At 53.0% G+C, this 44,099-nt stretch carries 44 protein-coding genes; 17 read left to right on the forward strand and 27 right to left on the reverse strand.

What is annotated here, in order from left to right:
* From ACML7B_RS01555 to ACML7B_RS01600, 10 genes are all read right to left on the reverse strand, one after another.
* Nucleotides 1–978: PHP domain-containing protein (locus ACML7B_RS01555; RefSeq protein ID WP_418539041.1), on the reverse strand; the 978-nt coding region annotated here is incomplete at its 3' end.
* A gap of 84 nt (nucleotides 979–1,062) precedes the next feature.
* Nucleotides 1,063–1,296 (reverse strand): polya polymerase, encoded by a 234-nt coding sequence (locus ACML7B_RS01560; RefSeq protein WP_346707784.1) that lies wholly within the window; start codon nucleotides 1,294–1,296, stop codon nucleotides 1,063–1,065.
* 44 nt (nucleotides 1,297–1,340) lie between these two features.
* Nucleotides 1,341–2,180: a S1 RNA-binding domain-containing protein gene (locus ACML7B_RS01565; protein ID WP_418539042.1), complete on the reverse strand. Its 840-nt coding sequence runs from the start codon at nucleotides 2,178–2,180 to the stop codon at nucleotides 1,341–1,343.
* 30 nt (nucleotides 2,181–2,210) lie between these two features.
* Entirely contained in the window at nucleotides 2,211–2,939 is a 729-nt protein-coding gene (locus tag ACML7B_RS01570) for an acyl-[acyl-carrier-protein] thioesterase (protein ID WP_418539043.1), read from the reverse strand.
* Nucleotides 2,923–4,107, reverse strand: a complete 1,185-nt coding sequence (locus tag ACML7B_RS01575; protein WP_418539044.1) for a cation diffusion facilitator family transporter — start codon at nucleotides 4,105–4,107, stop codon at nucleotides 2,923–2,925. The genes ACML7B_RS01570 and ACML7B_RS01575 overlap by 17 nt, the downstream gene beginning before the upstream one ends.
* Nucleotides 4,104–4,754 carry a stage II sporulation protein R gene (gene spoIIR, locus ACML7B_RS01580; protein WP_418539045.1) on the reverse strand — a complete coding sequence of 217 codons (651 nt, stop codon included), beginning with the start codon at nucleotides 4,752–4,754 and terminating at the stop codon, nucleotides 4,104–4,106. Before spoIIR ends, ACML7B_RS01575 begins: the two co-directional genes overlap by 4 nt.
* Before the next feature lie 68 nt (nucleotides 4,755–4,822).
* Nucleotides 4,823–5,500, reverse strand: coding sequence for a GntR family transcriptional regulator (locus ACML7B_RS01585; protein ID WP_346707779.1), 678 nt, complete (start codon nucleotides 5,498–5,500; stop codon nucleotides 4,823–4,825).
* A 7-nt stretch (nucleotides 5,501–5,507) separates the two neighbouring features.
* Nucleotides 5,508–6,383: a 4-(cytidine 5'-diphospho)-2-C-methyl-D-erythritol kinase gene (ispE, locus tag ACML7B_RS01590; RefSeq protein WP_346707778.1), complete on the reverse strand. Its 876-nt coding sequence runs from the start codon at nucleotides 6,381–6,383 to the stop codon at nucleotides 5,508–5,510.
* 61 nt (nucleotides 6,384–6,444) lie between these two features.
* Complete coding sequence (locus ACML7B_RS01595; RefSeq protein ID WP_418539046.1) at nucleotides 6,445–8,007, reverse strand: DUF3794 and LysM peptidoglycan-binding domain-containing protein; 1,563 nt, start codon at nucleotides 8,005–8,007, stop codon at nucleotides 6,445–6,447.
* 19 nt (nucleotides 8,008–8,026) lie between these two features.
* Entirely contained in the window at nucleotides 8,027–8,440 is a 414-nt protein-coding gene (locus ACML7B_RS01600) for a protease complex subunit PrcB family protein (RefSeq protein WP_418539047.1), read from the reverse strand.
* A gap of 134 nt (nucleotides 8,441–8,574) precedes the next feature.
* On the opposite strand from ACML7B_RS01600, the gene ACML7B_RS01605 reads away from it, so the two are divergent.
* From ACML7B_RS01605 to ACML7B_RS01625, 5 genes are all read left to right on the forward strand, one after another.
* A complete protein-coding gene (locus ACML7B_RS01605) occupies nucleotides 8,575–9,309 on the forward strand; it encodes a lysophospholipid acyltransferase family protein (RefSeq protein ID WP_106788937.1) in 735 nt (244 codons plus the stop codon).
* Nucleotides 9,310–9,404: 95 nt separating this feature from the next.
* Nucleotides 9,405–10,862: a nicotinate phosphoribosyltransferase gene (locus ACML7B_RS01610; RefSeq protein WP_346707775.1), complete on the forward strand. Its 1,458-nt coding sequence runs from the start codon at nucleotides 9,405–9,407 to the stop codon at nucleotides 10,860–10,862.
* Between the two features lie 19 nt (nucleotides 10,863–10,881).
* Complete coding sequence (locus ACML7B_RS01615) at nucleotides 10,882–11,952, forward strand: D-alanine--D-alanine ligase family protein (RefSeq protein ID WP_418539049.1); 1,071 nt, start codon at nucleotides 10,882–10,884, stop codon at nucleotides 11,950–11,952.
* A gap of 21 nt (nucleotides 11,953–11,973) precedes the next feature.
* Nucleotides 11,974–13,347 (forward strand): UDP-N-acetylmuramoyl-tripeptide--D-alanyl-D-alanine ligase, encoded by a 1,374-nt coding sequence (locus ACML7B_RS01620; protein WP_418539050.1) that lies wholly within the window; start codon nucleotides 11,974–11,976, stop codon nucleotides 13,345–13,347.
* A gap of 30 nt (nucleotides 13,348–13,377) precedes the next feature.
* On the forward strand, nucleotides 13,378–14,187 hold the full coding sequence (locus ACML7B_RS01625; protein ID WP_418539051.1) for a Cof-type HAD-IIB family hydrolase: 810 nt from the start codon (nucleotides 13,378–13,380) through the stop codon (nucleotides 14,185–14,187).
* 33 nt (nucleotides 14,188–14,220) lie between these two features.
* On the opposite strand, the gene rpiB is transcribed toward ACML7B_RS01625, so the two are convergent.
* The gene (gene rpiB, locus ACML7B_RS01630) at nucleotides 14,221–14,661 is read right to left on the reverse strand and encodes a ribose 5-phosphate isomerase B (protein ID WP_106788942.1); all 441 of its coding nucleotides are present in this window, start codon (nucleotides 14,659–14,661) and stop codon (nucleotides 14,221–14,223) included.
* Nucleotides 14,662–14,757: 96 nt separating this feature from the next.
* Here rpiB and ACML7B_RS01635 point away from each other — a divergent pair, with 96 nt between their 5' ends.
* The 6 genes from ACML7B_RS01635 to ACML7B_RS01660 all read left to right on the forward strand — a co-directional run bounded on the left by ACML7B_RS01635 (nucleotide 14,758) and on the right by ACML7B_RS01660 (nucleotide 20,593).
* Nucleotides 14,758–15,537, forward strand: a complete 780-nt coding sequence (locus ACML7B_RS01635; protein ID WP_418539052.1) for a Cof-type HAD-IIB family hydrolase — start codon at nucleotides 14,758–14,760, stop codon at nucleotides 15,535–15,537.
* 200 nt (nucleotides 15,538–15,737) lie between these two features.
* Nucleotides 15,738–16,757, forward strand: coding sequence for a 4-hydroxythreonine-4-phosphate dehydrogenase PdxA (gene pdxA / locus ACML7B_RS01640; protein ID WP_346707771.1), 1,020 nt, complete (start codon nucleotides 15,738–15,740; stop codon nucleotides 16,755–16,757).
* Nucleotides 16,757–18,103, forward strand: a complete 1,347-nt coding sequence (locus tag ACML7B_RS01645; RefSeq protein ID WP_346707770.1) for a four-carbon acid sugar kinase family protein — start codon at nucleotides 16,757–16,759, stop codon at nucleotides 18,101–18,103. Before pdxA ends, ACML7B_RS01645 begins: the two co-directional genes overlap by 1 nt.
* Before the next feature lie 22 nt (nucleotides 18,104–18,125).
* A complete protein-coding gene (locus tag ACML7B_RS01650; RefSeq protein ID WP_106788946.1) occupies nucleotides 18,126–19,181 on the forward strand; it encodes a 2-keto-3-deoxygluconate permease in 1,056 nt (351 codons plus the stop codon).
* Nucleotides 19,182–19,299: 118 nt separating this feature from the next.
* Nucleotides 19,300–19,806, forward strand: a complete 507-nt coding sequence (locus tag ACML7B_RS01655; protein WP_418539054.1) for a YcxB family protein — start codon at nucleotides 19,300–19,302, stop codon at nucleotides 19,804–19,806.
* Between the two features lie 25 nt (nucleotides 19,807–19,831).
* Nucleotides 19,832–20,593 (forward strand): DeoR/GlpR family DNA-binding transcription regulator, encoded by a 762-nt coding sequence (locus ACML7B_RS01660; protein ID WP_418539055.1) that lies wholly within the window; start codon nucleotides 19,832–19,834, stop codon nucleotides 20,591–20,593.
* Between the two features lies 1 nt (nucleotide 20,594).
* Here the strand turns inward: ACML7B_RS01660 and ACML7B_RS01665 are convergent, their stop codons facing one another.
* From ACML7B_RS01665 to ACML7B_RS01705, 9 genes are all read right to left on the reverse strand, one after another.
* A complete protein-coding gene (locus tag ACML7B_RS01665) occupies nucleotides 20,595–21,995 on the reverse strand; it encodes a sedoheptulokinase (protein WP_418539057.1) in 1,401 nt (466 codons plus the stop codon).
* A 2-nt stretch (nucleotides 21,996–21,997) separates the two neighbouring features.
* Nucleotides 21,998–23,047, reverse strand: coding sequence for a zinc-dependent alcohol dehydrogenase family protein (locus tag ACML7B_RS01670; RefSeq protein ID WP_346707765.1), 1,050 nt, complete (start codon nucleotides 23,045–23,047; stop codon nucleotides 21,998–22,000).
* Nucleotides 23,048–23,065: 18 nt separating this feature from the next.
* Entirely contained in the window at nucleotides 23,066–24,010 is a 945-nt protein-coding gene (locus ACML7B_RS01675; RefSeq protein ID WP_346707764.1) for a transketolase family protein, read from the reverse strand.
* A gap of 2 nt (nucleotides 24,011–24,012) precedes the next feature.
* Nucleotides 24,013–24,855 (reverse strand): transketolase, encoded by an 843-nt coding sequence (locus ACML7B_RS01680; RefSeq protein ID WP_106788952.1) that lies wholly within the window; start codon nucleotides 24,853–24,855, stop codon nucleotides 24,013–24,015.
* Between the two features lie 59 nt (nucleotides 24,856–24,914).
* Nucleotides 24,915–25,682, reverse strand: coding sequence for a GolD/DthD family dehydrogenase (locus tag ACML7B_RS01685; protein ID WP_418539058.1), 768 nt, complete (start codon nucleotides 25,680–25,682; stop codon nucleotides 24,915–24,917).
* A gap of 66 nt (nucleotides 25,683–25,748) precedes the next feature.
* Complete coding sequence (locus ACML7B_RS01690; RefSeq protein ID WP_106788954.1) at nucleotides 25,749–26,789, reverse strand: NAD(P)-dependent alcohol dehydrogenase; 1,041 nt, start codon at nucleotides 26,787–26,789, stop codon at nucleotides 25,749–25,751.
* A gap of 341 nt (nucleotides 26,790–27,130) precedes the next feature.
* On the reverse strand, nucleotides 27,131–28,204 hold the full coding sequence (locus tag ACML7B_RS01695) for a sugar ABC transporter substrate-binding protein (RefSeq protein WP_418539060.1): 1,074 nt from the start codon (nucleotides 28,202–28,204) through the stop codon (nucleotides 27,131–27,133).
* A gap of 109 nt (nucleotides 28,205–28,313) precedes the next feature.
* Entirely contained in the window at nucleotides 28,314–29,306 is a 993-nt protein-coding gene (locus ACML7B_RS01700) for an ABC transporter permease (RefSeq protein ID WP_418539061.1), read from the reverse strand.
* A 28-nt stretch (nucleotides 29,307–29,334) separates the two neighbouring features.
* A complete protein-coding gene (locus ACML7B_RS01705; RefSeq protein ID WP_418539062.1) occupies nucleotides 29,335–30,831 on the reverse strand; it encodes a sugar ABC transporter ATP-binding protein in 1,497 nt (498 codons plus the stop codon).
* Between the two features lie 397 nt (nucleotides 30,832–31,228).
* On the opposite strand from ACML7B_RS01705, the gene ACML7B_RS01710 reads away from it, so the two are divergent.
* From ACML7B_RS01710 to ACML7B_RS01735, 6 genes are all read left to right on the forward strand, one after another.
* The gene (locus tag ACML7B_RS01710; RefSeq protein WP_418539063.1) at nucleotides 31,229–32,176 is read left to right on the forward strand and encodes a 1-phosphofructokinase family hexose kinase; all 948 of its coding nucleotides are present in this window, start codon (nucleotides 31,229–31,231) and stop codon (nucleotides 32,174–32,176) included.
* 23 nt (nucleotides 32,177–32,199) lie between these two features.
* Nucleotides 32,200–32,805 carry a class II aldolase/adducin family protein gene (locus tag ACML7B_RS01715; protein WP_106788959.1) on the forward strand — a complete coding sequence of 202 codons (606 nt, stop codon included), beginning with the start codon at nucleotides 32,200–32,202 and terminating at the stop codon, nucleotides 32,803–32,805.
* A 28-nt stretch (nucleotides 32,806–32,833) separates the two neighbouring features.
* Complete coding sequence (locus ACML7B_RS01720) at nucleotides 32,834–33,658, forward strand: DeoR/GlpR family DNA-binding transcription regulator (protein ID WP_418539064.1); 825 nt, start codon at nucleotides 32,834–32,836, stop codon at nucleotides 33,656–33,658.
* Nucleotides 33,659–33,672: 14 nt separating this feature from the next.
* On the forward strand, nucleotides 33,673–35,145 hold the full coding sequence (locus ACML7B_RS01725; RefSeq protein ID WP_418539065.1) for a rhamnulokinase: 1,473 nt from the start codon (nucleotides 33,673–33,675) through the stop codon (nucleotides 35,143–35,145).
* A 21-nt stretch (nucleotides 35,146–35,166) separates the two neighbouring features.
* Entirely contained in the window at nucleotides 35,167–35,976 is an 810-nt protein-coding gene (gene rhaD / locus ACML7B_RS01730; protein WP_418539066.1) for a rhamnulose-1-phosphate aldolase, read from the forward strand.
* A gap of 140 nt (nucleotides 35,977–36,116) precedes the next feature.
* Nucleotides 36,117–36,881 (forward strand): glucose 1-dehydrogenase, encoded by a 765-nt coding sequence (locus ACML7B_RS01735; RefSeq protein ID WP_346707754.1) that lies wholly within the window; start codon nucleotides 36,117–36,119, stop codon nucleotides 36,879–36,881.
* Between the two features lie 114 nt (nucleotides 36,882–36,995).
* On the opposite strand, the gene ACML7B_RS01740 is transcribed toward ACML7B_RS01735, so the two are convergent.
* The 7 genes from ACML7B_RS01740 to ACML7B_RS01770 form a co-directional block, all read right to left on the reverse strand.
* Nucleotides 36,996–37,862, reverse strand: a complete 867-nt coding sequence (locus ACML7B_RS01740) for a PHP domain-containing protein (protein ID WP_418539067.1) — start codon at nucleotides 37,860–37,862, stop codon at nucleotides 36,996–36,998.
* Nucleotides 37,852–39,132 carry a uracil permease gene (gene uraA, locus ACML7B_RS01745; RefSeq protein ID WP_106788965.1) on the reverse strand — a complete coding sequence of 427 codons (1,281 nt, stop codon included), beginning with the start codon at nucleotides 39,130–39,132 and terminating at the stop codon, nucleotides 37,852–37,854. The genes ACML7B_RS01740 and uraA overlap by 11 nt, the downstream gene beginning before the upstream one ends.
* Before the next feature lie 136 nt (nucleotides 39,133–39,268).
* Entirely contained in the window at nucleotides 39,269–40,117 is an 849-nt protein-coding gene (locus ACML7B_RS01750) for a DUF368 domain-containing protein (RefSeq protein WP_418539069.1), read from the reverse strand.
* Nucleotides 40,118–40,223: 106 nt separating this feature from the next.
* The gene (locus tag ACML7B_RS01755; protein WP_418539070.1) at nucleotides 40,224–40,898 is read right to left on the reverse strand and encodes a Crp/Fnr family transcriptional regulator; all 675 of its coding nucleotides are present in this window, start codon (nucleotides 40,896–40,898) and stop codon (nucleotides 40,224–40,226) included.
* A gap of 33 nt (nucleotides 40,899–40,931) precedes the next feature.
* Nucleotides 40,932–41,762: a hypothetical protein gene (locus ACML7B_RS01760; RefSeq protein WP_418539071.1), complete on the reverse strand. Its 831-nt coding sequence runs from the start codon at nucleotides 41,760–41,762 to the stop codon at nucleotides 40,932–40,934.
* Nucleotides 41,763–41,931: 169 nt separating this feature from the next.
* A complete protein-coding gene (locus ACML7B_RS01765; protein WP_418539072.1) occupies nucleotides 41,932–43,008 on the reverse strand; it encodes a Fic family protein in 1,077 nt (358 codons plus the stop codon).
* A gap of 339 nt (nucleotides 43,009–43,347) precedes the next feature.
* The coding region (locus ACML7B_RS01770) for a PDDEXK nuclease domain-containing protein (RefSeq protein ID WP_418539073.1) at nucleotides 43,348–44,099 on the reverse strand (752 nt) is incomplete at its 5' end.

Consider the following 44,099-nt stretch of genomic DNA (forward strand, 5'->3'; position numbering starts at 1 on the left):
GAGCTCATATTCCAGCCGCTCTCTAAGATCTTCCCCCGCGTCCGGATACCGGCGCTCAAATCCTTCCCGGCACAGTTTGTTCAGATATTCCCAGGAGGTATACCCCTCGGGCACATCGAATTTGGGCAGCTTGGTCACTCCAAATTCAATCTCCACATTACATCTGCGGGCGATCCGCTCCGTATTCTCCAGCGCCTGGGGAGCATACGGGAAGAGCTCCCGCATCTCTTCCTCGGACTTGATATAATACTGCCCGCCTTCATAGCGCATCCGGTCCTCGTCTTCAATCTTCTTTCCGGTCTGGATGCACAGAAGGATATCATGGGGTTTCTCATCTTCCGCATAGGTGTAATGGACATCGTTGGTGGCCACCAGTTCGATACCTGTCTCTTTTGCCATCCGCACCAGGCCCTGGTTCACCAGCTTCTGTTCCGGGATCCCGTGGTCCTGCAGCTCCAGGAAGAAATTCCCCTCCCCGAAGATCTTCTGATAGCGAAGAGCCGCCGCCTTGCCTTCCTCGTACATCCCCCGCAGGATATTGCGCTGCACTTCCCCCGCCAGGCAGGCGCTCAAAGCGATGATCCCTTCATGGTACTGCTCCAGGATCTCCCGGTCTACACGGGGCCGGTAATAATATCCTTCCGTGAAGCCCCGGGATACGATCTTCATCAGGTTGTGATAGCCAAGATCATTCTCCGCCAGCAGCACCAGATGATAATACCGCTCCTCCCGGTCTCCTCCGGTCTCTTTGTCAAACCGGGATCCCGGCGCCACATAGACCTCACAGCCCAGGATGGGCCGGATCCCCGCAGCCTTCGCCGCCCGGTAGAAGTCGATCACCCCGTACATAACGCCGTGATCGGTGATGGCCACACTGTCCATCCCCAGCTCTTTCACTCTGGCGATACATTCTTTGATTTTGTTGGATCCGTCCAGGAGACTGTACTCCGTATGGACATGCAGATGTGCGAAACTCATGGCATCTCCTTTATCTGAAACAAAACTCTCTGCCATATCCCTGGCAGAGAGTTCCTGGTCTTTGTTCCTTATATCCTGTAAATCCTAGCCGTTGATCATAAATTCAACCAGTCTGTTGATATCTTCCGGCTCGTGAGCCACGATCTCCAGCTCCGGGATCTCGCCGTTGGAGAAGATATTCGCCATGGAAACGTACTGGGACAGCTTGGACTTCAGGTTCAGTCTGTCGCCTTCTCCTGTTACCAGCTCTACCTTTCCCTTGCAGGAATCTACTACTTTAAAGAACTTATCAATATCGGTAATATTCTGTACTTTCATTTTGATCTCCTTTCGGTTTCTGTGTTTACGCCCTTAATTATAACTTATTTTTCCAGGAATTCAATAGCCTTTTCGGTAATTTGTATCTTCTGTTCCTTGAGAAGGCGTCCCACCGCTCTTTTGAAGGCATTTTTACTAAGGCCCAGCTCCTCCTTGATCTGTTCCGGCGCCGCTTTGTCTGTAAAAGGAAGGGCGCCGCCCAGCTCCTCCATCTTCTCCAGGATCTTCTGCGCGTCCTCGTCCATCTGGAGAAATGCTTTCTTGCGGACGCTCAAGTCCAGCTTACCGTCCTCATGGACCCGGCTCACCCTGGCCTCGATCTCCTGACCCACCTTAAGATCCCCGTAGGCCTCCCGCTTTGGGATCAGCGCGCTGTAACAGTCGTCCACCGCCACGAACACCCCGAAATTTCCGCTGGTCTCATAGATGGTTCCCCGGACCACATCGTCCTTCTTGTAGGGAGAATCCTGGCGCAGCCGGTCATAAAGCTTCATGGTGGCGCACAGTCTTCCTGACTTGTCTATATAAAGAGCCGCCAGGATCTCTTCTCCCTTCTCCACCTTCTTCGTCTGCTCCCGGAAGGGAAGCAGCAGATCCTTGGGAAGCCCCCAGTCCAGGAACGCTCCCACCCGGCCGGTATCCGCCACCGTAAGCTTGCGGATCTCTCCCAGAAGGATCTTTGGCTCCTGGGTGGTGGCGATCAGACGGTCGTCTGAATCCCGGTACAGGAAGACCTCCACCGGATCCCCCACTTCCACGCCCCTGGGCACCTGTCTTGCCGGAAGGAGTACTTTATCTTCGCTGGTGCCAAGATACACGCCGAACTCCACCTTCTTGACCACCATCAGTGTCCGCTTTTTCCCCAGATATTCCTCTAATCTCATCTCGTTCTCCTCTTGTCTGTTTCTACGTTCTTATTTCTTCTCCCGGAATTCCACTACCGCGAAGGGAGTTTCCTCCCGGTCCTGCAGGGACACTACTGTCCGATCCTCTTCCCGGGCCACATGGGGCACAATGATATCCCCGCACACCGCTGACTTCTTGTATTCCACCCGCAGTCTTGCAACCACTGGTTCCTCTTCCAGCGCTTCCAGCGCCATCTGCACATACTGGCAGTTATTGACGTGCTCATTGGTGTCGATATGGTATTTACGCACCGGGAAGGAAGGACATTCCACGAATCCTTCCGGCAGCGCGATCTTCCGGTCCGCATACTCCATGTCCAGCGGCCTGCCGGTTCCGTAGGCTTCTACCTCATCCGCAAGGGGCCGCACAGGACGGCCTTTCTTCATATCCATATAGGACCAGATGGAGTTGGCACAGGCCAGGATCTTCCCTTCTTCATCCGTCATACAGAAGTTCCGGTCCCCGATGACCCCTTTAAACCCGGTAGCCCAGGTATGGATCCCGATCTCTTCCCCCAGCCTGGGATACCGGTCCACTTCCACCTGCCAGGCTGACAGAACCCAGGCCTTCCCGTGCCGTGCAAAATAATCCACTCCCAGCCCCAGGCTCTCTGACTGGAAGGTACTGCAGTCCTGGAAATAATTGATGATCCCCGGAAGGGTGATCCTCTCCGTATGGTCGATCTCGCTGAACCTTACCCTGCTTTGAAATGAATACTCGTTATCTCTTGCCTCCATCTATGTAACTCCTTTCTACCGTGATCACGCACTGATATCTTGGGTCGGCGATGTGGAGAAGCTTCTCCACCGTCCGGCGCAGTTCTTCTTCCTTCTGGTCATCGTACTCATAAGGCACTACCATATCGAAGATCAGGTTGATCTGTTCTTTTCCATCCACCATGCGGAAATCATGGATGCTCACCTTCTGGTCCACCGCATCCAGGATCTCTGTCACCTGTTTCCGTATCGCCAGCACCTGGGCGTCTTTCGTCTCAATGGGGTCCATGTGGATCACCAGGAAGATCCCCAGCTTCTTTATAGCCTCCCGCTCGATCCGGTCGATGATCTCATGGGACTCCTCTATATCCACATCGTTGGGCACTTCCGCATGGATGGACGCCATGCTCCTGCCCGGCCCGTAATTGTGGACGATCAGGTCGTGGCTCCCCACGATCCCCGGGTATCCTTCCACAAACCGGGTGATCCGCTCATATTCCTCCCGGGACACCGGTTTCCCGATCAGAGGCTCCAGGGTGTCTCTGGCGATCCCGATGCCGGCCCACATGATGACCAGGGAAACGCCAAGCCCCACAAACCCGTCGATGTTCCATCCTGTGATCCGCCAGAACAGCACGGAAGCGATGGTGGCTGCCGTGGTGATCACGTCGCCGATGGCGTCCGTGGCAGTGGCCAACATCACCTTGGAGTCGATCCGCTTCCCCAGCTTCCGGTTGAAGAAGGCCAGCCACAGCTTCACTCCCACAGACAGCGTCAGGATGATCACCGATACCAGCTGAAACCGCATGGCCTCCGGCTCCCGGATCTTGCCCACAGCGTCTTTGAAGAAGGTAAATCCCACTTCCAGCACCAGAAAGGACACCACCAGGGCCGCTATGTACTCGATCCTCCCATGGCCGAAGGGATGATCCTTGTCCGCAGGCTTCTCCGCCATCTTCACCCCCACAAGGCCGATCACCGATCCTCCCGCGTCGGAAAGATTGTTGAAGGCGTCCGCCATGACCGAGATACTCTGCAGGAAAAACCCGATCAGCCACTTTACCACAAATAAAAAGACGTTGCAAAAGATGCCCACCATACTGGCCAGCACACCATAGGCCGTACGGACGGACACCTTTTCCGTCTCTTCATGATCTTTCACAAAATGTCTTACCAAAAATTCTGTCATGGTACTTCTCCTAATAAATCTCCAAAGAAAAATGTTTTTATCTTAAAGTCCGAGGCCGCGGTCACCATCTGGTATTCTTCCGCCGTAAGCGCCTCCTCCAGATCCTGCCGGCCTTCCTCTGTCACCACGCCGCACACCGAACCGGTAAAGCAGAGATTGGGATAGAGGACGCACCACCAGTTCTGTCCTCCCGCCTTGCCAAGCCGGATCTGCAGGGCTTCATAATACCCCTGGGGGAACCAGATCTCCCCGTAACGCTTGTCCGGGAAATACACCCGGGCAACCCGGGCCTTTACCCTGTCGGAACTGCCCGCCTCTTTTAATGCCTTCCGGGCCACTTCCTCGATCTCCCCAAGATGTTCCCCGGCCCACGCTTTTGTCTCCTCCAGGGAGACATCCTTTTCTCCCAGAGACCGGCGCATATAAGCAATAACCCGGTCTCTTACCTGATATTTCAAGGCCTGGTCCTGATCGCTGTCACTGTTGGCGATCACATGGAAGCGGAACACCTCCCCCGCCAGGTCTTCCTGGAGGGCATCCACACGGGCCTCCACCGCCAGTTCCCGCCGCGCTGCCACAGAGCCGGTCAGAAGCGCCGCGCTGCACAAAGCAAGCAGCATTAAGATCCATCTGTGCCTCTTCTTCACGTCTATGTACCTCCTTCATGTCTGTTGTCTGAAGTCTGTACATATTTTCCCGTGTTTATACCGCTTTTCTAATTCTTTTTGGTACGGATCACATCCGCCACCGCCTGGGCCTGATTTTCAATATGACGGGACACCACTCTGGCCGCCTCGTCCTTCTCGCCCTTCTCGATATGCCGGATGATCTCTTCATGCTCGGACAGAAGCTTCTCATAGACATGCTGGTCTTTCAGATATTCGATCCTGTAACGGTACATCTGCTCCCGCAGATTGTTGAGAAGTTGTCCCAGCTTCTGGTTCTCTGTTGCGTTGCAGATCACATCGTGGAACCGCACGTCCGCCTCCGCCATCTGGGTGATATCATTGCTCTTGAGGGCGCTGCGGAAATCCTGGGCCGCTTCCTTCAGCCTGTTGATCCCCTCTTTGGTGATCTTGTCACAGGCAAGCCTGGCCGCCAGTTCCTCCAGGGCCTCCCGCACTTCCAGCACGTCTTTCAGACTTTTCTCTGAGATGTCCGCCACCTCCGCGCCCTTCCGGGGGATCATCAGCACCAGTCCCTCCAGCTCCAGCTTGCGGATCGCCTCCCGCACCGGCGTGCGGCTCACTCCCAGCTTGTTGGCAAGCTGGATCTCCATCAGCCTCTCCCCGGGTTTCAGCTCTCCTCTCAGGATCGCCTGACGCAGAGTATTGAATACCACGTCTCTTAAGGGAAGGTACTCGTTCATGCTCACATTAAAATTGGCTTCCATCCTTTATCTATCTCCTCTTCACATTATGTACGTTTGTCACATACACCTGCTTCGCAAGCTTCTGTTCCCTTATCCTGGCGGCTGCCGCCCGGGCCTTTGCCCGGTCGGCATAGATGCCAAATACAGTGGGCCCGCTGCCGCTCATCATAGCGTTCAGGGCTCCGCTTTCTCTCATGATCCGTTTGATCTCGTCGATCACCGGGTATTCCCCTATCGTTACCTCCTCCAGTACATTTCCCATAGAAGAGGCCACCTTCCCCAGATCCTGATCCTGCAGTCCCCGGATCAGCCCGTCGATATCCGGGTGGTTGACGATCTGGCAGGCATCCAGCTTCTCGTAGACCATCCTCGTGGATACGTTCACCGGCGGCTTCGCCAGAAGGATCTGACAACGGGGCATAGGCGGCAGCGGCGTCAGGATCTCCCCGATGCCTTCCGCCAGCACCGTGCCCCTTAAGATACAGTAGGGCACATCCGCTCCCAGCGTCACTCCCCGCTCCATCAGTTCCTTTTCCGTCAGGCCCAGAGAAAACAGCCGGTTCATCCCGTAGAGGACCGCCGCCGCATTGGAGCTTCCGCCCGCCATTCCGGCAGCCACCGGGATATGCTTCTCCAGCCGGATCAAAAGCCCGCCGGGAAGACCGAATTCATCCATCAGAAGCTTTGCCGCCCGATAGGCCAGATTGTTTTCATTTACCGGAAGAAAAGACAGATTCGTAGTAAGCTCGATCCCCGGTTCTTCCTTTTTCTTCAGAGTGATCAGATCATAGAGATACACAGTCTGCATCACCATCCGAACATCGTGATAGCCGTTCTCTCGCCTGCCCAGTACGTCCAGCCCCAGGTTGATCTTCCCCAGCGCTCTCAGCTCCATTTTCTCCATCGCTTTGTCCCCTTGTCTTTTTTGTGTTTTGTTTTCACTATGTATCTTGTATACAATGTTCTTATAGTATACTCATATTCTCCTTAAAAATCAATAGTTTTTCTCCCGGCTTCACCGGGGTGTCCTCCTCCAGGCCGTTCAGCCTGCGGATCCCTTCCACCGTGGCATGATACCGCTTGGCCAGCCCCCACAGATCATCGCCTTCCCGGATCACACAGCCCACCAGGCCCGGACGGTTTGAAAGCTCCAGGGGATCGGCCTCTTCCATCTCCACCTCCTGGATATTCTCCACAGAAAGAGATTCTTCAAGGAAACTGTTGAAGGCAAGCACTGCCTTTACTTCTACTTCCCCGTTCCCCAGAAGCCCCACCGCCAGCTGCTCTACCCCGAAGGTAAGATGGCTGTCCGTATCCTGGCGGATCCCGCCGCACTCCAGAAGGTAGGAGAAGGGCACCATCCCCTGCCATACATTAAAGGGCAGCATATCATCCGCCTTCACATACAGGAAGGACACATGGAGGACCCCTTCCACCGAAAGTCCCTCCGGCTCCGGCCGGATGCTCTCCAGCTGGATCCGCCCGCTGCTGTGGCAGATCTGCAGGATATCCTCCTTAATCTCGGGCAGGGACAGGTGTTCTGCCACCTTGCACTTGGAATGATTCTGCATGAGAAGCCGGCACAGCGCCGTCTGTCTCCTCTCTATCCGGCAGTTCTGTCCCAGGGAATAAAGATCATGAAGGATTTCTGTCTCTTCTTCTTCATACAGGATGACTCTTACTTCCATCACCGCCTCTACTCCCAGGAGGCGCATCTCGCCGTCCTCATCCATACGGGCTTCTACCCGGACGTCTTTTAACTCCGGATAGATCTGATGATACATGGAATCCAGCGCTCCGGGGCACTCGATCCGCCCCTCATAGGGAATAACCTGCTCGATCCAGTCCGTTTTCCCCTCCGGGGACTCATAGAAACAGAAGAGAAGCAGCTCTCCCTGCAGCAGGATCTCATCCGTTCCCACCCTGGTATCCAGTTTCCTGCTCCCAAGGTCCGTCCAGACCAACTCCCCGATGCTTTCCCTCATGCTGCCGATCCCCACTTCCTCGCGGATCCGGCAGGTGTCCCTGCGGACAGTAAACAGCTTCAGGATCTGCTGTTTCTGATACCTTTTGTACAAAGGCTCCCCGCCTTCCACATCTTTCGTCAGCTCGATCTCCTCCCGGCCTTCCGAGCACACCTGAAGCTCGATCACGGCGTGGATATTCAGTTTCCGGGAATTCACCGCCGTCACCGTCAATTCCGTCTGCGCGCCCAGAAGGAACAGATCCTCCAAAGGCGCCTCCTCCATATACACCATCTCTTCAAAGGGCAGCGTCCCCTCCATGGATGAAAGGCCGCCGGTCTCTTCATCCGCCGCGTAAAGAATCGCAAACTTCAGATTTCCTCTTACCTGCACATAGCTTTCCGCCAGTTTCAACTCTTCAACACGAACGGATCCTTCGCTTAAGATTACCCGTTTCACGTCACTTTTTGCGTCCGGCACATTGTAATCCTCATCCATATAAAACTGATCCAGCACCGTCTTACCCTGACGGTACATCTGAAACGCCTGCTTCTCATACTCCATCCGTCTCTCTCCTTCCCACTTAATAAAACAAGACATTTTTGTCACAGTATTCCATCCTCACCACCACCCGGGGCCACGCAGCCCCTTCCGGGATCTCTTCCGTCCTGGAAGGCCCCAGAAGCCTGGTCCGCAGACACACCGCATTGGTGGATTCGTAACAGGCTGTCACCTCTACCCGGTAGCCCCCCGTCTTCTTCTCCCCATATCCTCTGGCCAGATAAAGCCACCCTTCATCCGCGTACGTAAGGCGGAAAGCTTCCTGCTTTTCTTCCTCCATCCGCTCCTGCAGCTCTTGCGGGATCTCCCCGTCCTCCACTATGGTATACGGGACATCCCGCAGTTTCTCCTCGTCGTCAAACCGCAGGGAACAGGCGCACAGAACCAGAAGAATAAGCACAGGAAGAGCCCGTGCACATTTCCGAAAACATCTCATGGACCACACTCCCCGGTTTTTCTGCATCTACTCTCTACAAGTGTACACAACTCTACTAGGAAAAATTCCAGTTTTGTTGTATAATACTCTGTGATCTGACAAAAGATCAGAATACAAATGAGAGGTTTACCATTATGATAAGATTTCTACTGATCGTCCTGGTCCTTTTTCTGTATCTCCTTCTGGGGATCCCGGTGCTTCTTTTTGAGGCCGTCCTTGGGCATTTCAACCCAAAGGCGCGGGATTACCAGTGTCTCAGGCTGGTCCAGGCCACCTTCCGGTTCATGCTCTTTATTGCCGGCACCAGGATCACCGTGATCGGGGAAGAGAAGATTCCGGACGAACCTGTATTGTTTATCGGCAATCACAGAAGCTATTTTGATATTCTTCTTACTTATTCCAGGTGTAAACGGCTGACCGGCTATATCGCCAAAAAGGAGATGCTGCGCTATCCCCTTCTGCGGGACTGGATGAAGCGCCTCTACTGCCTTTTCCTGGACCGGGAGAACCCCAAGGAGGGCTTAAAGACCATCCTGCAGGCCATCGACTATATCAAAAACGGGATCTCTATCTGCATTTTCCCGGAAGGCACCCGCAATACCGGCGAGGAGTTAAGTCTCCTGCCCTTCCACAGCGGTTCCTTTAAGATCGCGGAAAAGACAAACTGCCCCATTGTCCCCATCAGCATGAACAACACCATCTCCATCTTTGAGAGCCATCTTCCCAAGGTCCGTAAGACCCATGTGATCCTGGAATACGGGGATCCCATCTACCCCGGCGACCTTGACAAAGACGCCCGCAGAAGGCTTGCCCCTTACTGCCAGAACATTATACAGGAAACCATCAACCGGAATCAGGCCTTGCTGTAAGTGCCTGATTCCGGCTTTTTTCCTTCCCTTTTCCATATTAGAATGGTATAATGGACAGGATACCAGAGTCAAAATGACAAAGGAGATTTAAAAAAATGAACACACAAGATCTGACACTGTTGACCGACCTGTATGAACTGACCATGATGCAGGGATACTATTATAAGCAGTCCCAGAATGAGACCGTCGTCTTTGACGTCTTCTTCCGGCAGAACCCGTGCAACAACGGATATTCCATATGTGCCGGACTGGACCAGGTCATCAGTTACATCAAGAATCTGAACTTTACCTACGAGGATGTGGATTATCTCAGAGGGCTGGGGATCTTCAGCGAAGAATTCCTCCATTATCTCAGCGGATTCCATTTCAGCGGCGATATCTATGCCATCCCGGAGGGCACGGTGGTCTTCCCCAAGGAGCCCCTCCTGAAGGTGATCGCCCCCATCATGGAAGCCCAGCTGGTGGAGACGGCCATCCTCAACATCATCAACCACCAGTCTCTGATCGCCACCAAGACTTCCCGGATCGTCTTCGCGGCAAACGGAAGCGGGATCATGGAATTTGGCCTGCGGCGCGCCCAGGGACCGGACGCCGGCCTCTACGGGGCAAGAGCCGCCATGATCGGCGGCTGTGTGGGAACTTCCAACGTGCTGGCCGGCCAGCTCTTCGATGTTCCCGTGATGGGCACCCACGCCCACAGCTGGATCATGAGTTTTGAGGACGAGTACACCGCGTTCAAGACCTATGCGGATATGTACCCGGACAACTGCACCCTTCTGGTAGACACCTATGACACCCTCAAGTCCGGCGTGCCAAACGCCATCCGGGTGTTCCAGGAGTGTAAAAAGGAAGGACATGTGCTGAAGAAATACGGCATCCGCCTGGACAGCGGAGACCTTGCCTACCTTTCCAAAGAGGCCCGCAAGATGCTGGACGCCGCCGGATTCCCGGACGCAACCATCGTTGCCTCCAACGACCTGGACGAGTACCTGCTCCACGATCTTGGACTTCAGGGCGCGAAGATCGACTCCTGGGGTGTGGGGACCAACCTTATTACCTCCAAGGACTGTCCTTCTTTCGGCGGAGTGTACAAGCTGGCCGCCACCATGGACAAGGACGGCAACTTCATCCCCAAGATCAAGATCTCAGAAAATACAGAAAAGATCACCAATCCTGGAAACAAGACAATCTATCGGATCTATGATAAAGCAACAGGCAAGATCAAGGCTGACCTGATCTGCTTTGTGGGAGAAACCTACGACACAGACAAAGACCTTCTTCTCTTCGACCCAATCGAGACCTGGAAGAAGACAAAGCTGCCGGGAGGCTCCTACACCATGCGGGAGATCCTTGTTCCTGTCTTCCGCAACGGCGAATGCGTCTACCAGTCTCCTTCTGTGAAAGAGATCGCCGAATACTGCCGGCAGGAGAAGGACACCCTGTGGGATGAGACCAAGCGGCTCTTCTACCCCCACGAAGTACATGTGGACCTCTCCCAGTCCCTCTATGACGTAAAGAAAGCACTCCTGGATGAGATGACAGATTCCGAATAATCGAGGAGACTATTTTATTATGAAAATTATTGTATTGGCCGGAGGCTTAAGCCCGGAGCGGGACGTATCCCTGATCTCCGGAGCGGGCATCTGCCGGACCTTAAGAGAGCGGGGGCACCGCGCCTTCCTTCTGGATGTATTCTTTGGCTACCCATGTAACCCGGAAGATCTGGAGAAGGTCTTCGACCTTCCCGACGGCGGTCTTAAGATCGCGGAAGGCATCAAGACCACCACGCCCGACCTTGAAGCTCTGCGCCTCTCCCGTCCGGATCAGTCCGACTGTTATCTGGGCCCCAACGTGATCCAGCTGTGCCGCATGGCGGATATCACCTTCATGGGACTCCACGGCTCTGTGGGGGAGAACGGCAAACTGCAGGCCACCTTTGATGTCCTGGGGATCCGCTATACCGGCCCCAATTCTCTTGGCTGTTCTCTTGCCATGAACAAGCTGGCCGCCAAGCAGATCTTCAAGATGTCCCGGGTCCCCACTCCCAGGGGAACCTCTCTGGTCCCCGAGACCAAAGACACCCCTCTTGAAGAGCTGGGCTACTATCTGCCTCTGGTGGTCAAACCCTGTTCCAGCGGATCCAGCATCGGCGTGTACATCGTCCACACTGAAGAGGAATATAAGGAAGCGGTCCGCCGCTCCTTTGAGGAAGACCATCAGGACGAGGTGGTGATCGAACCCTATATCAGAGGGCGGGAATACGCCTGCGGCATCCTTGCGGGCAAAGCCCTTCCCCTGGTAGAGATCATCCCCCGGGACGGGATCTTCAATTACGAAAACAAATATCAGGCAGGGGGAGCTACCGAGCTGTGCCCTCCCATCTCCCTGGATGAAAAGACACAGAAGAAAATGCGTCGGGCCGGGGAAAAAGCCTTCCAGGTACTCCGTATGGACGTCTACGGAAGGGCAGATTTTATCGTGGACGAGACCGACGGCAGGTTCTACTGCCTGGAGATGAACGGCCTGCCCGGGATGACGCCTCAAAGCCTCCTCCCCCTGGCCGCCAGGACTGCCGGCCTCTCCTACGGAGAACTGTGCGAACAGATCATCGAAGAATCTATCAACATACGCTATCGCAAATAAACGCGAAAGGAGAAAGTAACATTGAAAAACCTGACTTTGGAAAACATCACCAACACCTGTAAAGGAACTTACCACGGGCCAGAGGCCCTGCTCTCCCAGGAGGTCACCGATGTAGTGATCGACAGCCGGAAGGTAGAGAAGGGGAATCTTTTTGTGGCCATCGACGGTGAAAATGTAAACGCTCACAAATTCATCCCCGACACCATTGAAAAGGGCGCGCTGTGCGTGGTTTCCCACGAGGATCTGGGCGATACGGATTATCCCTATATCCTGGTAGAATCCACCGGCCAGGCTCTTCTGGACATCGCCAAGCTCTACCGGGACTCCTTTGACGTAAAGGTTGTGGGCATCACCGGAAGCGTGGGCAAGACCAGCACAAAAGAGATGATCGCCTCCGTAGTCGCCCAGAAATACCGCGTGCACAAGACTCTGGGCAACTTCAACAATGAATGGGGACTTCCCTTAAGCATCTTCCAGATGAACGAGACCCATGAGGTAGCCGTCCTGGAACTTGGCGTCAACCATTTTGGCGAGATGCGCCGGCTCTCTGCAGTGGCCACCCCTGATATCTGCGTCATCACCAACATTGGCGTAGCCCACCTGGAATTCTTCAAGACCCGGGAGGGGATCCTGCAGGAGAAATCCTCTATGATCCAGGATATGAAAAACGGCGGGACCATCATCTTAAACGGGGACGACGATCTTCTCTCCCAGATGGGCCCGGTAAAAGGCAGCACTCCCGTCTTCTTCGGCCTGGGAGAAAACAGCCAGTTCCGCGCTGACCATATTAAGCCTCTGGGACTTAAGGGCACTCAGTGTACCATCTGCCTGCCCTCCGGGGATGAATTTACCTGTGTGATCCCGGTGGCAGGATCCCACATGGTATCCAACGCCCTGGCAGGCGCGGCGGTAGGCTACACCCTGGGACTTACCCCGGAAGAGATCAAAGCGGGGATTGAAAACTACACCACCATCCCCGGACGGAACCATCTGATCCAGACGGATTCCCTGACCATTCTGGACGACTGCTACAACGCCAACCCGGTTTCCACCAATGCCGCCCTGGACGTACTGGCCCTGTCAGAAGGCCGCAAGGTGGCAGTCCTTGGAGATATGGGAGAGTTGGGTGAAAATGAACTGGACCTTCATTACCAGGTAGGCGCCTATGCTGCGGGAAAAGGCATCGATCTTGTCTGCGGCATCGGCCCCATGTCAGAATCCCTGATCCGCGGCGTGAACGACGCCGGGACCTCCACCAAAGGACTGTGGTTCGCCACCAAGGAAGATTTCCTTGCCGCCATGGACGACCTGATCAAGAACGGCGACAATGTTCTTGTGAAGGCTTCCAAGTACATGAAGCTTCCTGTTGTCATCGAGGCTTTGAAAGAACGTTAAAACGCGAAAAGACAGAAAAGGAACCTCAAAATGGATTATCAGATTCTTGCGCTGGATCTTGACGGCACACTGACCAATTCCAAGAAAGAGATCAGCGCCCCCACACTGGAGGCGCTGATCGAAATACAGCAAAAGGGAAAGAAAGTGGTCCTGGCAAGCGGACGCCCCACCCAGGGAGTGCTTCCTCTGGCCAGACAGCTCCATCTGGAAGAATACGGCGGCTATGTGCTGTCCTTCAACGGAGGACGCATCATCGACTGCCGGACCGGACAGGCGGTATACAACAGATCCCTGCCCTCCGGAGTGGCAGAACCGCTCACCCGGATCATCGGGAACTATCCCGGCCTTGACATCCTGGCCTACCTGGAGCGCAACCTGCTTTCCGCCTTTTACCCCAACCAGTACAGTCAGCTGGAATCTTTCATCAACCATATGCCTATTATCCAGGCGGACGATTTCACCGCCCAGATCCCGGACCAGCCCAATAAATTCCTGGTCACCGGAGAGCCGGACCTGATCCAGGCAGCGAAAAAGGAAGTGACCGAATATTTCCGTTCCTATCTCTCTATCTATTGTTCGGATCCTTTCTTCCTGGAGATCATGCCCCCCAGGATCGATAAGGCCCACTCGCTCCTTCGCCTTCTCACCAGTATCGGCCTGACCGCAGATCAGATGATCTGCTGCGGGGACGGCTATAATGATCTCACCATGATCGAAACGGCAGGCTTAGGCGTGGCCATGGCCAACGCCCAGCCCCTGGTAAAGGAGCGGGCGGATTATGTGACCAGATCCAACGATGAGGACGGTGTCCTCCATGTGATCCAACAATTCATGCAATAAAAAAGCTGGCTTTTTGCGCCAGCTTTTTTCCTCCTATCGGTTCTCGATATCCATGATCATGTCCACCCGGGTCTGATGGCGTCCCCCCAGGAATTCCGCGTTCAGCCACTCATCCACGATCATCTTGGCCATCTCAATGCCGATCACCCGCGCCCCGAAGGCAAGGATGTTGGTGTTATTGTGCTGTCTGGACAGCTTTGCCGAGTAAGGCTCGGAGCACACCACTGCCCGGATCCCCTTCACCTTGTTGGCCGCCAGGGAGATCCCCACGCCGGTCCCGCAGATCAGGATCCCCAGGTCCACTTCCCCGGAAGCCACGGCGCGTCCTACCTTCTCGCCGTATTCCGGGTAGTTGCAGCTCTCATGGGTGTCCGTCCCGTAATTGACCACTTCATATCCCTTTTCCTTCAGGTACTCCGCGATCTCCTGTTTCATCTCTACTGCCGCATGGTCGTTTCCAATTCCGATTTTCATTTTTATCTAACCTCGTCTTCCATTTAAGTTGTGTTTATATTATAATCTTTGTTGTTTCGATTCGCAATCATTTCACTTTAAAAAAGGAGATTCCCTATGATACGCTATATCGCCAGCGACCTGGACGGCACTCTTCTGCTAAACGGCGCCCAGGAGCTTGACCCGGAAGTTTTCTCCCTGATCCTTCGCCTGAAGGAAAAGGGGATCCATTTCATCGCCGCCAGCGGACGCCAGTATTACAGCCTGAGAAATCTCTTCCGCCCCGTGGCGGATCAGATCTCCTATATTGCAGAAAACGGTTCTCTGTGTATCCACGATCACCAGGTGATCTCCCGGGGACTGATCCCGCGGGAACTGGGGCTTCGCATCCTGGACGCAGTCCGGGAATTCCCCTGGTGCGACTGCCTTCTGTCCTGCGAGTCCCGGTGCTACACGGATTCCCGGAACCCCAGGTTCATCGATCATATGAAAAACGTGGTCCGTTATGACATGGAGGTGGTCCCGGATCTCCGCGACATCCAGGAACCCTTCCTTAAGATGGCCATGTGTGATTTTCGGGGCACGAAAGAGATGGAGCACTTCTTCCAGAACCGCTTCGCTTCCCAGATCAAAGTCGTCACTTCCGGGAACCTGTGGGTGGATTTTATCGCCCCGGGCGCCAATAAGGGAACCGGTCTTGCCCGGCTCCTTGACCATCTTGGCCTCTCCCCTGAAGACGGGATCGCCTTTGGCGACCAGTACAATGATGTGGAGATGCTGCAGCTTGCAGGCACAAGTTACGCCATGTCAGGCGCAGCTCCTGGGATTGCTTACTATTCTACTTATGTCACAGATTCTGTAGTGGAAGTTCTGCAGGATATCGCGGCGGGAGTCTGATCTCCCGCCTTTCTTTTTTCTGAATTCGAAAGAAATCGTAAATTTCTCACTTATCCCATTGTAAATCTGCACAATTTCTCCCTTTCATTATTGCCGCTTCTGCCGAATTTATAAAATAATATTGAAATCCGAAAGCAAAAGTTTTAGAATTTATTTATAATCAAAAGTAATTCGAAAGCAAAAAGGAAGGAGAATGAAAAATGAGTGAAACATTCAGACCAGTCACAGCGATCACAATGGGAGATCCTGCCGGGATCGGTCCCGAGATCGTTGTAGGCACCATGCTGGATGAAGGGATTCATGAATGCTGCCGCCCCTTTGTGATCGGCAGCCAGGCCATCATGGAGAAAGCCGCGAAGGTTCTGGGCAAAGAACTGAAGTATAACCAGATCAGTGATCCTTCAGAAGCAAAATATGAATACGGCGTTATCGATATTATGGAGACCGGCGACTACGACACCGATTCCATCGAATGGGGCAAGGTTCAGAAGCTGGCCGGACAGATGGCCATCGACTGGATCATGAAATCCATCGAACTGGGAATGGCAGGCAAGATCGACGCTGTATCCACCTCTCCCATCCACAAGGGAGCCATCAAGCTGATCGGCGTAAAGGAACCGGGGCACACTGAGATCTATCAGCACGCCACCAACTCTCCCTATGCGCTGACCATGTTTTCCTGCCATAAGCTGAGAGTCTTCTTCGTCAGCCGGCATATGTCCCTGGTAGACGCCTGCCACTACGCCACCAAGGACGTGATCCTGGACAACGTGATCAACATTGACAAGGAACTTCGCAAGGTAGGCATCGAGAATCCGCTGATCGCCGTTGCAGGGCTGAACCCCCACAACGGAGACAACGGCCTCTTTGGAACCGAAGAGATCACAGACATCGGGCCTGCCGTGGAAGCCGCTAAGGAGCGGGGCATCAACTGTGTAGGGCCCTGTCCGGCAGACTCTGTCTTCCACATCGGCAAATCCGGCAAATACGACGCCATCCTGTCCCTGTACCACGACCAGGGCCATATCGCCTGCAAGACGCTGGATTTTGAGAAATCCGTCACCCTGACCTTCGGACTTCCCTTTATCCGCAGTTCTGTAGACCATGGAACCGCCTTTGACATCGCAGGAAAAGGCATTGCCGGATCCATCAGTCTTATCGAGTCCACAAAGGTTGTCGCTGAGTATGCGGCGAAACAGCATGAAAGGAGCGAGAAATAATGCCATTGATCGGAGCTGTAGCCGACGACCTGACCGGCGCCACCACCACCGGTGTGCTCCTGGCCAGATCCAAGGCAAGGACTGCTGTATTTTTTAATGAAGAAGCGGCGGAAAAGGCAGAGGGTGTGGATCAGCTGGACGCGATCCTCATCAGCAGCAACAGCCGTCCCCTTCCGGCCAACGAGGCCTATGACAAGGTAACTTCCGCAACCCTGGCTCTGAAGCGCATGGGCGTAAAATATTTCTCCAAGCGGATCGACACCACCCTGCGGGGCGGTGTGGGCGTAGAGATCGACGCCATGCTGGATCATGTGGATGAAGACGCGGTAGCCGTTGTGGTTCCGGCCATGCCACAGTCCCGCCGGATCCTGGTAGGCGGGTACTCTGTCATCGACGGAGTGGCCCTTATCAACACCCCGGTGGCACACGACGTGCGCACCCCGGTTACGGAGAACTACATTCCCAAACTGCTCTCCGGACAGACCCGCCGCAAGATCGGTCTTGTCACCTTAAGCCACGTCTTAGACGGCCAGGAGGCCATCCGGGACGCCCTGAAGGAGCAGCGGCAGGAAGGCTGCGAGGTGATCGTAGTGGACGCCATCACCCTGGAGGATGTGGAAGAGATCGCCAAGGCCTGCATCGAACTGAAATGGAATGTGGTTGCCGTAGATCCCGGTCCCTTCACTTCCAAGCTGGCCTACTACCGGGATCTGATCCAGGAGGAAGCTCCCAATGTTCCGGACGCCGTTGATGAGAGCGGGAAGACCGTCCTGATCGCTGCCGGAAGCGCCACGCCCGTCACAAAGAAGCAGATGGAGATCCTCTGTCAGGATCCCCGGCACGTGCGCATCAGCGTAGAGCCCATCCCCCTGGTAGAGGGAGGAGACGCTGCAACAGCAGAAGTAGAGCGGGCAGTACATATGGCCAACGAGCTTCTGGATTCCGCCAATCCGCCCCGGGCCATCCTGTTTGAGACAGCTCTTCACGGAGAACTTCTCAACCTGGATGAAGAGGACAACAAGCGGCACTATGCAGGCGGCATGAGCGCCAACCGCATCAACGCAGGGCTTGGCTCCATCATCGCCCAGGTACTGGAGCACTGCGGACAGGACCGGATCGCCGGGCTCTACACCACCGGCGGAGACACCATGGTAAATGTATGTTACCAGCTTGGCGCCCAGTGTATCGAATTACTGGATTATGTGATCCCGCAGACCGATATCGGAAGACTGGTGGGCAGCTATGACGGACTTCCTGTCGTAGGCAAAGGGGGACTCACCGGAAACGACCATACGGCGTGTGATATTGTGGACCGGCTGTTCCGGGAAGCAACCAGAAAAAATTAAAGAGTAATAGGAGGAAATAGGAATGAGCGAACAGATTAATGAAGCAAACAAGCCAAAAGACCTTGATCTTTTGAACAAAATGAAGAAACTCCCCGGCGGACTGGTTATCATCCCGCTGGTGCTGGCGGTGCTGATCGCCACATTTTTCCCGCAGGCCTATCAGATCGGCGGATATGTAACCGCCCTGTTCTATGAAGGAAACTCCTGTATGATGGGATTCTTCCTCATCGTCTGCGGTTCCGCCATCAACATCAAACAGGTAGGTATGCCTCTCTACAAAGGTGTGACCCTTACCGCTACTAAATTTATCCTGGGTGTGCTGATCGGTTTTGCCATCAGCGCTCTGTGCGGACCGGCCGGATTCCTTGGGATCGCTCCATTCGTATGGATCGCAACCATCACCAACTCCAACGGATCCCTGTACATCTCCCTGTCTGCTCAGTTTGGTAACGCGACAGATACCGGAGCCATCTCCATCCTGTCCCTGAACGACGGACCGTTCTTTACCCTGATCGCCCTGGGAGCAACCGGACTTGCCTCCATCCCGCTGGATTCTCTGATCGCAGTACTTGTTCCGCTGCTGATCGGTTTCATCTGGGGTAACCTGGACGCAGGCTTCCGCAAGGCATGTGCAACGGCTCAGCCCATCGTCACCTTCTTCATGACGATCTCCATCGGAGCCAAGACCGACATCAACACCATCATTACCGCAGGCGCGGCCGGAATCATCCTTGGCCTGGTATCCGCAGCTACAGCAGTGATCTTCTTCTTCACCAACAACCTGCTGCTGCCCAAGAAAGAGCGGAACGCCATGGGCGCTGCCATCGGTACCACAGCCCTCAACTCTGCCATGACACCGGCGGCAGTCGGCGAAGCAGACCCCACCATGATGCAGTATGTGGACATGGCTACCGCACAGTGCGCGACAGCCTCTGTTGTAACCCTGTTCCTCTGCCCGTTCATCACCGCTTTCTTCGACAAGCTGATGCAGAAGAAGCAGCTGGGTATCTACTCACCGGAAGGCTGGGCACGCTACAAAGTTGATCCAAGCGTACCGGCTCCAATGGCTGCAGAGTAAAAAACAAAAGAAAACAAAAGTAAATCGAAACAATAAGTGAAAAAAGTCCTCTGATATGTTACAATAAACCTGTACATATCAAGAGGACTTTCTTCAAACCAGAAGGGGACAGATACTTATGGAAAAACTTAATGTTCAGCTGACAAAGGAGCACTTGTTTGACTTCCTTTTATACCATACCTTTTCAAAGGCCTCCGGCTTTTTGGTCAACATGCTGGGAATGGGCGTGATCGTGGTAGGCGCGGTCATGCAGTTTATGGGGCGGACGGATTTCACCCATTTTCTCCTGTATGTGATCGCCGGCGTGATCTTCCTTGCTTACACGCCCATCCTTCTGAAACTTCGGGCCAATAAGCAGATCAAGATCAATCCCGAATACCGGGATCCCAGAGAATACATTTTCTCAGAGGAAGAAGGCATCCGCGTGGTCCAGAACGGACAGGAGACAGTCTATGACTGGAGCCAGATCCAGCGCACCGTGACCACTCCCAAGACCATCGGCATTTATTACGGGAAGGACCTGGCCTTCATCATTCCAAAGGAAGCATTCGGCACCCACTTTGTACCCATCATGCAGATGGTGGTACAGCACATCGGTCTTAACAATGTGCGGCTGACACAGTAGATCATTAACGGGGGAGGTTAGCGTTATGGAAGAGCGCAGGCAGAAAATCCTGCAGGAACTGGAAGAAAAAGGAAGGGTCCGGGTTACGGACTTAAGCAAGTCTCTGCACTGCTCGGAAGTCACCATCCGCAGCGACATCAAAGCCATGCAGGAAGAAGGCCTTCTGAAGCGGATCCACGGCGGGGCGATCCGCCTGGAGTCTGTCCTGGCCAGAAAATACAATGTAGAGAGCATTTACCGCAACGCGGACCGCAAGGAGGACATTGCCCGCAAGGCCTACGAGTATATTGAGGACGGAGACACCATCATCATCGACGATGCCTCCACCAGCTTCTACCTGGCCCTTCACATCAAGGCCCACCCCGAGAAACGGATCGCCGTAGTTACCAATTCTCTCCTCACCGGAAATGAGCTGGCCGGGGTCAGTCATGTGGAGCTCTACATGATCGGCGGCTACGTGGGCGGCCATCTGTCCGCCACCATGGGGGAGGCCGCCCTGGAAAATATGGAAAGCTTCCACGTGGACAAAGGCTTCATCGGCGTACACGGCATTAATTTTGAAGCCGGCCTTACTTCTATCGCCACCCCTCAGATGCAGATCAAGCGGGCGATCCTGAAGGCTTCCAAAGAAGTCTATGTGCTGGCGGACAGCAGCAAATTCGGCGGCGGATACCTGTCTGTGATCTGTCCCATCAATCAGGTCCATAAGATCATCACCGACAGCCACGTGGCCCGCGAAAATGTGGAGATCGCCAAAGAACTGAAGATCCCCCTTGTTGTGGCATGATCTATTCATACCGGATCCGTGTCTGCACCTCTTCTAGGCTCCTGTAATATCCGCCTGCCAGCAGGGAGAAAAGCGCCGTTCCATATCCGGCTTCCTCGGAATACCGGGGGATCTTCATCTCTTTCCCAAACCGCTCGCTGCAGATCTTCTGCAGAAGCGGATTCATGCGGATCCCGTTTCCACTTCCCACGATTCCTGTTGATTCTCTGACTTCCCGGGGGAATTCCCGGTAATAGCGGTACAGATCCTCGCAGATACCTTTCAGTGTCCCCAGGGCAAACTGTCCCAGGTGGAAGGATTCCTCTGTCAGGCCGAAGATCCCGCCTGTCAGGCCCGGGTCTTTCCGGCTTCCGTTGAACCGGGTGTCCACCTGCACTTCTCTCTTCTTCTGTTCATATACATCCCCGGCCCACCGATTTAAAAGTTCATAGATAGAATGAGCGGGAGCGGTCCCCTCCATTTCAAAAATCTCTTCTACAAACCGCTTCAAGAGGGAGTAGGCATACCCGCCGCAAAGCGGAGACCCTGCGATCAGCCAGGTTTCTCCCAGATAGGGCCTGCATTCTGCTTCTCCGGTCTCAATCAGCCGGTCTGTATAAGCAGAAATCTGGCTTCCGGTCCCCACATTCAACAGCAGCCTTTCTTCCGGTCCTACCGATCCCAGGAAACTGGCCTGATTATCCCCCAGCGCAACGCTGACCACGCAGGTTCCCGACTGGTTTCCCTCTCCGGCGCTTTCTTTCAGCCGTCCCACGATCCGATGCTCCCGCGTCACTTCCGGCAGGATGCCAGGATCCATGCCTGCCTCTTCCATTGCCCTTTGGTCAAAACAGGATCCCTTCAGGTCATAAAGCCCCAGGCTTGCGGCCATGCTCTGGTGCATCAGCGGCCGCTTCTCCCCGGCCAGGGACATGGCGATATAATCCGGGATGGTGCACAGAGATACTGCTTCTCTGGGAACTGTCCCGTTTTTCACGTGATAATAGTGAGTCACAAGACCGAATCCGGAGGCCGCCGGATACCCGGTCTTCTGGGAAAGTTCTCTCGCCCAGGTCTCTTCTTTTCCATCGCGGCTCTCTCTGCAGGGAAGGTCTCCCCGCCGGTCCTGCCAGGTGTAGAGAGGGCTTACCGCCCTGCCCCCCACGTCGGTATAGAGGATCCCGTGCATCTGCCCGGTCACCCCCACGCTGACAATATCTTCCTCACCATCCTGGAAGGCTTCCAGGATCCTCCTGCATTTCTCCAGGATCTTCTCCGGATCCTGGAGATGTTCCCAGTCGTTCTCTGTACGCACTGCCGTATCATTGGAAAGGGTACGGGAGTCCAAAAGTTCTCCCGTACCCCCGTCAAGCAGCACCCCACAGATCGTTGTTGTTCCGATATCTATGCCGACTGCTTTCATACCTATTCCTCGTAATTGGGATGAAGGACTACCTTCAGCGTCCCCGGGCCGCCCTTGGCAGCAAGGGCGATTCCCTTATCGTAGTCCGCCAGATCCATCTCATGGGTGATCAGTTCTTTGACCTGTACCTTGCCGGACTCCAGATACTCCAGCGCTCTTCCAAAGCAGTGGGTCTGTGCCCAGGTGGGGATCAGCTGGATCTCATGGAGATACCAGTACTCCGGATCAATGGCCCATTTCGCGCCCGCGTGAGGCATTGCGAACATCATGAACTTGGCTCCCATCTTGCCAAACTTGATCATGCTTTCCATCACATCCACATTTGCCGTGGTATCCACAAGAATATCAAATCCTTTGGGCGCGATCTCTCTCAGCTTCGCCTCATGGACGCTGGGATCATTGCGGTCCATCAGAATGGTCTCTTTGCAGCCGTATTTCTTCAGGATATCCAGCTTGTCCTGGCTGGGTCCGCATACAACCACCCGGTTGGCGTTGGAGTGCATCAGAAGCTGGATCATAATGATGCCAGTGGGGCCGCAGCCGTAAACCAGCACATCATCGCCGAACTGTACCTGGATCCGGTCCATGGAGTGAACGGCGCAGGCGGTCGGTTCCGCGAAGATCGCCTCATTGAAGGACAGATGATCGCTGATGGGGAATACCTTGTCTGCATTTACCGCCACATACTCCGCGAATCCTCCCGGGCCGTTGCAGCCAAGAGAATAGAAATTCTCGCAGTAGAGGGGCTGATCCTTGCGGCAGTAATAACAGTCTCCGCACAGCACCGTATTATCCGCTGTCACCCGGTCCCCTACCTTGAAGGTGTCCACATGCTCTCCCACCTTGCACACATAACCGGCAAACTCATGGCCGTTCAGCAGTGGGAATCTTGCCAGGAATCCGCCCTGGGCAAGGGCCACATCCGCTCCTTTGCAGATGCCGCAGGACATTACCTTGATCAGCACCTGGTGCGGTCCGATCTCCGGCACCGGCACCTGAGTGATCTCGCAATGACCTGGTTTGTCATATACATTTGCACGCATCATTTCCATTGTATCATCGCTCCTTTCCTATTTTTTCAAAGCGATTGCTTCTTTTGCCTTTGCCGCGATCTTCTCCGGCGTCAGGCCGTATTTGATCATCAGCGCTTCCGCAGTTCCGGAATGGCCGAATACATCTTCCACGCCGTGTTTTACCACCGGAACCGGGCAGGTCTCGCCTACCACTTCAGAAACCGCCGCTCCAAGCCCGCCGATCACATTGTGCTCCTCGGTGGTCACAATGGCGCCTGTCTCTTTTGCAGCCTTCACGATGATCTCTTTGTCGATAGGCTTAATGGTGTGCAGGTCGATCACACGGGCGCTGATCCCTTCTCCTTCCAGAAGCTTCGCCGCCTTCATGGCTTCCTGTACCATCAGGCCGGTGGCGATAATGGTCACATCCTTGCCGTCCGCAAGCTGCACGCCTTTGCCAAGTTCAAATTTATAACCCGGGATCTCATCCGTGATGGTCTCCACACCAGAACGTCCCAGACGGAGATAGCAGGGACCGTCATAGTCGATCATGGCCTTTACTGCCTCTCTGGTCTCATTGGCGTCGCAGGGGCAGATCACCGTCATGCCGGGGATGGTGCGCATCAGACTCAGGTCCTCGATGCACTGATGGGTAGCTCCGTCCTCGCCCACAGACAGTCCTGCGTGGGTTCCTACCACCTTCACATTCAGGCCCGGATACGCGATGGAGTTGCGCACCTGGTCGTAGATCCTTCCCGCCGCGAACATGGCAAAGGTGTGGCAGAAGGAAATCTTTCCTGCCGTTGCGGCTCCGGCCGCCATCCCCGCCATATTGCACTCCGCGATCCCTGCGTTGAAGAACCGCTCCGGGTATTTTTCCGCGAAATAGCAGGACATGGTACAGATCGTAAGGTCTGCGTCGAATACCATGATCCTCTCGTCTGCTCCGAATTCACACAGAGCTCTTCCATATGCCTCTCTTGTAGCGATTACTTTTCCCATGATTACACCTCCAGTGATGCGATCTGCGCATCCAACTCTTTAAATGCCTGTTCAAACTGTTCTGCCGTTGGAGTACTTCCGTGGAATTTCACATTGTTTTCCATAAAGGACACGCCTTTGCCCTTCACTGTCTTAGCCACGATCATCGTGGGTCTGCCCTTGGCTTCTTTCGCCGCGTCGATGGCATCCGCGATCTGCGCGTAATCATGGCCGTCAATGGTGATCACATTCCATTTGAAAGCCCGGAATTTCTCATCGATGGGATAAGGAGACATAACTTCCTCAATGGTTCCGTCGATCTGAAGATTGTTGTTATCCACAAATACAGTCAGGTTGTCCAGTCCGTAATTGCCGGCGGCCATGGCCGCCTCCCAGATCTGTCCTTCCTGGATCTCCCCGTCGCCCAGCGCGGCATACACACGGTAGTCCTTCTTGTCTACTTTTCCCGCAAGCGCCATGCCGATAGCCGCGGAAAGTCCCTGTCCCAGGGATCCGGCCGACATATCCACGCCTGGAACCTTGGTCATCTCCACATGTCCGGACAGATAACTGTCTACATTTCGAAATGTCTTCAGATCCTCCACCGGGAAATATCCCTTCAGCGCCAGTGTGGCGTACATGGTGGGGGTACAGTGTCCTTTGGACAGTACAAACCGGTCCCGATCCGGATCTTTTGGATTCTTCGGGTCAATGTTCATTTTCTCAAAATACAATACAGTCAGGATATCTGCCACTGAGAAAGAGCCTCCCACATGTCCGGACTGAGCGGCGTTGATCGCCTCCAGTGCCGTCCTGCGGATCTTCGCCGCCTGCAGTGCCAGTTCTTTTACTCTTTTTTCTTCCATTTTCTAAGAACCTCCATGTAAATTATGCCTTTGCTTTGCTGTCTTGCTCTTTTTGATCTTTAGCAGATCGTAAATCCGCCGTCGATCACCAGGTTTGCCCCGTTGATAAGGCTTGCCGCATCACTTGCCAGGAATACCGCGCAGGCGGCCACTTCCTGGGGATAGCCGAACCGGTGGGCCGGGATCTTCTTCTTAAATTCCTCTCCCCGCTCATTGTTCCAGTTCTCTTCTCCCATGGGCGTCAGGATAATGGTGGGCGAGATTGCGTTTACATTGATGTTGTACTGAGCCAGCTCCATTGCAAACTGCTTGGTGGCATAAATGATCGCCGCCTTGCAGCACCCGTAGGTAAGGTGTCCGTCCAGCGCCACCACGCCGGCCTGGGAACCCATATTGACGATCTTGCCGCCGCCCTGCTCCTTCATAACCCTGGCTGCCGCCCGCATAAACCGCACATTGCCGGTCAGATTGATGGAGAGGGTCTTGTCCCACAGCGCTTCATCGTGCTCCAGCACGCCTTCCACCACGCCGATCCCGGCGCAGTTCACCAGGATATCCAGCCGGCCGAATTGTTCCAGGGTCTTTTGGATACATCCGTCAATGTCCTCGCTCCTAGTGATATCTCCGGCGTATGCCGCGAATCCCACTCCCTGCTCCTTCATGTAAGTTTCCAGCCCATCCGGTGCGTGCAGGTCAAAGCAGACCACATTGGCTCCCTTCCTGGCGTACATCTTCGCGATCTCATAACCGATCCCGCTGGCGCCTCCTGTAACAATGGCCGTCTTCCCTTCCAGAGTGAAATTTTCATCAAAATTTCTGTAATCCATATCCTCGCCTCCAAACATACCGGAAGCGGCGCCTCGCAAGAAGCACCGCTTCCCGGTTTCAATGTCTTATTTGATCTTGATCACTGCTTTTACAACATCATCCTTGTTGTTGATGGCGCAATCGAACGCTTCCTGGATATCGTCAAACGCGAATTCGTGGGTCACGATACCGGATACATCGATGGTTCCATCGGCGATAGCCGCGATCGCCTGAGGATAAATGTTGCGGTAGCGGAATACAGACTTGATGGTAGGCTCTTTGTCCATGATCTGGGCAAAGTTGTACTCGATCTTCTCCTGCGCGGAGATTCCTACCAGCGTAATGGTTCCCGCTCTCTTTACGATATAAGGTGTCTGCTGGATGGTAAACGGTGATCCGGCAGTCTCGAATACTTTCTCAACGCCAACGCCGTTGGTCAGCTTCATGATCTCTTCTACCGCGTCCTTCTCCTTGCCGTTGATCACCCGGGTAGCGCCCAGCTTCATGGCATAGTCCAGACGTTTCGGGATCACGTCAACAACGGTGATATCAGAAGCTCCGTGAGCCTTGCAGGCAAGCAGGGTAACCAGTCCGATGCAGCCGGCTCCCAGGATCACTACGGAGTCGCCCAGCTGTACATTGCCCTGATTTGCCGCGTGAAGTCCAACGGAAAGAGGCTCGATAAGCGCGCCTTCTTTGGTGCTGATGTTCTCCGGCAATTTGAAGCACATATTCTCCGGGAATGCGATGTAATTCTCATAGCAGCCCTGTACCGGAGGTGTGGCAAGGAACTGTACGTCCGGACACAGATTGTAGAGACCTCTCTTACAGAACTCACACTCGCCGCAGGTGATCCCCGGCTCCAGTGCAACTCTGTCGCCCACCTTCAGGTTCTGTACGCCTTCGCCAAGAGCCACAACAGTTCCGGCACACTCATGTCCCAGCATGAAGTCTCCCTCTACAACGTAAGATCCACATCTTCCGTCATGGAAATAGTGAACGTCAGATCCACAGATCCCTACATATTCCATCTCTACCAGGACCTCTTTCTCCTTCGGCTCCGGCATTGGGATATCACGGATTTCCATCTTGTCCAGGCCAACCATAAATGCTCCTCTGTTTTTCATAGTCATTTACTCGCAGCGCCCTCTGGCGCCGCTTCTCCTTTCTCTTATTTTTATATGCGTGACTGCGGAGCGCTCCGCAATTTACGTTCCAAATCGTTAATTTTTTCTCAAACTGTTGAAAATAAAAAACTGACAAGCCACAAGACTCATCAGTTGCTTTCACGATGAGACACGAATTCATCCGACAACCTGATTTGTCTTCCGATCATTCTGTATTTGTCCCTCTTGCATTCCTCTTTAATGGGCGGCGCCCCGCCGGCCCATGCCTTGGGGGCGCCGTCATTATTCCTGCATCATTTTCGTTTGCTCTTTAAAACTTATCTCTTGATCAGTCTGTAAGCCTACTGCTCAACAAGGCCTGTTCCGTCTTCGGAGATCTCGCCATTGTCGATGTACAGCTGTACATACTCGTCAACAGTCTCGCTGTTGATAACAGGAGCGTCAACATAGTACTCTACGTCTGTAACTTCCATCTCGCCAGTCAGAACCTTGTGTCCGTTTTCCATACACTGCTGAGCAAGCAGAGAAGCATCCTGCAGAGTTGTTCTGGTCAGGAGGCCTTCTTTTACAAGAAGAACGCCCTGAGCATTTCCGTCAACACCATATGCAAGGAAGTTCGGTGTTCCGTCATCGTTGAAGTATTCGGAGTTGTTCCGGATCGCTTCGATCGCGCCAGCTGCCATGTTGTCGTTCATGGAGATGATAGCGTCGATGTGGGTTCCGCCCTGTACCCATGTCTCCATGAATGCAAGAGCTTCGTCACTGTTCCAGTTTGCGTAGTCTTCGTAGAGGATCTTAACGTCAGGTCTCTCATCGAAGAAGTATTTCTGCCATCCTTCACGACGTCCGTCAGAGTGGAAGTTGTTGGATGGTCCCATCAATACAACTACGTTAGCGTTCTCCGGGATCTCCTCAACAGCTGCCTCTGCGCTTGGCTGTGCCTGTGCTATCGGGTCAGCGTCAACAGTTCCGGTTCCTTCCAGAAGGGCATCATCATCAGATCCGTCCAGGTCTCCCTGATGAACTGCCGGGTTGGTTGTGATAACCGGGATACCAGCGTCAACAACCTGTTTTACATAAGGTGCGGAAGCCGCATTGTCGTTAACCTGTACGATAACCAGATCGTACTGTTTGGTTACGCAGTCCTCAAGAAGGCTGTTTACCTGGTTGTTGTCTCCCTCACCACTGAAGTACTCAAGGGTGATGTCATCATACTCTTCCGCAGCTGCCTGCATCTCGCGGGTCAGCCATGCAGCGAAGGTATCAGCACTTGCACGTGCGATGAAAGCTACACGATAGTTATCGCCGCCTTCTCCGTCGCCGCCTTCGGCATCTCCGCCGCCGCTACAAGCGGTCAGGGCAAATACCATAGCCAGAACGAGCACTAATGAAAGGATCTTTTTCATGTTTTTCATAGTTTTTCCTCCCTTTTTTGGTTTTGATTTAGGTTTTAAGTACCGCAAGCATCGTCATGCAGGAAAAGAAACGCTTTGCTGTACAAATCCTCATTTTAACAGGTTACTCTTATTTGTCCTCTTTCTTCTTGTCAGAGTCATCTGCGATGATCACCTTCGCGCTCTTCTTCCCCTTGCTGGTAACGTCGAAGGCAACGGCGATAACGATGATCGCGCCCTTGATGATCTGCTGGATGTAAGAGTCGATACCGATCAGGTTCATGATGTTCTCCAGGAATGCGATGATGAACGCACCGGCGATGGTTCCGGTTACCGTTCCGATACCACCGGTGAAGGAGGTACCGCCGACGATGGCCGCCGTCAGACCGTTCATCTCGTATCCTACCGCTCCGTTTGGAAGACCCGCGTTATTTCTCGCCATGAAGATCACGCCGGCAAACGCAGCCATAACACCGTTGATGATATATGCTTTGTAGATACTTACTTTTACATTGATACCGCTGGCAACCGCCGCGTTCCGGTTTCCGCCGATGGCGTAAAGGCTTCTGCCCCACCGGGTCTCATTGACCAGATACCAGATGATGATACTGATCACAAAGACGATGATGACCGGGATCGGAATCGGGCCAACCGTTCCCTGTCCAAGTACAACGAAATCGCCAAGCTGCAGGATGTTGGAACCGCCGCAGTAGTAAAGGGCGATACCACGGGCGATCTCCTGCATACCCAGGGTAGCGATGAACGCCGGAACATCGAACTGCGCTACGAAGAACGCGTTGAACAGGTTACACAGGATACCTACCACAATGGCTACTGCCAGGGCTGCCGCCAGGGACTGTGTATGCCGGTAGGTGTCAACCGCCAGGACGCCGGTAAGGGCAAGTACGGAAGCCACGGACAGATCCAGGAATCCGGCAATGATCAGGATCATTTCACCGTAGGCGATCAACAGGCCCACACAGGTCTGACGCAGGATATTGATCAGGTTGTTGCTCGTCAAGAAGTACGGACTTAAGATACTGCAGATGATGAACATCGCGATCAGTATCAGGAAGATAGAGTACTTCTGAGCGTTTTGACGTAATTTAGAACTCGTAGTCATTTCTTCATTCCCTCCATCTAACATATAATTAAAGATTCATCAGATTGGTTGCGTATTTCATAATGGTCTCCTGAGAGAACTCGTCTCTGTTCAGGCAGCCGGTGATCCGGCCCTGGCACATGATGTAGATCCGGTCGCACATACCGATCAGCTCTGCCATCTCTGAAGAAACCATAACAACTGCCTTGCCTTCTTTGGCCATGTCTGTCATCAGTTTGTAGATCTCAAACTTGGCGCCTACGTCGATACCTCTGGTAGGCTCATCCAGGATCATGACATCCGGATTACAGAGCATCCACCTTGCAAGCAGTACTTTCTGCGCGTTACCACCGGAAAGGGAAGAGATGGGAGTCTCCAGGGACGGGGTCTTTACCTCCATCTTCTTGAACATCTCCTCAACTTCCTCTTCTTCTTTCTTCTTATGTGTGTATCCACCATAGATATAGGATGCCAGATTCGCGATACTTGCGTTCTCACGGACGCTCCGCACCGGGATCAGTCCGTATTCACGCCGGTCCTCTGACAGCATGATCATTCCCTGTTTGATGGAGTCCATCGGGTTCTTGATGGTCACTTCTTTTCCGTTCAGTTTTATAGTTCCGGAATCATGGGGATCCAGTCCGTACATCGCTCTCATGGTCTCGGTACGTCCCGCTCCTACCAGTCCGGCGAATCCTACGATCTCGCCTTTGCGTACGCTGAAGGAAACATCGTCGAAAATCTTCTTCATAGAGAAGTGCTCTACCTCCAGAGCCACATCTCCAAGCGGAATCTCTTCCTTCGGATAAGCGTTGTCCAGCTTTCTACCTACCATCCGGTTGATGACGGTCTCCAGATCCAGGTCTTCCGCTCGGTCAGTGGAAACTACGGTTCCGTCACGCAGCACCGTGATATCGTCCGCGATCCGGAATACTTCATCCATCTTGTGAGATATGTAGATGATGCTGACTCCCGCAGCCTTCAGTTCCGCGATCTTATCAAACAGAAGCTCTGCCTCTCTCTGAGAAATGGATGAGGTAGGCTCGTCCATGATGACGATCTTGGCGTTATTGGTGATCGCCTTAATGATCTCCAGCATCTGGATGTCTGATACCGTCAGTGTCTTCAGCTTCTGTGTGGGAGCATAAGGGAGCTTCTGCTCCTCCAAAAACTTCACTGCCTCACTGCGGACCTTCTTCCAGTTGACTTTGCCAAATTTGTTCACCGGAAGACGTCCCATAAAAATGTTCTCTTCTACGGACAACTCCGATGCGTAGTTGAGTTCCTGCGCTATCATGGAAATTCCAAGCTCTCTGGCCTGAATCGGGTTCTTGATCTCTACCGGTTTCTCGTCAATGAAGACCTGCCCCTCATCGGCTTTGTACAACCCGTTGATGATCTTCATCAGAGTGGACTTGCCCGCGCCGTTCTCTCCGCAGAGTGCGTGAACAGTTCCTTTGCGGACAGCAAAATCAATATTGCTCAGCGCCTTAACGCCCGGGAATGATTTGCTGATCCCGCTCACTCTCATTTGAATTTCACTCATGAATAGCTTCCTCCCTTCCTTCTTAATTAAGCCGTCAGCATTTCCGTTTTTGACCGTTTCTACTCGTTTTAACTATCAAAATGTGGTTTTAGGCATTTCAGATAGTTCGACACCAGTTTTCACCGCCATATTTATGCATTATGCTTGCTATAGACCTATGATATACCCATTTCCCTCGTATGTCAATTCATTTTTTTAACCTATCGGACGTCCTTTTTTGTTCTTTTTGTGAACTACATCTATTTTCTGCTTCATTTTTCGTTCATAATTTATTCATAAACACGTTTGTTTGAGTCTGATATATTTTTAACTCTTTGCCATTTTATGTTGTTTTATTTCTGTTTTTGTGATATTATCACCTTATCAACAATAAAAAGCACACAGAAAGGGGTATGCTATGATCCACACATTAACGCTGAACCCCGCCATTGACCGGATCCTCTACCTGGATAAATTCGAGCGCAACATCACCAATCGGATCCAGGAAGTCCGGGACACACTGGGCGGGAAAGGCACCCACGTATCTGTCAATTTAAAGCTGCTGGGACAGGACAACACCGCATTTGGCATCTGCCACGGTTCCGTCGGGACCCGTGTCATGGACATGCTCCGGGAGGCCGGCATCCAGGTGGAATTCGACCATTATGAGGGTGATGACCGCCAGACCCGCACCAACTATCTTCTGGTGGAAAAAAGTACGGACTGCACCATCATCGCAGAGAGCGGCGTCCGCCTAAGCCAGGAAGAGCTGGACTCCCTGATCGCCAGGATGGACCGTGTGATCCGGCCCGGGGACTATCTTCTGTTCTCGGGGGATGCTTCCAACTCCCCGGATCCTTCCATCTACAACCGGATCATGCATGCCTTCCGGGACAAAGATCTCCGGTTTTTCCTGGACACCAGTGGGAAATCCCTGAAGGAATGTATCCAGGAAGGCCCCTATATGATCAAGCCCAACCTGGATGAGCTGTCCACACTGACCGGATCCCAGGTCCCGGAAGAGGATGCTTCTACTATAGAAGCCATCAACAGTCTCTCCTGCTACCAGGTTCCCATCATCGCCGTCTCTCTGGGCGGTGACGGGTCCATCGTCAGGACGCCTGAGGGCTTCTACCGGGTACATCCTCCCCGGGTAGACGTGTGCAACACCATCGGCTGCGGGGACTGCTATCTGGCCGGCTTCGTCTACGGCCTGTCCAAAGGCTTCCCCATGGAGGAAACCCTCCGGATCGCCACCGCAGTATCTGCTGCCACCGCGGAATCCCAGCTCTCCGTCGGCTACGACCCGGCCCGGGCAAATGCATTAAGATCCCAGGTAACTATCGAGAAACTGTCACAAGTGTAAAAAGTAAAAAAGGAGAACCCAAAATGAGCAATTTATCTTATTATGAAATGAGACAGGAAATGGTGACTACCGCAAGGCTGATGTTTGAGCGCCGCCTTACCAACGCGGCAGGCGGAAACTTCGCAGTGCGGGTGGACGACAACCGGATCCTGATCTCCCCCTCTCTTATGTCTGAGCGGAAACACTGTATTATGAAACCGGAAGATTTTCTTCTCATCGACTACGACCAGAACATCCTGGAAGGAGAGGGCAAGCTCTCCCGGGAAAGCCTGATGCATGTGCTGATCTTAAGCCATTTCAAAGAGATCGAGTGCACCATCCACGCTCACCCCTTCTACTGCATGCCTTTTGTCGCCCAGGCAAAGCCCATCCCCAATGTAACAGAGGCAACCATGGGCAGAGGCGAAGTGGGCTGTATCCCCTGGGCCAAGGCTTACTCCGAAGAACTGAGCCGCAGCGTTTACCAGTATTTTGAAGACCACCGGGAGATCGCAGAGAAAAAACCCATCGGCATGATCATGCCCAAGCACGGCGTTGTGGTTTCCGGGCCCAGCATTTATCTGGCTTACAGCATGCTGGAGCGGATCGAGACCGATGCGTTCTGCACCATCACCAGAAATCTGATCTAAGGAAATAAAAACAAGGATGGTATAAATTATGTACAGTCAGGAAAGACAAGCCAAAATCGTCGATCTTCTGGGCTCTCAGTCCTCTGTGAGCGTCTCGGTCCTTGCCGATATGCTTAAGACGTCCAAAGAGACTATCCGGCGGGACTTAAAGGCCCTGGAATCAGAAGGAATCCTCACCCGGACCCACGGCGGCGCGATCCTGAACGTTAACACGCCCCATGTGGGAGCGGCGGCCAAGTTCGGGGATGCGGTGATGAACAACGAATATCCTTTCGCCCTTCGTCACATCCGCAACATTCCGGCCAAAAAGGTGATCGCCCAGAAGGCGGCTACACTGATCGAAGACAGGGATACCATCTTCATCGACAACAGCTCCACCACCCTGTTCCTTCTGGATTACATTCCCCAGGACCTGCATCTGACCATTATCACCAACTCCGTCAAGGTGCTCCTGGAAGCAGCCAAAAAGGAGAATTCCAACATTTCCCTCATCTCGCTGGCCGGATTCTACAATCCCAATAATTATTCAGTCTACGGCACCAGGACCATCAAGAGCGCGGAGGAATTTTTCCCTAACAAAACCTTCATTTCCTGCACCGGAGTGACTTTAAACAAACAGCTTACTGACATCAGCCTGAATGAGGTGGACACCAAGCTGGCCATGATGCGAAAGTCCGAGGAAACCTACCTTCTGGCGGACCACACCAAGTTTGAGATCAACGGGCCTTTCTATTTATCGGGATTCCATTCCATCGACTATATCGTCACCGATAAATACGACTACTCCCCTCAGACTGCAGAGACGGTCCGTACCATCACCAGGAAATACGGCATTCGCATCATCACGGATTAGAAGGAGGGTCTGTCTTGAATCTATTAGCTTTTGACCTTGGCGCCAGCGGCGGAAAACTGTTTCTCGCGGTTATCCGGGATGGAGAAGTGTCGATCCGGGACATCCACCGGTTCGACAACATTTCCTATTCTATGGGAAATGGATTATACTGGGATATCCTGAACATTTACAGGGAAATGAACCGAGGCATCAAAAAAGCCATCGAACTGACCAGTGATCAGATCGATGCCTTTGCCATCGATTCCTTCTCCAATGATTTCGGCCTGATCGACCGGGACGGCGCGCTGCTCTCTCCGGTCCGCTGTTACCGGGATGTCCGCACCCAGCGCCATGCAGACAAGATTTACAATACTATTTCCAAAGAGCGGCTGTACGCCTTAAGCGGCAACCAGAACGCTCTGTTCAACACCTTTATGCAGCTTGCCGCCATGCAGGAAGACGGTCACGGTTTTCTGCTGGACCACGCAGACAAGCTGTTGTTTATCCCGGATCTTCTGCTCTATTACCTTACCGGAAAGACCATCACAGAATATACGCTGGCATCTGTCAGCCAGATGTACGATTTCCGCAAGGACGACTGGTGCCAGGAGATCCTGGACTCCTATCACATTCCCCGCCGGCTCTTTGGCACGCTGACCCGGCCCGGCACGCTGCTGGGACGCACCAGCGAATCCTACAACCGGCAGATGGAGACGAAGGGATTCCCGGTGGCTGTAGTCTGCGAACACGACACCGCCTCCGCCTATCTCTCCTCCCCCCTCACCTCCGGCTGCGCTCTGATCAGCTGCGGAACCTGGGCCCTTATCGGGACAGAGCTTCCCTCCTGCGTCATCACAGACGAGGGGTATCAGGCCAATCTGGCCAACGAAGGAGGGTATCCCGGCCATCACCGGCTCCTTCGCAATGTGATGAGTTCCTGGTTCATCCAGGAAACCCGCAGATATTACCAGGAGCACGGAGAAGACCATTCCTTCTCTGAGCTTGGAGATCTCGCCATGGAAGCGGAGCCTTTCCGGTTTTTCTTTGACCCGGACGACCCCAGGTTCTATGATCCCGGCGACATCCCGGGGAAGATCCGGGCCTATTGCCGGGAACATTTCGGCGCCTGCCCGGAGACCGTGGGGGCTTTGGTCCGCTGCATCTATGAGAGCCTGGCTATGAAGTTTCGCTGGACCGTGGAGACCCTGGAGAAGGTCTCCGGGAGATCCCTTCCTGTTATCAACATGATGGGCGGCGGTTCCAAGGCCGAGATCCTGTGCCAGTTTACAGCCAACGCCTCCAACAGGAAAGTGATCGCCGGCCCCGACGAGGCCACCGCCATCGGCAACCTTACCGTTCAGCTTGTGGCCATCGGCGCTGCAGCCACCCTTGAGGAAGCCAAGAGTATGCTGGCAGGAGCTTTCCCCCTGCGGGAATACCTGCCGGAAGATGCGGCCCTCTGGGATCGACACTATCAGGATTATCTCAGGCTTTTAGCTCAGAAATAAACAGATGAAGGAGGATCAGCTATGAAAGACATTTTAACGGCTCCCTTTCTCACAGAACTCTGCGAGATGACGGCAAATATGTACCGTCTGGGCTGGGATGAGCGAAACGGCGGAAACATCAGCCAGCTTCTTGACCCCATGGAGGTGGCGGAATATCTGGACCTTGACGCTTCCCTTCGCAGGATCCCGCTCCAGTTTGACGCTTCTTCCCTGGCCGGCCGGATCTTCATCGTCACAGGGACCGGAAAATATTTTAAAAACGTAAAGAAAAACCCGGAAGAAAACCTGGGGATCCTGCGGATCGCCGAAAACGGGCGCGAGGCGGAACTTCTGTGGGGCTTCTCCGGCGGCGGCGCTCCCACCAGCGAGTTCCCCACCCACCTGATGAGCCATGCAGCCCGCCTGAAGGCAGATCCGGAACACCGGGTGGTGATGCACTGCCATCCGGTCAACACCATCGCCCTCACCTTCGTGTGCCCCGCCGATGAGCGGGAGATCACCCGGACCCTGTGGGGTATGTGCACCGAGTGCATCGTCGTATTCCCGGACGGCGTAGGCCTGGTCCCCTGGATGGTATCCGGCACCAACGACATCGGCGAAGCGACCGCCAGGAAGATCACGGATCGCCGCCTGGTCCTGTGGGCGCAGCACGGGATCTTCGGAGTCGGCCATAACCTGGATGAAGCCTTCGGGCTTATCGAAACCGTAGAAAAAGCTGCTGAAATCTATATGAAGATCGCCCCCCTGGAGATAAAGAACCGAATCCCCGAGGAGCAGCTGGGCGCACTGGCAGAACAGTTTCATGTAATACCACGGAAAGGGTATTTGTAACTTTAATCGAGGACGTAGCCTTTTGAAAATATACTACGTCCTCAATTGACTTCTACCCTGTACCCAAATGAACTTTGGGGTGTACCAAAATGCATTTTACCCTGTACCTAAATGAGCAAATATAGAAAGGAGACTCCATTATGTATTTAGAAAAAATGTTTGGACTGAAAGGCAAAATTGCCATCGTAACCGGCGGCGGCCGCGGCATCGGTCAGGTAATTGCCTGCGGACTTGCCAAAGCTGGCGCTGAAGTCGTTATCATCAGCCGGTCTGGCGCTGAAGAAACTGTAAAAATGATTGAAGAAGACGGCGGAAAAGCCTATGATCTGAAAGCAGATGTCACCGACGAAGCACAGGTAGACCATGCTCTTCAGACAATTCTTGATCGTTCTGGCTCGATTGATATTCTGTTCAACAATGCCGGCATCTGCATGCATCAGTCTACTTTGGAAGCCACAATCGAGGAGTTCCGCCAGGTAGTTGACGTAAATCTGACTGGTGAATTTATCATGGCCCGGGCAGTCGGCCGCATTATGATCGAGCGCGGCATCAAAGGAAGCATCATCAACATGGCCTCCATGTCCGGAACCATCGTAAACATTCCTCAATGGCAGTGCTCATACAACGCGTCCAAGGCAGCTGTTATCCATATGACCAAATCTCTGGCTGTAGAATGGGCAGATTACGGCATTCGGGTAAATTCTTTAAGTCCCGGATACATTGCTACTCCCATGGCTGTAGATGTGCCGAAAGAATTAAAAGACGCGTGGCTTCCACTGATGCCCTTACACCGGATGGGAACTCCGGAAGAACTGATCCCCGCAATCTTGTATCTCGCCTCGGATGCTTCTGGATATACAACCGGAAGCGATATTATCGTAGATGGAGCTTACTCCTGTCAATAAGTTATTTTTTTAACAGAGGACGTAGCCTTTTTGCAAAAGGCTACGTCCTCAATTGCATTTTACCCTGTACCCAAATGCATTCTGGGGTGTACCAAAATGCATTTTACCCTGTACCTAAATGATCATCTCTTCCAACCGCCGGGCCTCTTCCTCCCCGCAGCCGCAAGCCCCCAGAGGATGGGGATTCTTGGCATACTGACCATGAAAATCACTGCCCCCGGTCACCAGAAGGTCATACTTTTCTGCGATGCTACGCAGTCTTTTTCTGGAATCTGCACCGTTCCTTGGATGGTTCACTTCCACGCCCCCAATCCACCCTCTGGCAGCATACTCTTCTACCAGGGCAAAGGAATCAAACTGCTCTGCATGAGCTACCACCGCGATCCCGCCGCAGTCCCGGATGGCCCGGGCCGCTTCCCGGGTAGTGGGATACTTCCCGGGAACAAAGCAGCTTCCTTTGGAAGAGATCAGACTGCTCATTAATTCGCCGATGGCCGTGCTGGTATAGCCCAGATCACAGAGGATCTGCATAATATGGCACTCATAGATCGACTGGCTCTGTCCGGCATATTCTTCTACCAGGGCCGGGGTGACAAGCGGATACATTTTCTGTACGTTTGCTGCAATGGTAAGCTTCTGCCGACGCCGGTTCTCAAGGGTCACATCCAGAAATGACTGAAGACCTGCCCGGTCTTTGGGCCGGTAGCAGAGCATATGCACCGTCCGTCCGGTATTTTCATCCCTGGTGGAGATCTCCGTTCCCGGGATCACACGGATCCCATATTCCTCTCCCAATTCCAGCGCTTCTTCCGTCCCGGCCAGTGTATCATGGTCAGTGATGGCAATATAGCTCAGACCGATCTGTCTGGCATAGTCCATAACCTGCCGGACTGTCCGCGAAGCATCGGATAAAACCGTATGGACATGCAGATCACAAGCCGGCTGCCCTCCTGTATTTCCCACGTTTCCGCTATACTTCATCCGTTTCTTCCGCTTCCTCTCTGTCATTGGTGAGATTCAGCCGGTCCAGGATGTGGAAGATCAGGCTTAAGATCATACCAGTCACGCAGGCCAGCACCATTCCTGTCAGCTCAATATCCCCAAACTTCACCGCGATCCCGGACAGGCCCGTGACAAACACAACGCTGGTCAGGGTCAGATTCCGGGAACGTCCGTAATCCACCTGGGAATCCACCAGGATCCGGATACCGGAAGCGCCGATCATACCGTAGAGCAGGAAGGAGATCCCTCCGATCACCGCCCCCGGAATGGTCTGGATCAACATGGAAAGCTTGCCCACAAAGGAACAGATGATAGACAACACTGCCGCCCCGGCGATCACACGCACACTGTAGACCTTCGTCACCGCCATAACGCCGATATTCTCTCCGTATGTGGTGGTGGGCACAGATCCGATCAGACCAGAAAGCATGGTGGACAGGTTGTCGCCCAGAAGGGACCTGTGCAGTCCCGGATCCTTCAGAAGATCCCTCCCTACGATCTTGCTGGTTACCACCTGATGCCCGATATGCTCGGATGTGATCACCAGAAGCACCGGCAGGATCATCAGGATCGCCTCCATATTGAATTTAGGCAGGGAGAAATTCGGCACCGCAAAAATGGAGGCCTCCGCCACTGCCTGGAAATCCACGATCCCGCAGGCCAGCGCCGCCACATATCCGGCGATCACAGCGATCAGGATAGGGATCACCGAGAGAAATCCTCTGAACAAAATATTTCCGAATACAGCCACACCCAGAGTCACCGCAAATACGATCACATTTCTCATATCCACCTGATCCCCCAGGATCCCCGCCGTATCCGCCGCGCTGCCGGACAGTTCCAGGCCGATCAGAGCCACTACCGGTCCCATGGCCGCCGGCGGCAGTACCACATCGATCCAGTCGGAACCAAATTTATAGATGATAAAAGCCAGCACGCAGCCAAGGAATCCCACTGCCACAAAGCCGCCCAGCGCATACTCATATCCCATCTGCTGGATCACCAGCTGGGCCGGCGCGATAAAGGCGAAACTGGACCCCAGATATGCCGGGGCCTTCCCCTTGGTCAGGACCATAAACAGCAGCGTGCCCACACCATTCATGAACAGCACCACCGCCGGATTGATCCCAAAAAGGAAAGGAACCAGCACAGATGCCCCGAACATGGCGAACATATGCTGGATACTCAAAGGCACCAGAAGATTAAAAGGCACCTTGTCCTCTACCTGAATAATTTTTCGACTTCCCATTCTCTCATTTCCTCCTACTACAAATACATCCTGTAATTTACATTCCTACCCATTCTACCATAATGTTTTCCCAAAGAAAACAAAAAGAAAGCGCAGTCCCGGTAAATTTACCGGAAAACCGCGCAGCTTTTTCTGTCTATTCTTTTGGAAATCTGCTGTTGAATTTATCCAGCGCAAGCGCACAGACGATCCCCGCCGCCAGGCAGACGATATTGACCAGCATAGAGCCGGCGGAAGCCGTAAAGCTTTTCACCGGTATGATCATAATAGTGGCCGCCGTTACGATCCCCACGATAGCATGAAAGGCACAGGAATAATAATTCCGGAACAGCGCATCCACCCCTTTGGCCAGGCAGACCACCGTCACCACCGCCCCGATACCGCTGGCGCACAGTACCTGCAGGTCCAGATGGCCCAGACCGTCTACAAAAGGCGTATAAAGCCCCAGAGGCATAAGCAGTGTGGAGAAACTCATCCCCGGCGCGATAATGCTAAGCGCCAGGCAGAACCCGCAGAACACATACCAGCCGGTGTTTGGCCGGATCTCTACATTCAACACATTCAGAGATGTCAGCAGGATCATGATCACCAGAAATGCGATCACCATGGAGATCCAGGAACCGGCGCTGCGGCCCTCCTGGCCTGCCTCCCGCATAAGGGAAGGCAGCATTCCTGCGATCAGCCCCACAAACACACACACCGACGGGTCTGGATATTTCTCGAGGAAAAAGGACAGCAGATTGGCGATCCCCAGAAATCCCACGGCTGCGCCAATGATCACCGGCAAAAGCCTGGGCACATGAGTGCGAAAACGTTTAAAAGGACTGGACAACAGTTCCATCACCGGCCGGTAGATCCCAAAAACCACACAGAGCACACCGCCGGAAATTCCCGGAAGCACTGCTCCCAGGCCGATCAGCGCCCCCTGAAGCAGCCGGATCAGGAAGAAGGCTCTTGGCTGACTATCTGTTTTTGATCTATTCATATAAAAATACTCTCCTGTTTTTCTCTTAATTCTTATTCTTCCCTTTTCCCGGAAAGAATCCGAATCTTCAAAAACATACCATCAACCATGTACTGCTGTCAACTGTTTATCCCTTCTGCGCTATATTTCTTAACTTCTCCTTAGCAAGGATCCGGACTTTCCCCCGCCCCAGCTCTACGATCCCTTCTTCTGACAAATATTTCAGCACCTTGGACACCACTTCTCTGGCGCTGCCGATCAGCCTTGCGATCTCTTCATGGGTCATGGTAATCTCCGGCCCCTGGTGCAGCATCTCGTCCCACAGGAAACTGGCCACCCGCTGGTCGATCCCCATAAACAGGATCTGCTGCATGGTCCACATTACATCAGAGAACCGCTCCGTTGCCGACCGGTACATATACAGACCCACATAAGGATTCTCCTCCATCACCGGGCGCAACACCGGCGTAGGGATCACCAGGGCCCGGGAGTCCTCCACCGCCTCGATCATAAGGTCAAAGGCAATGGCATCCAGAAGACAGGAGGCAGAGAGCACACAGGTCTCCCCCTCCCGGATACGGAATAAGGTCACTTCCCGTCCTTCCTCTGAGACAATATACACCCTGAGCTGCCCGTCCAGCAGGAGGATCGCTCCCTTGCACTGGTCTTCCGAGCGGTGGACCAGTTCTCCCTTTTGGTAGACCGCCTCCTGGCAGCCTTTCGTCAGCCGCTCTTCCTGGGCTTCTGTCAAATGCTCCCAGAAGGGGTAATTCTTCTGCAGCAATCTTTGCTTCTCTTCCATCTGCGTTCTTCCTTTTTCAAACAACTGTTATATTTACCGTTCCAGCCTGGCTCCGCATTTTCCGCAATAGAGACCTTCCTGGCCGTTCACAGGAGCTCCGCACCGGGTGCAGAACTTTGCGGCAGCCGCCCTTGTCTCGCTCTGTCTTTTCTCCATTACTTTCCTGTCCAGCATGTGGAAGAGGCAAAGCGCCACCGCCGGAAATATCCCGCAGCTTCCCGCCGTGTTAAGAAGAGCATAGACAACCATCCCCGGCGTGGCCAGCCCCTGCGCCAGCGTCTGCAGACCGCCGCACTGCAGCACCGCATAAGGAAGAAAGAAAACCGCGTATGCAATCAACAGGTGCAGGGCATACAATTTGTGTCTGGAAAATGTTTTCCACAAAAGGACGAGAAAAACAACCAGACTCAACAACATGGGCAGAACCAGCAGAACCGTCCCCGGATTTACGCCAAACTGGGAAAAGATCTGGGGAACAATGCTGTAAGCCCTTCCCCATATGATCACGATGCCGATGGCCACACAGATCACACCACCGATGGCCGCGATAACCATCAGCGCCCCCATCAATGCAACGGTGGCGGCAAACGCCGCAATTCCCACCAGAATAGTAGCGATCCCGCCAAACAGGCTGCCCCACTTCTCTCCTGCCGACGGCTGCGGACTTACGTTTCCTTCCTGTCTGGCTTCCGCCTGTTTCTGTTTCTGGATCTGCACGTTACGCTCTTTTGCCAGACGCGCGTTTCTTTCCTGGATCGTCTCCCTCAGATAGCCGTTTTTGACATTCCCGTAATAAAATTTCCCGTCAGATCCCCGATAGTATCCGTTTCCGGCCGCATCCGTCCAGGTTGGTCTTACTTTCATATATGTATCCTCCTTTTTCCTGAAAATCCTTCTTTCTTTTACTCAGACAGGCCAGGATATAAAAAAGTTTTAAAAATTTTTATATTTTCCCTGCCTAATGCCCTAAAACACACCGCTTTTTGCCCTTGGGCGTTCTCGAAAACAGGTCTGAAATCCCATCGTCTCAACTCTAATACTGCCGGAATTGATATTTACCTTTACCATGTCCCGACACCGGCTCAATAACTCCATATTCCACCATTTCCCTCAGAAGATCAGAGGCTCTGGATGCTTTAATATCAATCACTTTCATTACATCTGACCGTCCAAAGATTGTTTGTCCCGGAAATGCTTCACGAAGTTCCAAAATATGACTTGCTGTTTTCGGCTGGAATAATTTTTCAATGTCCGGTTTTAACGCCTCAATGTCCGGTTTTTCTGTCTCTTTAAATGTTTCACTGATATGCAATGTCCGGTTATGAAGCGGATTATTCTCGTTCAGAAGGAGATTGCGTAGGAACAGCTCAAGGTACTCTGTCGTCTCGTGAACGCCATTTTTCAGATCATTATAGTTTGCTCTGACCAGCGAATTCCGAAAATACCATGCATTCTCGGCGAAAATATCATTTGTCACGTCAAAGCCCAGCGTACGTAAATACTTGATGAAGAACACAGCTGTCGTTCTGGTATTGCCCTCGCCAAACACATGGATCTGCCACAGTCTGGATACAAATACGGCAAGGTGGTGGATGATTTCATCCATCGTGAGATTCTTATAAGAAAACTTCTTCTCCTCCGAAAAATCATAGTCAAGTGTTGCCATAAGCTCCGTAGCACTGCCATAAAGCACGGTCGCTCCGGAGAGCATCCATTCTCTCTTCGTGATGTTGTAATCCCGGATGCGTCCGGCATGAGAATAAATACCAGTGAACAACTTCCGATGGATGGAAATATATTCATTCGGTGTAAAACTAAAGGCACGCTCGGAAAGAAGCGCAGCAATCCGTGCGGAAACCTTATCGGCCTCCTCAGTACGATCCAATTCATCACGAGAAGGATTTTCCTCGTAGTAGGTCTGCAAAAGTACGTTGGCCTCTTCAAAGGAAATCTCGCCTTCAATATTCCGGATGGCCGTATGCACCAGATATTCCGATGTCTTCAGCCCGTCAACTGCCTGCAGTCCAATAGCTGTATGCCATGCATAGCCTTTGTCCCGCTTTGCGGGCTCAGATTCTTTGATATATTCCTTAAATGGATCTTGGTTCACTCCATATCACCTCGCTACTTTTTCTTCTCACAAGAAAACCACCACTTCCTGTTACTGATCACTTGCAAAGTTTGGATAAATTACCGCAGAATGCTTTGTCTGCCCGATACGGAATATACCCGGCCGCCCGAAAACTGCAGTAATACTAAGCTTTCTCGGCTATTTCCCTTTGCTCCTTGACATCAGACATACCGTCTCAACGCGAGTACCAAATTAGAACATATCCCCACAAAACCACAGAAATATGGGCAATATTTATACAATACTAATACTGCACGTGCATCCCCTTTCCCACAAAATATTAGTTCCATAAATTTTGCACCACCCTGATGCAAAATTTCAATTAATCCTTTTTTCAATATCTTCAATTGATGGCAGCTTGTCCTGTAATTCTTCTGAAATATGATTAGAAAGTCTGTATTCACTTACCCCCATTGGTTTGTTTACATCTTTCAAGGCATATTCCGCTACCATTTTATCTTTACCCTTGCACAATAACAAGCCAATCGTAGGATTATCATCCTGAGATTTCAGTTCTCCATCAACTGCTGATAAATAGAAAGATAATTTTCCTGCAAACTCTGGCTCAAATTCTACTGTTTTTAATTCAACCACGAAATAGCAATGCAATTTCACATTGTAAAATAATAAATCAATGAAAAACTCTCTTTTTCCAACTTGAATCGGATACTGTCGCCCCATAAAAGCAAAGCCTGACCCAAATTCCAATAGTAATTTTGTAATTTGCTTGACAAGGGCATCTTCCAGTTCAATTTCTCTAAGTTTTTTCGCATTCGGTATAAAGTCAAAAATATATGGATCTTTAATAATTTCTTCTGCTTGCTCACTGAATGGATTGGCTAACTGTGCCTTAAAATTTGTCGTTTTATCTGCTAATGCCTGTCTATAATACAGACCACTTTCTATCTGATGCGCAAGCACTGTACTAGACCATCCATTTTCCAGACATTGCTGTGTATACCACATATGTTCTTCCAGATTATCCGTTTTATCTATCAACAGTTTTATTGCACGCCAACTAATTTTTGCACCACCTTGATGCAAAATTTCTTCAGATGGTATTCGGCGCG

It is taken from the genome of Massilistercora timonensis (assembly GCF_048354975.1).
Classification (GTDB): domain Bacteria; phylum Bacillota; class Clostridia; order Lachnospirales; family Lachnospiraceae; genus Massilistercora; species Massilistercora timonensis.

What these genes read in the sequence shown, in the direction of transcription:
- ACML7B_RS01645 (WP_346707770.1), top strand. Translation starts at nt 16,757, where the DNA reads ATGCCATTGATCGGAGCTGTAGCCGACGACCTGACCGGCGCCACCACC.
- ACML7B_RS01610 (WP_346707775.1), top strand. Translation starts at nt 9,405, where the DNA reads ATGAACACACAAGATCTGACACTGTTGACCGACCTGTATGAACTGACC.
- ACML7B_RS01695 (WP_418539060.1), bottom strand. Translation starts at nt 28,204, where the DNA reads ATGAAAAACATGAAAAAGATCCTTTCATTAGTGCTCGTTCTGGCTATG.
- ACML7B_RS01575 (WP_418539044.1), bottom strand. Translation starts at nt 4,107, where the DNA reads ATGACAGAATTTTTGGTAAGACATTTTGTGAAAGATCATGAAGAGACG.
- ACML7B_RS01570 (WP_418539043.1), bottom strand. Translation starts at nt 2,939, where the DNA reads ATGGAGGCAAGAGATAACGAGTATTCATTTCAAAGCAGGGTAAGGTTC.
- ACML7B_RS01660 (WP_418539055.1), top strand. Translation starts at nt 19,832, where the DNA reads ATGGAAGAGCGCAGGCAGAAAATCCTGCAGGAACTGGAAGAAAAAGGA.
- ACML7B_RS01625 (WP_418539051.1), top strand. Translation starts at nt 13,378, where the DNA reads ATGGATTATCAGATTCTTGCGCTGGATCTTGACGGCACACTGACCAAT.
- ACML7B_RS01710 (WP_418539063.1), top strand. Translation starts at nt 31,229, where the DNA reads ATGATCCACACATTAACGCTGAACCCCGCCATTGACCGGATCCTCTAC.
- ACML7B_RS01560 (WP_346707784.1), bottom strand. Translation starts at nt 1,296, where the DNA reads ATGAAAGTACAGAATATTACCGATATTGATAAGTTCTTTAAAGTAGTA.
- ACML7B_RS01595 (WP_418539046.1), bottom strand. Translation starts at nt 8,007, where the DNA reads ATGGAGTATGAGAAGCAGGCGTTTCAGATGTACCGTCAGGGTAAGACG.
- ACML7B_RS01565 (WP_418539042.1), bottom strand. Translation starts at nt 2,180, where the DNA reads ATGAGATTAGAGGAATATCTGGGGAAAAAGCGGACACTGATGGTGGTC.
- ACML7B_RS01635 (WP_418539052.1), top strand. Translation starts at nt 14,758, where the DNA reads ATGATACGCTATATCGCCAGCGACCTGGACGGCACTCTTCTGCTAAAC.
- ACML7B_RS01605 (WP_106788937.1), top strand. Translation starts at nt 8,575, where the DNA reads ATGATAAGATTTCTACTGATCGTCCTGGTCCTTTTTCTGTATCTCCTT.
- uraA (WP_106788965.1), bottom strand. Translation starts at nt 39,132, where the DNA reads ATGGGAAGTCGAAAAATTATTCAGGTAGAGGACAAGGTGCCTTTTAAT.
- ACML7B_RS01750 (WP_418539069.1), bottom strand. Translation starts at nt 40,117, where the DNA reads ATGAATAGATCAAAAACAGATAGTCAGCCAAGAGCCTTCTTCCTGATC.
- ACML7B_RS01720 (WP_418539064.1), top strand. Translation starts at nt 32,834, where the DNA reads ATGTACAGTCAGGAAAGACAAGCCAAAATCGTCGATCTTCTGGGCTCT.
- pdxA (WP_346707771.1), top strand. Translation starts at nt 15,738, where the DNA reads ATGAGTGAAACATTCAGACCAGTCACAGCGATCACAATGGGAGATCCT.
- ACML7B_RS01705 (WP_418539062.1), bottom strand. Translation starts at nt 30,831, where the DNA reads ATGAGTGAAATTCAAATGAGAGTGAGCGGGATCAGCAAATCATTCCCG.
- ACML7B_RS01690 (WP_106788954.1), bottom strand. Translation starts at nt 26,789, where the DNA reads ATGAAAAACAGAGGAGCATTTATGGTTGGCCTGGACAAGATGGAAATC.
- ACML7B_RS01600 (WP_418539047.1), bottom strand. Translation starts at nt 8,440, where the DNA reads ATGAGATGTTTTCGGAAATGTGCACGGGCTCTTCCTGTGCTTATTCTT.
- ACML7B_RS01665 (WP_418539057.1), bottom strand. Translation starts at nt 21,995, where the DNA reads ATGAAAGCAGTCGGCATAGATATCGGAACAACAACGATCTGTGGGGTG.
- ACML7B_RS01615 (WP_418539049.1), top strand. Translation starts at nt 10,882, where the DNA reads ATGAAAATTATTGTATTGGCCGGAGGCTTAAGCCCGGAGCGGGACGTA.
- ACML7B_RS01755 (WP_418539070.1), bottom strand. Translation starts at nt 40,898, where the DNA reads ATGGAAGAGAAGCAAAGATTGCTGCAGAAGAATTACCCCTTCTGGGAG.
- ACML7B_RS01655 (WP_418539054.1), top strand. Translation starts at nt 19,300, where the DNA reads ATGGAAAAACTTAATGTTCAGCTGACAAAGGAGCACTTGTTTGACTTC.
- ACML7B_RS01680 (WP_106788952.1), bottom strand. Translation starts at nt 24,855, where the DNA reads ATGGAAGAAAAAAGAGTAAAAGAACTGGCACTGCAGGCGGCGAAGATC.
- ACML7B_RS01670 (WP_346707765.1), bottom strand. Translation starts at nt 23,047, where the DNA reads ATGGAAATGATGCGTGCAAATGTATATGACAAACCAGGTCATTGCGAG.
- ACML7B_RS01735 (WP_346707754.1), top strand. Translation starts at nt 36,117, where the DNA reads ATGTATTTAGAAAAAATGTTTGGACTGAAAGGCAAAATTGCCATCGTA.
- ACML7B_RS01700 (WP_418539061.1), bottom strand. Translation starts at nt 29,306, where the DNA reads ATGACTACGAGTTCTAAATTACGTCAAAACGCTCAGAAGTACTCTATC.
- rhaD (WP_418539066.1), top strand. Translation starts at nt 35,167, where the DNA reads ATGAAAGACATTTTAACGGCTCCCTTTCTCACAGAACTCTGCGAGATG.
- ACML7B_RS01650 (WP_106788946.1), top strand. Translation starts at nt 18,126, where the DNA reads ATGAGCGAACAGATTAATGAAGCAAACAAGCCAAAAGACCTTGATCTT.
- ACML7B_RS01715 (WP_106788959.1), top strand. Translation starts at nt 32,200, where the DNA reads ATGAGCAATTTATCTTATTATGAAATGAGACAGGAAATGGTGACTACC.
- ACML7B_RS01685 (WP_418539058.1), bottom strand. Translation starts at nt 25,682, where the DNA reads ATGGATTACAGAAATTTTGATGAAAATTTCACTCTGGAAGGGAAGACG.
- ispE (WP_346707778.1), bottom strand. Translation starts at nt 6,383, where the DNA reads ATGGAGAAAATGGAGCTGAGAGCGCTGGGGAAGATCAACCTGGGGCTG.
- rpiB (WP_106788942.1), bottom strand. Translation starts at nt 14,661, where the DNA reads ATGAAAATCGGAATTGGAAACGACCATGCGGCAGTAGAGATGAAACAG.
- ACML7B_RS01740 (WP_418539067.1), bottom strand. Translation starts at nt 37,862, where the DNA reads ATGAAGTATAGCGGAAACGTGGGAAATACAGGAGGGCAGCCGGCTTGT.
- ACML7B_RS01585 (WP_346707779.1), bottom strand. Translation starts at nt 5,500, where the DNA reads ATGGAAGCCAATTTTAATGTGAGCATGAACGAGTACCTTCCCTTAAGA.
- ACML7B_RS01760 (WP_418539071.1), bottom strand. Translation starts at nt 41,762, where the DNA reads ATGAAAGTAAGACCAACCTGGACGGATGCGGCCGGAAACGGATACTAT.
- ACML7B_RS01675 (WP_346707764.1), bottom strand. Translation starts at nt 24,010, where the DNA reads ATGGGAAAAGTAATCGCTACAAGAGAGGCATATGGAAGAGCTCTGTGT.